Raw genomic sequence first — 55,051 nt, forward strand, 5'->3', positions numbered from 1 at the left:
CTCGGAGATCAGTGCCGCGCTCGGCGCCGAGCTCGAGAAGGCGATGCTGCGTCAGAAGGCGCCGGAGGACGCTCTTCGCGACGCCGCAGCCGCGGGTCAGGCCGTGCTCGACCGCTGACCCACACGTGACGAAAGGCGGTGCGACGGTGGTCGCACCGCCTTTCCGCGTTCGTCGGGTGGCCCGCTCAGCTGGCCGCCAGCAGTTCGCGCGATCGGGTCTCGAGGAACGACACCAGCGCGCCGAGCACGACGACCTCGTTGCCGAGGTTGACCAGATCGACGGCGCTGAGTTCGATGACGGCGTCGCGCGCCTCCATCGTCGCTTTCCACGCGCCGTCGCCGCCGGCGATCGGCTGGAGATAGGTGACCGTCTTCGCACCGCTCAGGTCGACGACGATCAGGCCGGCGTCGGGGTCGGACTCGTCTTCCTGCTCGAGGAGGCGGATCTCGCTGCCGGTGAGGTAGCCGAGTCCGCGGAACTGGGCCAGCCAGTCCTCGAGCAGGTCTTTGTTCAGTAGAGGTCGTACCGGCACCGCGCTCCCCGATCTATGCACGTGAATCTCATGCATCCCCCACACTATCGCGGGAGCGAGGACGCTCGGAGCGGGAAACGAAACGGTCAGGCTGCGCGAACCGGACGACCGGTCGTGCGTGCGGGTGCGCGAGACGCCTCCTCGGCGGACTCCCATGTGCGCACGTCGACGACGAGGCCCGAGGCGGCGTTGGCCTGATCGGCGAGCGCGCGCAGGTAGTCGCCGACCAGCTGCTCGGGCTCGACGGATTCGAAGACGAAACGCAAGGGGATGGCCGGTTGCAACCAGATCGTGGACCGTCCGTCCGCATCCTCCGTCCCCGTCCAGGTGAGGGTGAAAGACTCTCCGCGGCGCAGCTTCGTGGATGCGATGACCTTGATGTAGCCCATGAGGCGATCCGGCAAGGAGATGGGCGCGGTGTCGGAACCGTAGTACAGGGTGGCCATGGTGATCTCCTTCGGTCATGAGTCGGGTTCGGCTAAACACTAGACTATCACGTATTTCGCAAGGTTAATTAATCACATGAAATATTCAGTTTCCTCACTATGGTGGAGGTGTGGTCGGCCGGACCGCGTGGAGGAGGTGGATGCCGTTGTCGCTCCCTTCCGCGTTGATGACCGCGCTCGACGACTACGTCGCCGCGCGTGAGGAGGCCATCGCGAAGGCCCGCCGCGACCTGAGTGTCAGCGAGCTCGAGGCGGCCGCGATGTCGTGCATCGCCGAGGAGCCCGGCATCCGTCCCTCGAATCTCCGCGTCCGCCTGGGGGTCACCGCCGCCGGTGTCACCACCCTCGTCGATCGTCTGATCGGCCGCGGGTTGCTGCGCCGGGAGTTCGATGCCGACGACCGGCGGGTGAACCACATCTATCTCGAGGTCGACCTCGCTGCCGAGCCGTGGGTGGCGCTGCGTCGCTTCCCGCGCGAGGTCGAGTCGGCCGTCGAAGCGGAGCCCGACGACGTCGCCCGGGCGGCGGCGGAGATGCTGGCGCGGGTCACCGAACGGGTTCGCGCGCGGCTCTGACCTCGGTGGGTGGGGTGTGCACGCGCCCGGCGTCGAGGGCGATCACCTGATCGGCGTCGGCGATGAGGCGGGCGTCGTGGCTCACGCACACGACGGTGGCTCCGCGGCGACGTTCTCGCGCGATGGCGGCGCGGTTGCGCTCGGCGCTGCCGGCGTCGAGGCCCGTGGTGGGCTCGTCGAGGAAGAGGATGTCGGCCCGGGATGCCAACCCCTGGGCGAGGAGCGCGCGTTGCCGCTGTCCGCCGGACAGAGAGGCGAAGGGTCGCCGCGCGAGGGCGGTGATGTCGAGGAGTTCCATCGCCGCACGGATCGCCTCGCGGTCGTGGGCTGCGAGGCGACGGAACGGCCCGGTGCGTCGCCACGTGCCCGCCGTGACCATGTCGCCGACGGTGAGTGGAAGGTGCTCCGACACCGCCGCGCGCTGCGGGACGAAGGCGCGCGAGCGCGGACCGACGTCGACTGTTCCCCGCGAGGGTTCGCGCGCCCCGGCCAGCACCTCGAGGAGCGTCGATTTGCCCGCGCCGTTCGGGCCCACGATGACGGCGAGGATGCCGGCGTCGATCTGGACGTCGACATCGTCGAGGGCGAGGGTGCCCGCGAAATCGACTCGGAGGGCGCGCGCGACGACGGCATGAGGGGGCATGGCATCCATCATACGAGTTTGAGAATCGTTCTCATTCGCAGTACGGTCGGGCAACGTGTCTTGGCTCTCCGACCCCTTCTCGCTCGAGTTCGTGCAACGTGCACTGCTCGGCGGCGTGCTCGTGGCGATCCTGTGCGCGATCGCCGGAACGTGGGTCATCGTCCGCGGAATGGCGTTCCTGGGCGAAGCGCTCGCCCACGGCATGCTCCCCGGCGTCGCACTGGCGACCGTGATGGGCTTCCCCGTGCTGCTGGGCGCCGCGGCGAGTGCAACCGTCATGAGTCTCGGCATCGGCGCCCTGCAGCGGCGGGCCAAACTCTCGTACGACACGAGCATCGGCCTGCTCTTCGTGGGCATGCTCGCGCTCGGCGTGATCGTCATCTCTCACGCGGGAAGCTTCGCCACCGATGCCACCGCCATCCTGTTCGGTGACATCCTCGCCATCGGATCCGGCGACCTCGTCGTCTTGGCCGTCGCCGTGGTCATCGGTGCGACCGCCGCGGTGCTTGCTCACCGCAGCCTCGTCGCGCTCGCCGTCGACGAACGCGTCGCCCGTGTGCTGGGCCTCGGGCCCCGTGTCGCCCAAACGGTGCTCGTCGGGCTCGTGACCCTGGCGGTCGTCGCCTCCTACCAGGCGGTCGGCTCGCTGCTCGTCGTCGGCCTGCTCGTCGCGCCCGCGGTCGCCGCGCGCCAGTGGACAAACCGCATCCCCACCACCATGGTGCTCGCCGCCGTGATCGGCGCCGTCTCGGTCGCCGCGGGCCTGCTCGTCTCGTGGCACGCCGCCACCGCGGCCGGAGCGACCATCGCCGCCTCGGCCATCGGCGCAGCCGGCGCGTCGTGGGCTCTTCGCGCCTGCCGTGATGCGGTGCGCCGGCGCGTGGCATCCCCTGTTCCCCTGCCCGCCTGAACCAGAAAGCCCCCCATGCTCCACCCCGCCTCCCCCCGGCGGCTCGCACCTCTCGGTGCGCTGCTGCTCTTCGCGCTCGCCGGCTGTGCGGCGCCGGTCGCGACCGGCGCCGACCCATCGGCCGAGCCAACCGCCGACACCCACGGCGAGATCGCCGGGGCCACCGAACTGGCGGAACCCGCCGTGGGTCTGACCTCCATCGACGGCGAAGGGCACGTGTCGCACCTCGATCTGCTCGACGAGACCACCGTCGACCTCGGGACGGTCCGTGCCCCCGCGGCCATGCATTCCGATGGCCGTTACTTGTTCGCCTCCGACGAGACGGGCGTCTCGGTCGTCGACAGCGGAGTGTGGACCTGGGACCACGTCGACCACTTCCACTACTACCGCGCAGAGGCGAAGGTGCTCGGCGAGGTCCTCGGCAGCGGGGTGGCCACGGTGTCGACGTCGAACTCCTCGACCACCGGGGGAACCGGGCTGTTCTTCCCCGACTCCGGCGAGGCGGTGCTGCTCGACACCGAGGCGCTGTCGAAGGGGGAGATCGTGGAGACCTTCCGCATCGCCGCGGCGCCGGGCAACGGGCTCGTGGTGCCCGCGGGCTCCTTCGCGGCGGTCGCGGCGGCCGACGAGGTGACGCTGCACGCGGCCGACGGGGCGCCGCTGGGCGAGCCCGTCGCGTGCGTCGAACCCGCCGGAACGATCACGACCCGCGTCGGCGCGGTCATCGGATGCCGCGACGGCGCCCTCCTCGTCACCGTCGAGGAGGAGAAGCCCGCGATCGAGCGCATTCCGTACCCGGAGGGCTCGACGGCGCCGCGCGCCACCTCCTTCGCCAACCGGGAGGGTCGTCCCACGGTCGCGGCGGTCGCCGACGGCGCCGGTATCTGGATGCTCGACACGCGCGAGCGGTCGTGGACGCTGCTGCCCGCGCCGGAGCCCGTCGTGCAGGTCACCGCGGTCGACGACAAGGACGCCACCGTCCTCGCGCTCACGGCCGACGGGCGCGTGCTGGTTCTCGACGGAGAGACGGGTGCGCAGCGTGCGGCATCCTCGCCTCTGGTGGGGGAGAGCCTCGCCGCGGGCCGGCCCGTCAGCCTCATCGCCGACCAGCAGCGCGCCTACCTCAACGGCCCGTCCGAGGGGCGCATGTGGGAGATCGACTTCGCCGACGACGCCCGCGTCGCGCGCGAGTTCATGCCTGAGCGCACGCCGCTCTTCGTCGCCGAGACGGGACGCTGACATGCGCAGACTCCTCGCCGCAGCGGTGACCGGTGCCCTGCTCGCACTCACCGGATGCGCCGGGGGCGCGGCATCCGATCGCCCCCTCGTCGTCGTGACGACCAACATCCTCGGCGACGTCGTGTCGCACATCGTCGGCGACGACGTCGAAGTCATGACGCTCATGCGTCCGGGTGCCGACCCGCACTCGTTCGAGATCTCCGCCGCCGAGGCCGCCCGCATGCGCTCCGCCGACCTGCTCGTGGCCAACGGCCTCGGGCTCGAGGAGGGGCTGCAGCAGCACCTCGACGCCGCGGCATCCGAGGGGGTTGAGACCTTCGTCGCGGGGGATGCCGTCGCGGTGCTGCCGTACACCTCGACCGACGCCGGGGGCGCGGACGACCCGCACTTCTGGACCGACCCCGCGCAGATGATCGCCGTCGTCGAAGCGCTCACGCCCGTGCTCGAGGGGCTCGGCGCTCCCGCGGTGGCCGAGCACGCCGCCGCGTATCGCGCCGACCTCGAGACCCTCGACGCCGAGATGGTCGCCGCCTTCGCGGCGATCCCGGCGGAGCGCCGTGCCCTGGTCACCAACCATCACGTCTTCGGCTACCTCGCCGAGCGGTTCGGCTTCCGCCTGGTGGGCGCCGTCATCCCCGGGGGCACGACGCTGGCCGCACCCAGCACGAGCGACCTGGCCGACCTGGTGTCGGCGATCGACGAAGCCGGGGTGCCGACGATCTTCGCGGAGTCCTCCTCGCCCGACCGGCTCGTGCGGGCACTGGCCGAAGAGGCCGACCGCCACGTGACGGTGACGGAACTCTTCACCGAGTCGCTCACCGACGCCTCCGGCGGCGCCCCCGACTACCTGACCATGATGCGCGTCAACACGGAGCGCATCGCCACCGGCCTGTCGCCCTGAGCGGCCGGCCACCCACCGAAGAAAGAGACATCACATGCGCAGTTCTTCCCTCCGCGCGGGCGGCTTCCGCCGCGCGGGCCTGCTCGCTCTCGCGGTCGGCGCGACCGTCGCCCTGTCGGCGTGCGCCGGCGGCGCCGGCACCGGTTCGGCCGCGCCCGCCTCCGATGCCCCGGCCGAAACCGGCACCCGCGTCGCTCTCTCGTACGCGGGCGGCATCGTCGTGCTCGACGGCGAGAGCCTCGAGACGCTCGGCGACTTCACGTCGGAGGAATTCACCCGCCTGAACTCCGCCGGTGACGGCCGCCACGTCATGGTCACCACGAGCGCAGGGTTCCAGGTGCTGGATGCCGGCACCGCGGGCGCCGAGCCCGAGCTCACCGACCTGGTGTTCCCGGCGGCCAAGCCCGGTCACGTCGTGACCCACGGCGGCAAGACCGTGCTCTACGCCGACGGCACGAGCGACTCGACCATCTTCGACACCGATGCCCTGCTGGCATCCACTGACGAGCTCCCCGCGTCGGAGACCATTCCGGGTGTCGAGGCGCACCACGGTGTGTCGATCGTGCTCGAAGACGGCTCCTTCGTCACCACCGTCGGCAACGCGAACGGCCGCACGGGCATCGTCGTGAAGGACCCCTCGGGCGCCACCGTCGCCGAGAACGCGACCTGCCCCGGTGTGCACGGCGAGGGCACCACGCAGAACGAGGTCGTCGTCTTCGGCTGCGAGAACGGCGCGCTCATCTACGCCGACGGCGAGATCACCAAGGTCGACGCCCCCGACCAGCCCTACGGACGCATGGGCAACATCTTCGTCACCGACACCAGCCCGCTCGTGCTCGGCGACTACAAGGACGACCGGGATGCCGAAGGCTACCTGCTGCACCGCGTCTCGCTGATCGACACCGAGGCCAAGACCCAGACCGTCGTCGACATGCCCGCGGGGGCCGAGTACACCTTCCGCGACCTGGCGCGCGGCCCCGGCGACCTCGGGTACATCCTCGCCTCGGACGGCGCGATCCACGTGTTCGACCTCGAGAAGGGCGCGTTCACCGAGTCGTTCCCCGTCATCGGCGCGTGGGAGGGTCCGGTCGAGTGGCAGGACGCACACCCCGCGATCAAGGTGTCGGGCGACATCGCCTACGTCACCGAGCCCGCGAAGAACGCCGTGCACGCCGTCGATCTCACCACGGGTGAGGTCGTGAAGAGCGTCACGCTCGACGTCACGCCGAACGAGATCGCGCTGACGAAGTAAGCCCCGTCACCGGCCGCCCCGGTCGTACGCCGCCTGCAGTGCTCCGCGCACGGCGCGTATGCCGGGGCGGTCGGCCGTTCCGCGGCGGACGGCCGTGAACACCTCGCGACGCGGCTCACCCGGCAGATCGACCAGGCGCACGGGCGGGTCGTCGCCGGCGAAGACGAGGTCGGGAATCATCCCCACCGCATGTCCGGATGCCACGAGCCGCACGTGCGCGGTCAGGTCGGCCATCTCGAAGCGCACGTCGGGCTCGAACCCGGCGGCGCGGCACTGCTGGGTCGCCCACTGGCGGGCGGCGGTGCCCACCGGTTCCATCACCCACGCGCGGTCGCGCAGGGCTTCGAGTCGGTGCGCGCGATCGTCGCGCGAGACGGCGAGGCGGATGGCATCCCGCCCGAGGAGGCTCCGCTCGATACCGCCGCGGTGCTCCCGCGTATGGCCGGGGTACTGCTCGGCGACGGCGAGGTCGAACCCGCGCGCGGCGACCTCGAACAACCCCTCTTCGGGGGCGAGTTCGGCGACCTCGATCCGCAGGTGCGGCTCGCTCTCGTCGAGGGCGTCGAGGGCGCGGGGGAGCAGCCCGTGCGCGGCGGACTGCATGACGGCGACGCGCACCGGCGCCAGGGAGGGGCGGAGGCGTTCGAGCTCGGCGCGGGCGGCTTCGTCGGCGTCCAGCATCCGGGCGGCGTGAGCCGCGAGCGCGGCGCCCTGCGCGGTGAGACGCAGGCGCCTGCCGTCGGGCTCGAGCAGCGGTACCCCGGCCTCCTTCTCGAGCAGCGAGAGCTGTTGGGAGATCGTCGACGGACTGTAGGAGAGTGCTTCGGCGACGGCGGCGAGCGTGCCCCTCAGAGACAGTTCGTGCAGAAGGCGCAAGCGGCGGAGATCGAACACGGCATCCCTTCGGTGATCTCGAACATTATCCGTCGGGAATGATCGCTTTTCTCGATGAGATTCGAGCTTCACACTGATCTCAATCGAGGAAGGACCGCCATGTCGCTCACTGAACAGGACATCACCTATTCGCTCGTCTCGCCGCACGAGCTCGCCGACGAGGCGATCGCCCTCGTACAGCGGTGGCTCGTCGAGAGCCGCGACGAGCCGGTCGACGTTTCGGCTCAGCGCCTGGCAGGCGTGCTGCGCGACCCGCACGGACTCGATTTCACCGTCGGTTTCGTCGATGGCGTCGTGCGCCCCGAAGACCTGCGCGTGGCCGCCCGCAATCTCGCCGCGCTCACCCCGCTCATCCCGGGGTTCCTTCCCCTGCACCTGAAGGCGGCGATCCGTCTGGGTGCCTTCGCCGCGCCGATCGTGCCGCAGGTCGTCGTCCCCGCTGCCCGCATGGCGCTGCGTTCCATGGTGCGCCACCTCATCGTCGACGCCACCGACCGCAAGCTCGGCGACGCCATCTCGTCGATCCGCGGCCGGGGCGACGGCATCCGTCTCAACGTGAACCTGCTCGGTGAGGCGATCCTCGGGAAGAAGGAGGCCGCGCGCCGGCTCGAGGGCACGCGCAAGCTCCTCGCCCGCGACGACGTCGACTACGTCTCGATCAAGGTGTCGTCGACCGTCGCGCCGCACACCCCGTGGGCGTTCGACGCCGCGGTCGCCGACGCCGTGTCGGCCCTGCGCCCGCTGTACCGCGTGGCGAAGGAGACCGGCACCTTCCTCAACCTCGACATGGAGGAGTTCAAAGACCTCGACCTCACCCTCGCGGTGTTCGAGACGCTGCTGGGCGAGCCCGAGTTCCACGGCGTCGAGGCCGGCATCGTGCTGCAGGCGTACCTGCCCGATGCGCTCGCCGCGATGATCCGCCTGCAGGAGTGGACGGCCGCGCGGGTGGCATCCGGGGGTGCCCCGATCAAGGTGCGGGTCGTGAAGGGCGCGAACCTGCCGATGGAGCGCGTGGATGCCGACGTGCACGACTGGCCGCTCGCCACCTGGCCGTCGAAGCAGGCGACGGACGCCTCGTACAAGGCGGTGCTCGATTACGCCCTGCGCCCCGAGCACACCGCGAACGTGCGGATCGGCGTCGCCGGACACAACCTGTTCGACATCGCCCTGGCGTGGCTGCTCGCCGAGCGCCGCGGGGTGACGGCGGCGGGCCCGGCGGGCCGACCGGGCATCGAGGTCGAGATGCTGTTGGGCATGGCGACCGCGCAGCAGACCGTCGTCCGCCGCACCGTCGGCTCGATCCTGCTGTACACCCCCGTCGTGCACCCGCAGGAGTTCGACGTCGCGATCGCGTACCTCATCCGGCGCCTCGAAGAGGGGGCGTCGAGCGAGAACTTCATGTCGGCGGTGTTCGACCTCGACACCCACGCGGCGCTGTTCGCCCGCGAGCGCGACCGCTTCCTGGCATCCCTCGCCGACATGCCCGAGGGAGTGCCCGCGTCGAACCGCGTGCAGGACCGCACGGCCCCGGCCGCTCCCGCCCCCGCGCACGGCTTCCGCAACACCCCCGATTCCGACCCCGCGATCGAGGCGAACCGGGGCTGGGCCGCCGGGATCGTCGCGCGCATGCAGGGCTCCGACCTGGGGCGCGCGACCATCGCCGCGCACACCGTGACCGACGATGCCGCTCTGAACGCGCTGATCCAGGATGCCGCGGACGCCGCCGCCGCGTGGCGCGCGCTCGGGGCCGCGGGCCGCGCCGAGATCCTGCACCGCGCCGGCGACGTGCTCGAAGCGCGCCGGGCCGATCTGCTCGAGGTCATGGGTGCGGAGTGCGGCAAGGTCATCGAGCAGAGCGACCCCGAGGTGTCGGAGGCGATCGACTTCGCGCATTACTACGCCGAGCAGGCGCGCACGCTCGATACCGTCGACGGCGCGCACTTCACGCCCGTCGGCGTCACGGTCGTCACCCCGCCGTGGAACTTCCCGGTCGCCATCCCCGCCGGCTCGACGCTCGCCGCGCTCGCCGCCGGTTCCGCCGTGGTCATCAAGCCCGCGGGTCTCGCCGAGCGCTGCGGCGCCGTCATGGTCGAGGCCCTGTGGGAGGCCGGGGTCCCCCGCGAGGTGCTGAAGCTCGTGCAGGTGTCCGAGAACGACCTCGGCCGGCAGCTGCTGACGCACCCCGCCGTCGAGCGGGTTGTGCTGACCGGCGCGTACGAGACGGCCGAGCTGTTCCGCTCCTTCCGCCCCGACCTGCCGTTGCTCGCCGAGACGAGTGGCAAGAACGCCGTCATCGTCACCCCCAGCGCCGACCTCGACCTCGCCGCGAAGGACGTCGCGATGTCGGCCTTCGGGCACGCGGGCCAGAAGTGCTCGGCGGCATCCCTCGTCGTGCTCGTCGGCTCCGTCGCCCGCTCGCGCCGCTTCCGCGACCAGCTCGTCGACGCCGTCACCTCGCTGGAGGTCGGGATGCCGTGGGACGAGGCCTCGCGCGTCGGCCCGCTCATCGAGCCCGCACAGGGCAAGCTCCTGCGGGCGCTGACGTCGCTCGAGCCGGGTCAGCGGTGGGTGGTCGAGCCGCAGCGCCTCGACGCGGACGGGATGCTGTGGCGTCCCGGCATCCGGGAGGGCGTGCAGCCGGGAAGTGAATTCCACCGCACCGAGTACTTCGGGCCCGTGCTCGGCATCATGACGGCCGAGACGCTGGAGGAGGCGATCGAGATCGTCAACGCCATCGAGTACGGCCTGACGTCCGGCCTGCACGCGCTCGACACGTCGGAGATCGACACGTGGCTCGCGCGCATCGAGGCCGGCAACGTCTACGTCAACCGCGGCACCACCGGTGCCATCGTGCAGCGCCAGCCCTTCGGTGGATGGAAGAAGTCGGCTGTCGGTGCCGGCACCAAGGCGGGCGGTCCGCACTACCTCTTCGGGTTCGGGACGTGGACGGACGCGTCGTCGTCCGCGCCGTGCGCGGGAGACGCTCTCGCCGCCCCGGCGCTGGCGGCCGTGCCCGCGGCCGACCGTGAGTGGCTGGCATCCGCCCTCGCGAGCGATGCCGCGGCTTGGGCATCGGAGTTCTCGCTGGCGCGCGATGTGACCGGCCTGGAGTCAGAACAGAACGTGCTGCGCTACGCCGCGGTGCCGGTGACCGTGCGGCTCGAAGACGCGTCTTCGTCCGCTCTCGTGCGCGTCGTCGCCCCGGGGGTGCGGGCCGGTTCCGCGGTGACCGTGAGCTGCGCGACGGAGCTTTCGCCCGCCGTGCGTGCGTGGCTGGAGGGGGTCGGCGTCCGCGCCAGCATCGAGGACGCCTCCGACTGGGGTCGTCGTGCCGCACGCCTGGCTCGCACCGGCGGGCGCGTCCGTCTGCTCGGCGGCTCCGCGCGCGTCGTGGCCGAGCAGACGGGCGGCTCGCCGTCGGTGGCGGTCTACGCCGGGGAGGTCACCCGAGCCGGACGCGTCGAGCTGCTGCCGTTCCTCCGCGAGCAGGCCGTGTCGATCACGGCGCACCGCTTCGGGACGCAGCGGCGGTACGAGGTACCGCCGCTGGTCGCCGCGCGCTGAGGCTGCAGACGGGCGGGGTCGTTCTCGGACGGCCCCGCCCGTCGACGTTCGGTCGGTTCGCGGACGTGAGGGTCTGGGGCGCAGTATCTGTCGGCGCGCACACCTCCTGCAGGAACGTCTATGCGGACGCGTCGCGGGACACCGAGGGCGGTTTGCGCCGGAGTCGGTGGCAGCTCGAGAGGGCGGCTCGGGTGTGTGTGCAGGACGTGTGCCGTCACGGGCCCGAGCCCCGGCCATGCCGGGCCGGGTCAGATCGCGCCCGTCGCCGCGAGCCGTTCGGCCGCGCGTCGCACCGAAGCCGGAACCGGCGTCCCGGCCGCGGTCTGGGGCGAGGTGACGGGCTCGCCGACCTTCGTGCGCAGCGGCAGCATCCCGGCCCACACCGACCGGTCCTCGCCGTCGTCGTCGACCTCGACGAGGGATCCCTCGTTGTCCTTGACGCTCGCCTCTTCGAGCGGGATACGCAGCACCATGGTCGCCGCGATCTCTTTCACGGTCATCGGGCGTACGTCGGCGCTCCGCCCCGGCATGAGGTGCTCCGACAGAGTGAGCAACGCGGCCTCCTTCTCGGCGGGCGGGACGACGGATGCCACGGCGTGCACGACCGCGCACCGGTACCGCATCGAGCTGTCGAACAGCGAACGGGCGTACTTCAGGCCCATCAGGTGGGTGATCGTGAGGCTCACGGGCGCGCCCGCCGCGATACGGCGGAAGAAGTCGCTGCCCGTCGAGCCGTGGACGAGCAGATCGTCGCCGTCGCGACCGATTCCCACCGGCAGGGCGACCGGGCGACCGTCGCGGACGATCGCGAGGGTCGCATACAGGGCGCTGTCGATGACGTCGTAGAGGGCGGCGCGATCGGTTCGCTGATGGTGGGCACCGCGGCGGACGCGGGTGAGGCCGGTGAGGGGAAGTTCAGCATGGGGCAGCTCAGCATGGGGCGGCGGAGTGCGCGGCAGATCGGTCATGAAGCCATTTCAGGACGTCGATTGGTCCATCGCCTAGACCGATTCTGCGCATTCGCGGTGGACCAGTGACAGGATCGTTCCGTGATCGACGTCGGCATCCTGGATCGCGGCGCGGCCGCACCGCTGCACGAGCAGCTCGCGCACGGTATCCGCGCGGCGGTGCTCGCGGGTCGCGTGCGCAGCGGCGACGTCGTCCCGTCGACGCGTGCGCTCGCCGCCGACCTCGGGCTCGCTCGGGGCACCGTGGTCACTGCCTACGACATCTTGGTCGGGGAGGGGTACCTCGTCGCCCGACCGGGCGGAGGCACGGCTGTCGCCGAGATGGCACGCCCGGCGGCGGCGGCCCCCGCTGCCGCGCCCCTGTCGCCGCTCGGCTCCGGCGCGCCCGTCGTCGACCTGCGCCCGGGTCGCCCCGCCACGGCGGGCATGGTCGATGCCGCGTGGAAATCGGCCTGGCGTCGCGCGAGCGCGCTCCAGATCGCGGCGGACACGAGCAGCGTCACGGGCGACCCCTCCCTGAGGGAGGCCATCGCGGCGCACCTCGGGCGCACCCGGGGCCTTGATGTCGCGCCCGACGATGTGATCGTCACCGCGGGCACGAGCGACGCGCTGCTGTTGACGATGCTCGCGCTCACTCCGCGTGGCCCGCGCCTGCGGGTGGGGATCGAGAACCCCGGATACCCGCGCGTGCGCCGCCTGCTCGCGCGCCTCGGCGCGGAGGGCGTGCCGATCCCCGTGCGGCTCGGCTCGGGCTTCGATCTCGACGCCGTCGAGGCGCACGACGATCTCGACGCCCTGATCGTGACCCCGCAGCACCACTACCCGCTCGGCAGCAGGTGGGATGCCGCGGCCCGTTCGCGTCTGCTCGACTGGGCCGCGCGCCGTCAGACGGTCGTCGTCGAAGACGACTACGACAGCGAGTTCCCGCACGGGCGGGTTCCCCTGCCTCCGTTGCATCTGCTCGACCCGGTGAACGTGGTGTCCATCGGCACCCTGTCGAAGGTGCTCAGTCCCTCGTTGCGGTGCGGATGGATCGTGGCGACCGGTGCCGTGCGCGCGCAGATCGTCGACGCCCGCATTGATCTGGATCCACCCGTCTCGCAGGTACAACAGCAGGCGCTCGCCCTCTACCTCGCCGAGGGCGCTCTGGCTCGCCACACCGCGCGCCGCAGACGCGACTACCGCCACCGGCGCCGCCTGCTGCTCGAGGCCTTCGCTGAGGTCGACGGCGTGACGCTGACCGCCACCGACGGGGGACTCCATGCGGTGGTGCTGCTCGCAGACGCCTCGCCGGCGGCCGAGGCTGCGGTGGTCGACGCGCTCGCCGACCGCGGCATCCTCGTGTCACCTCTCTCGGGGTACGCGGTTCCGGGTACCGCCGTCGATCTACCCGCGGGGATCGTGCTCGGATACGCGGAGCCGTCGACTCCGATGTTGATGGATGCCGTCGCCCAGATCATCGACGTCGTGCGAGCCCCCACCGACTCGAACTCGGCGTCGCGTCCGAGCGCCGCCGCTGCAACCTGACGTGGTACCTGATCTGATGTGTTCTGCCCTGACACGGTGTATTTGACCCTGACACGGTGTATTTGACCCTGACACGGTGTGAGGGAGGAGAAAAGAAGCATGTTGTCCATCGGGGCGTTCGCGCAGATCGGTCAGGTGACCCACCGCATGCTGCGGCACTGGGACACCGCCGGACTGCTCGTTCCCGCCCACGTGGACGAGCGCAGCGGCTACCGCTCGTACGATCCCTCGCAGCTGGCCAGGCTGCATCGGATCGTGGCGCTGCGGCAGCTCGGCTTCGGTCTCGACGATGTCGCGTCGATTCTGGACCAGGGGGTGGATGCCGATCGCATCACCCTTCTGCTCCGCGAGCGTCGCATCGAGGTCGAGCGCGAGCACCGGATCGCGGCCGCGCGGCTCGTCGATGTGGAGCGACGTCTCCACCTCATCGAGAGAGAGAAGCACATGCGAGAGATCGAGATCGTCCAGAAATCACTGCCCGCCGTTCGCCTTGCGGCCCGGCGTCGACTGGTTGCGGACGGTGCCGAGATGGCGGATGTCGTCGGACCGACCTTCGACGCCGTCGCCGCCGTCATCGGTGCGCAGACGGGCGCTCTCGACACGCCCATCGCGCAGTACGCCGTTCGCGAGGACGGGACGGAGGTGCTCGCGGGATACCTGTACTCCGGTGGGGCGCAGGACGGGATCGAGGTCGTCGAGCTCCCCGCCATCGAGGTGGCGATATGCGGCATCCATCTGGGGTCGATGGAGCGGATCGGCGAGAGCTGGCAATCCGTCCACGCGCAGATCCTTGACAGCGGGTTCGTGCCGTCCGGCCCGTGCCGGGAGCTCTACGTGCGGGCCGTCTCCGACGATCAGGCCGACTGGGTCACTGAACTGCAGCAGCCGGTCGCCGCTGTCTGACGCGGCGCGGTTCGCGCGGTGCTTTCGTGATATCAGCCGTCGAGCCATTCCGCTGCGGCGAGGAGCTGGCGCGCGATGTCGGTCGGTGTGCGGCCGTCGGTGGCGATGCGGATGGCGATGTCGAGGGCGTCGAGCTCGTCGGCCGCGCGTCGGCTTCGTGAGAGGTGCTCCTCGACCGCAGGTCCGAACTCGCGGCGGCGAAGCCGGTCACCGACGGTGGCATCGTCTGCCGTCAGGAGGACTGCTTTCGCCTCGACGTTTCCGCCGAGGGCTCGGCTCAAGCCGTCGACTTGCGCCACGCTGACGGTGTTCGTGAAGAGCAGTCGGTCGTAACCTGCGCGACGGTAGTTCCGCCAGATCGCTGCCAGATTCTGCTCCGCCAGGTGGATGCCCGCACGCCATGGTTCAGGGTGGGCATGGTCGAGATTGTCGCCCTCGATAACGGCGTGCCGCACGTTCCGCTCGGCCAACAAGCGCGATGCGACAGCCGCGACGGTCGTCTTGCCGACGCCGGATCGGCCGCCGACGAAGATGACCCGGGTCGAATTCGCCACATCCATCCGGAAATCTCCCATCGCCGAGAGGTTGTCGTACCCGGAATGCTCCCCGACGCGGACGCTCCGGCAAAGTCGCCACTCAGAAGGGCGGAGGATCCGATCTGGCGCTGTGGCGCGCGTCGCCGCCGTCGGGAAGGAACAAGACGCGTGGGGGCGGTGCCTCTTCGATTCTCTGGCCGAGCGGGCTGGTGAACCTGAGGGCACCGTCGGGTTGCTGAGAGACGGTCCAGGCGGTCTCCGTCTTGAGCGTGTGATGTCGTACACAGAGGTGAGCAAGGTTCGACAGCGTCGTTGCCCCACCGTCCTGCGCTTCGTGATTGTGATCGATCTGGCATCGCGTCAGGGGTGCACGGCATCCGGGGGCTCGGCAATGCTGGTCGCGCGCCGCGAGGTATCGACGCTGGGCCGCGGTGGGGCTGTAGCGGTCGACCTCGAGCACGGTGCCGGCGACGGGGTCGCACATCACACGGTCCCACCCGGGTGCGCGTGCCGCGAGCCGCCGGGCGGTGCGCGGATCGATGGGGCTGCGTCCCGCGACCGCCGCTCCGACGTCGGCGCGCCCGAGCAGGGTGAGCACCGGAACGGTGATCTGCACATGCGCACGTATCGCGCCGAGGCCGCCGGGGCACGTGGTGTCGTCTGTCGGGTCGATCGTCGGCGCGCCGGTCAGGAGAAGATCGGCGCAGATGTCGGCGCCGATCTGAGCCAGTGTGCGTTCGTCGCGCACCGCGCGCGCGTTGGCAGTGCCGTCGGCAGTGCCGGCGGGCGTCGAGGGGACGGCAACACCCGAAGGCGCATCTGCGTGGGTGGTGCCGCCGGCGGGCGTGACGTTCGCTCTGTCCACGCTGTCTGAGGCGAGGAGGGTGTCTCCGGATGCGTCGGAGGGCTGGTGCCTGTTTGAGGCGTCTGTCACCGTGCATGCCGCACGTATCGCCGCGGCCTGACGCCGCAGCCGATCGCGAATGCCGTGCGCGACCGTCGCGGGGAGGATGACGCTCAGCTCGGCCATCCCGTCCGCAAGGTCTCGCACGCTCACCCCCCGTTCTTCGGCGGCTCGCGCATGTCGAGCGGTCATGCCGACCGGCTGCACGCTCTCGGCCAACTCCCGCGCGAAGGCCCGCGTGCGGCCGGGGGAGTCGCGTTCGGCGCGCGTCAGGACGACTTGTTCCCACCCCCGCCGAGTGTCGTCGTCGTCGATCGCAGCGCCCGTGTCGAGAATCGCTTGCGCGTGCCGCATGCCGATGCGTCCGGACTCGAGGGCGTCGACCGTCGCAGCGAACTTCTCGGTGAGCGTGTGCGCTTCGCCCAGTTCTTTCTGCACGGTGAGGTCGTGTGTCTGCGTCGCGGCGGCGATGTCGAGCGCCACCGAACGCACCGGGAGTTCGCGCTCGCGTGAGCGACGGGATGCGCATCGAGCGACCTGTTCCATCGCGATCTGCATGACCGCCGCCCTGTGACGAATGAGCCCCGCGTGCACGCGCGCCAGCTGGATCGTGTCGGCGCGGATCTGCTCGACGAGCTCGCGCAGGCGGTCGCACTCGTCTTCGCCGGGGAGCGCGGCATCCGGAGAGCGGAAATCGGTCATGGCTCCAGTTTAGAAACTATGTTCGAATGCGGCCATCACGTTCACCTCCACCCCGATGGATTTCACCCGGTGCGCTCGTGCCAGCCTCGTCACGCCATCACCCAACGCCTACACCGCCGCACAGCCGTTGCCCCCGCACCGCCGCCACCCCGACAGCACCGCCGCCACCCCGACAGCACCGCCGCCACGGGCCACCCTCACCCGCCAAGTATCCGCACCGCCCCGGCCGCCCTCACCCCCCGAGGAGCTCCAGCGCCGCCATCGCCGCGTTCTGGCCCCCGATCCCGCTGACTGCGCCACCGCGCTGCGCGCTCGACCCGCACAGCAGCACCCGCGCATGCGGGGTCGCGACACCCCACCGCTCGGCGGGGGTCGATGCGGCAGACAACAGCCACGGCCACGACAACGTCCCGTGGAAGATGTCGCCGCCGACCATGTTGAGCGACCGCTCGAGATCGCTCGTGGTGCGGGCCTCGATACACAGCCGCCCATCGGGCGCGACGAAGATGCAGTCCCGCAGCGGCTCCGCCAGCACGGAATCCAGTGACGCCTGGGCCGCGGCGAGCAGGCGAGCGCCCGCGGCGACGGGGTCGGTGTCCTCGATGAGTCGGTGCGGCACCTGCAGCCCGAACATCGTCAGCGTCTGCGCACCCGATGCTCGCAAGTCCTCCCCGAGGATCGATGGATCGGTCAGCGAGTGGCAGTAGATCTCGACGGGGAGCGGCTCGGGGATGAGCCCTCCGGATGCCGCCACGTACGCGGCATCCAATTGGGTCATCGTCTCGTTGACGTGGAAGGTGCCCGAGAACGCGGCCTCCGGCGTCACCGACTCGTCGCGCAGGCGGGGCAGGCGCGACAAGAGCATGTTCACCTTGACCTGGGCGCCCTCCGGTTCTTCGGCGCCGGTCGTGGCCGCCCCTCCCGCCGACAGGAGCCGGTCGAGCACCGCGCGTCCGACACCGCTGAGGATCAGATCGCCGTGGAACACCTCGGAACGATCGGTCATGGTGTGCACATCGCCGTCGGGGGAGATCGAGATGACTTCCACTCCCGTGACGATGTCGGCGCCGGCCTCGCGCGCGGCTCGCTCGAGTTCCGCGGTCACTGCCCCCATGCCTCCGACGGGCACGTCCCAGTGTCCCGTCTCGCCGCCGATGACGTGATAGAGGAAGCACTTGTTCTGTGCGAGAGAAGGGTCGTCCGAGGAGGCGAAGGTGCCGATCAACCCGTCCGTCAAGGCGATGCCCCTCGCGAGGTCGCTGTCGAGCGACGAGCGCAGCAGGTCTCCGAGCGGGCGCGTGATCAGCGACTCGAACAAGGCGTCGTCGCCGACGCGCTCGCGCACCTCGTCCACAGTCGGCAGCGGCTGCGTCATCGTCGGGAACACCGCGCGGCCCAGCGGTGCGAGCCGTTCGCCGAACGCGGCGAAGCGGTCCGCCTCGTCGGTGTCGCCGAGCGTACGTGCGAACGACGCGGCCGTCGCCTCGGCATCCTGGGTGTCGATGAGGATTCCGCGCGAGGGATCGGTCGGGTCCGGCGTGTAAGACGAGTACCGGCGGCGGCGCAGGTCGATGCGCAGGCCCAGGTCGTCGATGACCTTCTGCGGCAGCAGGCTCACGAGGTAGGAGTAGCGCGACAGGCGCGCATCGACTCCCGGCCACGGACGTTCCGACACGGCGGCGCCGCCCACGGCATCCGTTCTCTCGATCACCACCACCCGACGCCCCGCGCGGGCGAGGTAGGCCGCGGCGACGAGGGCGTTGTGCCCTCCTCCCACGATGACGACGTCGTACCGGCGAGAATCCGAAGCTGTCATGTTCTCCACGCTAACGACGGCGAGCAATTCTCGGAGGGGGTGGCGCAGTAGCGTGGATGCCATGACCTCTCCCGCCGACCTGCTCGACCTCGCCACGCGCATCGCCCGAGAGGCCGGTGAGTTGGCTCATCGTCGCCGCCGCGAGGGGGTGACGGTCGCCGCCACCAAGTCCGCCGCGGCCGACATCGTCACCGCCGCCGACCGCGAGGTCGAGGCCTACATCCGCGCTGAGCTGGCCCGAGAGCGACCGGATGACGGATTCTTCGGCGAGGAGTCCGGCGCCGAGGAGGGCACGAGCGGGATCACGTGGGTCGTCGACCCGATCGACGGCACCGTGAACTACGCGTACGGCATCCCGGCGTGGGCGATCAGCATCGCGGCGGTCGAGGGTACGGCCCAGACCTCGGCGTGGACGGCGCTCGCGGGCGTCGTCTTCAACCCGGTCACGGGGGAGATGTTCCGCGCCGCGCGCGGTGGCGGGGCGTGGTTGGGCGACCAGCGGCTCTCCGTCAGCGAGGTGGGGGATGCCGGCGGACTCGTCGCCACCGGCTTCGGCTACAACCCCGAGACGCACGCCCCCGCGCTTGCGCAGCTGTCGCGCGTCATGCCGATCGCCCGCGACGTGCGGCGCATCGGAGCGGCCTCACTCGATCTGGCATCCGTCGCCGCCGGACGCGTCGACGCCTACTACGAGCGTGGCACTCACCCCTGGGACCACGCCGCCGGAGCCCTGCTGGTCGAAGAGGCCGGGGGACGAGTGGGCGGAGCGCCCGGCGGTCGCCCGGGTAACGGCATGGTCATCGCGGCGGGGCCGGAGTTCTTCTCGCGCCTGGAGCCGCTGCTCGATTACGACCGGTGAATCGACCCTGCTCATCGCATTCTCAGCGGACGGGGGTAGGGTGTTTACCAGTTCGTTATCTTCCGTGACCCGAACCTCGGAAGTGGCCAAGCCCCAAAGCCCGAAGCCGTCGCCTCTGTGCGACACGACACGAGAGCCTCCGCGCGTTGCCGTCTGACACTCCCACGACTGAGCCCGCCCCGACCCGGCGGTCGCGTCGCCCCCTCGCCGCCCCTGCCCCCGAGCCCGCCGAACGGCTGACCCGCGCCGAGATGCGCCGTCGGGGCGCGGTCGAGGCGGGGTCGACGACGGCCCCGGATCCGGCCCCGGTCGACGCCGCGAATGCCGCGCAGCCCGAGCTCATCGAGAATGTCGCCGCCGCTGTCCTCGAGACGGTCATCGCCGCGACGATCGAACCCACGCTGCCCGAAACGGATGCCACGCCCTCGGCGGGCGACACCTCCGACGCACTCGAGGTCACCGTCGTCGACGAGCGCTCTTCCGACGACGTCTCCGTGATCCTGCAGAGCGCCGACAGCGACGTCGCGACGACGCCCGTCACGCTGCCGACCTCGCCCATCACCCTGCCGGTCTCGTCACGTCGCTCGCGCCGACGTCCGCAGCAATCGGTGATCCTCGACTCTGCCGAGACGCCCGAGGTTCTCGCTCTCGACGCACCGGCGCCCGCCGCGCAGCCCGCCGCCGCGCAGCCCGCGGCCGAGACGGCGCCCGCCGCACAGCCCGCCGCCGCGAAGCCCGCGGCCGAGACGGACGCCGCCGCGCAGCCCGCCGCCGCGCAGCCCGCGGCCGGGGCGGACGCCGCCGAGACCGATGCGGACGCCGAGGACGACGAGTTCACCTCCGCGGCGCGCCTTTTCGCGTTCACGGGCGAGACCGCCGTGCAGGCGCCCGCCGTCGTCGCCGCTGCGAAGCCCGTCGTCGAGGGTCTTCCGGTCGCGGCGCCGACCGGCTCGCGCCGCAACGCCCGCCGGATCGCGGCGACGTCGTTCTCCGTCGGCGTCATGGGTGTCGTCGGCCTGCTCACGGTGGGTATGACCATGCCCGTGAGCGCGCTCGCATCGGTCAGTGGCACCGAGAGCATCGCCACCGCCGAGACGGCCACGACCCGCCTGGCCGTCGGGGGCGACGTCGCGGCATCCGAGGGCGCGATCCAGGCCTACGTGGCCCCCGCCGCCGCGCAGTCGGCGGTCGTCGACCGTGCCGACGGCTACAGCGCGACCACCTACGCGAAGATGGCCGCGGACTCCGGTATCTCCAACCCCTCGAATTTCTTCGTCAATGACCCGACGGCGCCCATCCAGTGGCCTTTCGCGGTCGGCGTCCCGATCACCTATGGCTTCGGGATGCGCGACGGCGGCATGCACGAGGGCGCCGACTTCGTGCCCGGTGAGGGTGCGCCCGTGCAGGCGATCGCCGACGGCACCGTGCGCATCGCGACGGAGCAGGGAGGCGCCTTCGGGGTCACCGTGCTCATCGACCACCAGATCGACGGCCAGCTCGTCTCGAGCCGCTACGGGCACATGCAGTACGGCTCGCTGCAGGTGCAGCAGGGCCAGCACGTGAAGGTCGGTCAGTTCCTCGGCCGCACCGGCAACACGGGCCGCTCCTTCGGCGCGCACACGCACGTCGAGATCCTGCAGAACGGCACCACGCCGATCGACCCGATCGCGTGGCTGCGTCAGCACACCGGAGGCTGACTCGATTGGTGAGAGGATGTCGCAGTCTGATATCCTCGTCAAGTTGCCCGGAGAGATCCGGGAACGCCCCGATAGCTCAGTGGCAGAGCACTTCCATGGTAAGGAAGGGGTCGTCAGTTCAATCCTGACTCGGGGCTCAAGGCATCCTCTTTCGGAGGACGGATGCCGTCGCGGCGGGGTAGCTCAGTTGGTGAGAGCGCACGACTCATAATCGTGAGGTCGCGGGTTCAAGCCCCGCTCCCGCTACTTCGGGGATAGGGCTCGGCGCTTACCCGGACGATCTTCTCGGGCCTCACTGTTGCAGGGCTCGTCGAGCCCGGTGAGGCGACGATCTGGCTGGAGCGCCCGGCTGCTATGGTGTGAGCGCCCATTTCGAGCACCGGCGCATAGGTCAGCTCGCAGGGTCCCTCCCGTCGACTGGTTCCAGCGCATCGGCATGGCGGAACCCATGGCCCGTGGGTCGAGGTAGAGGTCAGCGTGGTGCCGAAGGGAAGCGGATGAGCGCTTTTCGGCAGGGTGACTGGGAGGCCAGCCCTCAGCATCCCTCGAACATCGAGGCTCCGTACCTCATGAGCACCGGTGTCGTGGCGGACGAGGACCGGGGTCTTCGCCCGCTCTCTCCTCCCCACTCCCACGCCGACGCGATGCTGGCGTGGTGTTACCGGGGCACGGTGTGGGTGCACCTGCGCGACGCGATGTGGCAGCTCGCTCCCGGACAAGGTGTGTGGATACCACCCGGCATAGCCCACACCGCCCATCACGAGCGCGAGTCGGTCGGGTGCTACACCTACCTGCCGGCGTCCGTCGCATCAGTGCCCTCCGACGGCATCCGTCGCGTGCTCGTGCCACGTGCGGTTCAGGAGATGCTGCTGCACCTCGGCATCAACGACATGCCCACGGATCTGCGCGTTCGTGCCCAGTCCGTCCTGATCGAGATGCTTCAGCAGCCGACCCCGGAAGCGCTCGCCGACCGGGGGGAGGTTCCCCTGCCCACGGACGACCGCGTGCGCGCGCTCGCACAGTCGGTGCTGGACGATCCCGGCGATCCGCGCGACGCCGGAGAGCTGTGCGCTGCGCACGGGCTTCACGAGCGCACCGTGATGCGGATCTTCCAGAACGACGTCGGAATGAGCTTCGGCAAGTGGCGCACCGGCGTACGCCTGACGCTGGGGGCGCGGCTGATCCTCGAGGGAACGCCGGTCGGGGTGGCGGCACACCGATGCGGCTACGCGACGACGAGCGCTTTCTCGGCGAGCTTCAAGGAGAGATTCGGTGTCAGCCCGCGCCAGCACGTGGCGCGGGCTCAGGCCGACTCGGCGCGCCGGCTCTATTGGCGTTGACCGTCACTCGCTGACCCTACGGAGTCTGTCTGCCGACAGAAAACGTCGGCACACCGACACACGTGACGAACCACGCCCCCTAACATCGTGATGTTAGGTAACGCTTACCTAACTCTGCCGCCGCAGGTGGCGCTTCCCATTCCCCTCCCCGAAGGAGAGCCATGACGCACGCATCCGCGCGCCCGAAAACCCGACGCCGCGTTGCATTGGCCACCGCCATCGCTGCTGCCCTCGTCCTCGCCGGCTGCGCGACCCCCGCCGAAACGGCATCGTCGCCCCAGGCGGCGGCCGGCGGCGTCACCATTGAGCACGCGTACGGCGAAACCGTCATCCCCGTCAAGCCGCAGCGCATCGTGACCCTCGGCTGGATGACGGCCGATGTCGTCGCCGCGCTCGGTACGAACCCGGTCGGTATGGAAGAGGTGTGGGGCACCGATGAGAGCGGCTACCAGCCCTGGTTCGAGGACTACGCCACCCAGGAATACGGCGAGCTGCCCACCCTCATCCCCCCGACCGAGGAAGGTCCGAACTACGAAGCCATCATGGCTCTGCAGCCCGACGTCATCCTGAGCCTGTACTCGGGTATCACCGATGTCGAGTATCAGCGTCTGAGCGAGATCGCACCGACGGTGCCCTACCTCGAACGCCCGTGGGACGCGGGGACGTGGGAAGACCTCACCCGCGCGGTCGGCAAGGCGATGTCCGAGGATGCCAGGGCTGAGGCACTCATCGAGGAAACCGAGGGGCAGATCGCCGACCTTGCCGACGCTCACCCCGAATTCGCGGGGAAGACCTTCGTCTGGGGCTTGACCCTGAACGAAGGTGACACCGACCTCGGCGTCTACCTCTCGTACGACCCGCGCGTGCGCATCACGGAAGCCCTCGGCTTCACCTCGACGTCATACATGGACACGTTCGCCGCGACCGCCGAAGGGGACAACTGGTACTCGGGTGTCAGCCTCGAGAAGCTCTCTGACGTGCAGGCCGACCTCTTCGTCGGGTGGGGGAGCGGTCGAGATCAGGCGGAGTACAGCGTCCAGAACAAGGTGTTCTCGCGGTGGGCGCCGATCGCCGCCGGACGGTACGTCTACTACACCGACGCCACGGACGCGTCGGCGATCAGCGCCCCCACGGTGCTGTCATTGAGATACATCCTCCCGCGGTACGTGGAGGACCTCGCCGCCGCGCTCCGCGACGAACCGACGATCGTCGGAAAGTGATCACGAGGGTGTCGCGGCCGTCGTCACCTCCGGTCCTCGCGCCGTCGGTGCCGGACGTGGCTCCCGACGTCCTCAACGCAGGGGTGGGGGGCCGGCTGACCGGCTCCCCACGCCGCGCCGGCGCTCTTCTCGCGGGACTGCTTATCGCCGTGGCCGCGCTCGCCCTCACCGTCCTCGCGTCCCTCGCGGTGGGCAACCGGGCGATCGACCCCGCCACCGTCCTCGGTGCCCTTTTCTCGTACGACGACGACCATCCGCTCCACGTGACCGTCATGGAGCTTCGGTTGCCGCGCACCCTCCTCGGCGTCGTCGTCGGCGCGGCGCTCGCCGTGTGCGGCGGACTCATCCAAGCCTTCACGCGCAATCCTCTCGCCGATCCCGGAATCCTCGGTGTGAACGCCGGCGCCTCCTTCGCCGTCACTTTCGCCGTCGGTGTGCTCGGGCTCACCGCCCCCGGGGCGTACGTGCCGTTCGCCCTCGGTGGCGCCCTCGTTCTCACGGTGCTCGTGTACGCGCTCGGGTCCTTCGGCCCGTCGGGGGCCACTCCGATGAAGCTGACCCTCGCGGGCGTTGCGTTGGGCGCAGCCGTCAGCGGGCTCACGACAGCGATCGTCCTTCGCGACACCGACACGCTGCAGGTCATGCGCTTCTGGGGCGTGGGTTCCATCGGCGGACGCACGATCGATCAGCTCGCGTGGGCCGCACCCCTGATCGCGCTGGGACTGACCCTCGGGTTGATGTGCGCCCGCTCGCTGAACGTACTGGCCCTCGGGGACGATGTTGCCCAGTCGCTCGGTGCGCGCGTTCGCGTCACCGGTGTCCTCGTGGTCATCGCGGTGACGTTGCTTGCGGGTACCGCCGTCGCCGCCGCCGGACCCATCGCTTTCGTCGGGCTGATGATCCCGCACGTCGTACGGTGGTTCACCGGCCCCGATCAGAGGTGGGTCCTGACGATGTCGATGATCGTCGGGCCGACGTTCCTCCTGCTCGCCGACGTCGTGGGACGCATCGCCCTCCCCAACGGCGAACTCCGCGTCGGTATCGTCACGGCTCTCCTGGGAGCCCCCGTCCTCGTCGTCCTCGTGCGACGTAAGCGGGTGAGCGGGCTGTGATCGTTGCGAAGCGTCACCCTCTCGACGACACGCGGGTGCTCGCCGAACATGCGCCGGTCGACTTCGGCCGACGCCTCATCCGACTCGAGACGAATCGGCTCGGTACGCTCGTCGCCGTCCGCTCGGTGGTCGTCGGCATCCTGCTTCTCCTCGTCATCGTGACGGCGGGACTCTTCTCGCTCACGATCGGCACCTACCGACTCGACGTCGCCTCCGTGCTCCGAGCCATCGTCGATCCCGCCTCCGACCCGCACATTCGCCACGTCGTCTTCGAGTGGCGCCTGCCGCGTGTCCTGTTCGCAGTCCTGTGCGGCGCGGCGCTCGCTCTGGCGGGAGGGATCTTCCAGTCGCTGACCCGTAACCCGCTGGGTTCTCCCGACATCATCGGGTTCGGAATCGGTGCCGAGTTCGGCGTGACCGTGACGATGATCGTGTTCGGCCTGAACACGTATGCCTTCAAAGCAGCCGGAGCCCTCGTCGGCGGGCTCCTCACCGCGCTGGTGGTCTTCGTCCTCGCAAGCAAGAACACGATGTCGTCGTTCCGGCTGATCGTCGTGGGCATCGGCGTCTCTGCCGGTCTCGGTGCACTCACGTCGTGGATCCTGATCTCGGTGAGCGTCGAGAAGGCCATGATGGCCGCGACGTGGGGGGCGGGATCTCTCGCCTCCCTCGGCTTCGACCAGCTCGTTCCCGCCTCGGTCGTGTTCGTCATCGTCGCGCTGGCCGCGGTGCCGCTGCATCGCACGCTTCCGGTGCTCGAGATGGGGGATGACGCGGCGACGGCTCTCGGCATCCGTCCCGTGCGTGTGCGACTTCGCGCCATGATCCTCGCCGTGGCGCTGGTGGCGCTGGTCACCGCCGCCGCGGGACCCATCTCCTTCATCGCGCTGGCCGCCCCGCAGATCGCTCAGCGCCTCCTCCGCTCGAACACACCGATGGGCATCGCCCCGCTCGCTCTGACCGGCGCGGCCCTCGTGGTCGTGTCCGACGCCGTCGGCCAACTCGTCGCCGTTCCTGTCGGCGTCGTCACCCTGTCGGTCGGTGGCCTCTACCTCGCCTGGCTGCTCGCAGCCCAGTACGCGCGCCGCGCGTGAAGGGAAACCCATGACGACGTCGCTCCTGACCCGTGACATCAGCTTGGGCTACGGAGATCGCGCAATCGTGTCCGGACTCTCGCTCGAGGTTCCCGACGACTCGTTCACGATCATCATCGGCCCCAACGCCTGTGGAAAGTCGACGCTGCTGCGCGGATTCGCGCGTCTCCTGCGTCCGACAGCCGGCACCGTGTTGCTCGACGGCCGCGAGCTGGCCTCATTCGCGCCGAAGGACATCGCTCGCCGACTCGGGCTCCTCCCGCAATCCTCCATCGCTCCCGACGGCATCCGCGTCGCCGACCTCGTCGGACGAGGACGCTTCCCCCACCAGAGTGCGTGGCGCACATGGAGCAGAGCCGACGATCACGCCGTCTCCGTCGCCATGGCCGCCACCGGCATCACGGATCTCTCGAGCCGTCTCGTCGACGAGCTCTCCGGCGGGCAACGCCAGCGCGTCTGGGTGGCCATGGCTCTCGCGCAGCAGACGAAGCACCTCCTGCTCGACGAGCCCACGACCTTCCTCGACATCGCCCACCAGATCGGCCTGATGGAGCTGTTCGCCGACCTGCATCGCGACGGCACGACCCTCGTTGCGGTGCTCCACGACCTGAACCACGCCGCTCGCTACGCGACCCATCTCGTCGCGATGCGTGAGGGCGCCATCGTCGCCCAGGGCGACCCGCGTGAGATCATCACCGCCGAGCTCGTCGAAGCCGTGTACGACCTCCCCTGCCGTGTCATCACCGACCCTGTGGCGGGAACACCCCTGGTCCTCCCGCTCGGTGGACGGACCCGATGACGACGCCCCGCCGCCTCTTCGCGATCGCCCTCACATCGCACGGACGTGGTTTCGCGTTGACGGCCGCGACGATACTGCTCGTCCTGCACGCGCTCGCCGAGGCCGCGGTTCCGGTGATCGTCGGCGCCACCATCGATCACGCGGTGCTCCCCGTCGACCCCGGCGCGCTCATCCTGTGGCTCGCGGCGCTGATCGGGACCTTCCTCGCGCTGACCACGAGTTATCAGACGGCATCCCGTCTCATGGTCACGGTGTACGGGCACGGCGAGCAGGCGCTGCGCCACCTCACGCTGTCGCGGCTGCTTCGTCCCCGATTGTCGCGCCGATCGGTGTCGGCGGGGGAGGCGCTGACCTACGTGAGCGCGGACACCTACCGGGTCGCCGGAGTCGCCTGGTCGGTCGCGCAGCAGTGCGCGAGCGTGGCCGCCATCGTCGGGACGGCGCTCGTCATGCTGGCGATCTCGCCCGTCGCGACGGTGGTGGTCTTCGCCTCCACCATCGCCATGATGTTCGTGATGAAAGTGGTCTCTCGCCCCATCGAGCGCCGTGGCGCGGCCGAACAGGAGGCCGCGACCGAAGCCGGTGCCATCGCCGCGGACTTCATGAGCGGCTTCCGCGTGCTCGTCGGCATCGGAGCACGCGACGAGGCCGTACGTCGCTACGTCGCGGCGAGCGACGCCTCCCGTCGTGCCGCGACGGTCGCAGCTCGCTCCCTCGCCGCGTCCGAAGCGGTCAGCGGCGTTCTCGCCGGGGTCGTGACGGCGACACTCGCCGCGATGTCGGGATGGTTCGCCGCCGAAGGGCGCATGAGCATCGGGGAGCTCGTGACGGTGCTCGGGTTGGCTCAGTTCTTGAGCGGCTATCTCGCGGATGCGGGCTCGTTCCCCGCGAACTGGATCCATAAGCTCGCCTCAGCTCGGCGCCTGGCCGACCTCATCGACGCGGACGATCTGCTCGAGCAGTCCCCCGCCGGGGCCGCGGCTGCGACGCCGGCTGACGACATCGCGCTGCGTTTTCAGCCCGAGGGGTCGGCGTCGACCTCCATCGAGGTGCGCCGCGGTGAGCTGCTCGGCATACGTCCTCCGGACAGCGAGACAGCGCGGGCTCTCTCCCGGCTTCTGGGGCTACGGACGCGACCCGCGATCGGCGCGATCGCCCTCTCCATCGACGGGGTCCTGCACGATGCACGCACCCTCGACCCCCTGCAGTATCGCCGGCACGTCGTGGCTCCCCCGCATACCCAGACGATCGAGAGCGGCACCCTGCGCGACGCCGTCCTGGGCCACGGTTCGGGGCGGGCACCCCGGACCGAGCTGATCGAGATCGCCGCGCTGGACGACACCGTCGCCCGTGTCGGCGGATGGGACGCGCAGGTCGGCGAAGCGGGACGCCGACTCTCCGGGGGGCAACGCCAGCGCGTCGGCCTCGCCCGAGCCCTGCATGCGGAGGCCGACGTGGTGGTGCTGGACGAGCCGACCTCGGCCGTTGACGCACTCACCGAGGATCGCATCGCCCGTGCTCTCTCGCGCCATACCGCCACGACGATCGTCATCACCTCCTCGCCCCTGCTGCTCGCCTCCTGCGACCGGGTCATCCATCTGCCCGGCATCGATCAGGGGCGGCGAGATGACTGACGCCACTTCGCGGACGCTTCTGCCGGTCGCCTCCGGTGCGCGCGTGCGCGCCACGGTCGGGGCGCTGATGCGGCAGAACCCGGGGCGGGTGACCGCGGTCGGAGTGCTGTACCTGGCGGCATCGGGTCTGGGCGTCGTGATGCCGGCGAGCCTCGGGGGCATCGTGGATGCCGTGTCGACGAACGCCGGCATCCTCCTCATCGGGTTCTGGGTCGGCGCCGCCGGAGCCGGGGCGGTCGGCGCGGCGGTCGTGTCGATGTGTGCCGCGCGCGTGCTCGCCGGACTCGTTCAGGACATGCTGGCGAGTCTGCGTGAAGACGTCTTCGCCACGGCGATGCGGCTGCCGGTGAGCACCATCGACGACGGCGAGAGCGCGGATCTGCTGTCCCGGGTCACGGGCGACGTCGACGCCGTCGCCGAGGCCGGGGGGAGCGTCGCGCCGAACCTGCTCTCGGCGGGCTTCGCCATCACGACGTCGATCGCGACCCTCGCGGTGCTCGACCCCTGGCTCGCTCTCGCCGGGCTGACCTCCCTTCCCCTCTACGCCGTGGGCACGCGGCGGTTCCTTCGGCGCTCTCGCGTCGTGTTCCGCGAAGTCCGAGAACGTGAGGCCGATCGCAGCCAGGCTGTGTTGGAGACGGTCGAGGGGATCGAGACCCTGACCGCATTGAACGGGCAGGAGGATGCACTCGGCCGCGTTCGCGCACGTGCCGAAACGGCGATCCGCATGCAGGTCGAGGGCGTGCGGGTGACCAACGGTCTCTTCCGGTACATCAATGGCGGAGAGCTCGTCGGCTTGACGATGATCCTTGCCACTGGCTTCGTGCTGCAGTCGGCCGGAACGATCACGGTCGGCACGGTCACGACTGCGGCGCTGTTGTTCCATCGGCTGTTCGGCCCGGTCGGACAGGTGATCTTCGGCCTGGATGACATCCAGCGCGCAACGATCGGACTCGCCCGCCTCGTCGGAGTGATCGACCTCGGCCCGAGCGCACCCCCCACACCCGTTTCGGCCTCCGAACCGCCCGCGCACGCCGGTGTCGAGCTACAGGACGTGACGTTCCTCTACCCGACCACGGGCAGGGGCATCCACGAGGTCTCGCTGAGCGTCGCCGCGGGGACGACGACGGCGGTGGTGGGGAGCTCGGGGTCGGGGAAGAGCACTCTCGCCCGCGTCGTCGCGGGGCACCATACGCCCGTCGCGGGCCGGGTCCGGCTCGCCCCCGCGGCATCCCGCCCCTACTACGTCTCGCAGGAGGTGCACCACTTCCGGGGGACGATCGCCGAGAATCTCCGACTGGTCGCCCCCGAGGCCGACGACGACGCCCTCATCGCCGTGTTGCGTGTCGTCGGGGCGCAGTGGGCCGCGGAGGCCCTGAACCACGACGCTCGCGACACGTCGTCTCGCGGGGCGGACGCCGACGTGGACGAGGGGCGCGTGCAGCAGCTCGCGATCGCGCGCGCGATGTTGGCCGACCCGGACGTGGTGATCCTCGACGAAGCCACCGCCGAGATCGGCGAGCATCATCGAGCCGCCGTGGAGCATGCCATCGGCGCTCTACGCGCGTCGCGCACCGTTCTGATGATCGTCCACCGACTGCAGCAGGCGATGACCGCCGACCAGATCGTCGTCTTCGCCGACGGACGAGCGGTCCAGTGCGGCACGCACGACGATCTCCTCGCCGCCGATGGCCCGTACCGACGTTCGTGGCTTGCTCACGCGCCCCTCGCGCTCGAGAGCCCTCGCCAGTCCCCGACTCCTGTGGAGTCCGAAGAAACGGAGCACCCGTGAAGATCCACCGCGGCATCGTCAGCAAGACCACCGCCCTCTCTCCGACTCTCGTGCGGGTGACTCTCGTCGGGCCCGAAATGGCGGACTTCGCCAGCACCGGAATCGGCGACGAGTACGTGCGGGTGTTCTTCCCGCACGGCGACGACCCGACGAACGTGTCGCTGCCGGTGCCCGTGGGCGACTGGTGGGAGACGCCCCCGGGTGCACCCGAGGCGCCGATGCGCACGTACACGATCAGCGGGGTGCGTCCGGCGCTCGGCGAAGTCGACATCGATTTCGTGCTCCATGATGCCGGGGTCGCCGGCCCGTGGGCCGCCCGGGCTCAGCCGGGCCACGTTCTCGGACTGAACGCGCCTACCGGTCTGTACTCACCCCCCGCAGACATCACCTGGCAGGTTCTGGTCGCCGATCTCACGGGCCTTCCCGCCGTGGCGCGTCTCGTCGCCGACACCCCGCCGGGTGTCCGGACACGGGTCGTGCTCGAGATCGCCCATGAGGACGACCGGATCCCGCTCGTGCACGGCCCTGACGCCGAGGTGACGTGGGTGGTCGGCGGGAACGGTCGGGGCCCGAGCGCTCTGGGCGCGCTGGTACGAGGGGTCGTCGACCGCCGCCTGCCGCTCGACGAAGGCTATGTGTGGGTGGCCGGCGAGACCATCGCGCTCAGGGAGGTCCGGAGGTACCTGCGCAAAGACCTCTCTCTGCCCGCCAGCCGCTTCAAGGTCGTGGGCTACTGGACGCCGATCGCCGCGTGGAGCGAGAAGTACGCCGCCTTGCCCGACTCGGTACACAAGGAACTCGACGAGATCTGGGCGACCCGGGCGGACGCGGAACCCGAGGACGTGCAGCTGCAGTACGAAGAGCACCTCGGCCGGCTGGGCCTCTAGTCGTGTTCCCGTACCCCCCCCGGGCATGCTGCCGCTGCGCGGCGCGTGAAGCTCGGCGGGGTCGCCGGTCACCGCGGCGGCGGGCGCCCCCGATAGGGTGAGCCGGGTGAGTGAATCGGGAGAGTTCGTCCAGTCCCTCGCTCGCGGTCTCGAAGTCATTCGAGCCTTCGACGCCGAGAACCCGGCCCTGACCCTGAGCGATGTGGCCCGCCGTGCCGACCTCACGCGCGCGGCCGCCCGCCGCTTCCTGCAGACGCTCGAGACCCTGGGGTACGTGCGCGCCGACGGCCGCGTCTTCTCGCTCACTCCGCGCGTGCTCGAGTTGGGCTTCAGCTACCTCTCTGCGCTGTCGTTGCCCGCTCTCGCTCAGCCGCACCTCGAGCGACTCTCGCGCGAGGTGGGCGAGAGCGTGTCGTCGGCCGTCCTCGACGGCGCCGACATCGTGTACGTCGCGCGCGTGCCCACCCGTCGCATCATGAGCGTCGGCATCACGATCGGTACGCGCTTTCCCGCCTACGCCACGAGCATGGGGCGCGTTCTGCTCGCCGCCCTTCCCCGCGAGCAGGCGCGCGAGATCGTGTCGGTCTCGCATCCGACATCGCTCACTCCTCGCACGCGTACCGACGTCGACGCGATCGTCGCCGAGCTCGACACCGTTCGGGCTCAGGGGTGGTCGCTCGTCGACGGGGAGCTCGAGGAGGGCCTTCGCTCCCTGGCCGCGCCGGTGCACGACCGCCAGGGGGTCGTGGTGGCCGCGGTCAACATCTCGGCGAGCGCTCGCGGTGACGCCGCCACGTGGGGCGAGGAGTGCCTGCCCGCCCTCCGGACCGCGGCGGGCGCGATCGACGCCGATCTCCGACTGGTCTGACGAGCCCGGTTTCCCTCTACCGCCGCACTGGATGCCGGAACGCGCGCGTCATGACGGTGCGACGCGCCGTTCGTTATGCCGGCATCACACGCGCGGTGGTGCCGCGTCGCGCCAGCCCGGATGCCGTGCCGACATGACGCGGCATCACACGCGCGGTGGTGCCGCGTCGCGCCAGCCCGGATGCCGTGCCGACATGACGCGGCATCACACGCGCGGTGGTGCCGCGTCGCGCCAGTTCGGATGCCGTGCCGACATGACGCGATGTGTCGCCGGATGCCGCGCGCGCGGAGCACTCGCACCCTTGCCGTCGACGCGTCGATGGAGGTATTCTGTTCGCACATCGTACGCATGTACGCACAGCGAACAACGGAGGACCCTCCGCATGATCGACAAGACCGTTCCCCATGTCGAGGCGGCCGTCGCCGACATCGCCGACGGCGCGACCGTGATGATCGGCGGCTTCGGGCGGGCGGGTCAACCCGTCGAGCTGATCGACGCGCTCATCGCTCACGGCGCCCGCGACCTCACCGTCGTCAACAACAACGCCGGCAACGGCGACGCGGGCCTTGCGGCCCTGCTCGCGGCGGGGCAGGTGCGCAAGATGATCTGCTCGTTCCCGCGTCAGAGCGACTCCTGGGTGTTCGACGCGCTGTACCGCGAGGGCAAGGTGGAGCTGGAGCTCGTGCCGCAGGGCAACCTCGCCGAGCGCATCCGCGCTGCGGGCGCCGGTATCGGCGGGTTCTTCACCCCCACCGGCTTCGGCACGCAGCTCGCCGAGGGCAAGGAGACACGGCGCATCGACGGACGCGACTACGTGCTCGAGTTCCCGATCCGCGCCGACGTCGCCCTCATCAGCGCGCGCGCGGCGGATCGCTGGGGCAACCTCGTCTACCGCGGGACGGCGCGCAACTTCGGCCCCATCATGGCGGCCGCCGCGGTGACGACGATCGTCCAGGTCGATGAGATCGTCGAGCTCGGCTCCCTCGACCCCGAATCGGTCGTCACCCCGGGGCTCTATGTCGACCGCGTGGTCGCCGTGGGGGAGCGCGGGTGGCTCCGCAACGGAGAGTTCGTCGGCGGCGTCGACATCGAGGGCCGCGCCCTCGCCGAAGAAGGGGCAGCACAGTGACCACACGCATCTCCCGCAGAGATCTCGCCGCCCGGCTGGCATCCGACATTCCCGAAGGAGCCGTCGTGAACCTCGGCATCGGGGCCCCGACCCTCGTCGCCGACTACCTGCCCGAGGGTCTCGAGATCGTGCTGCACACCGAGAACGGCATGCTCGGCATGGGGCCCGCGCCCGAGCGGGGACGCGTCGACCCCGACCTCATCAATGCCGGCAAGCAGCCCGTCACCGCGCTCGCGGGGGCTGCGTACTTCCACCACGCCGACTCGTTCGCCATGATGCGCGGCGGGCACCTCGACGTGTGCGTGCTCGGTGCGTTCCAGGTGTCGGCCAGCGGCGACCTCGCCAACTGGTCGACGGGCGAGCCCGGGGCCATCCCGGCCGTGGGCGGCGCGATGGACCTCGCCATCGGCGCGAAGGACGTCTACGTCATGACCGACCTGCTCACCAAGGCCGGCAATCCCAAGCTCGTCGCGGCCTGCACGTATCCGCTCACGGGTGTCGGCTGCGTCTCGCGCGTCTACACCGACCACGGCGTCTTCGACGTCACCCCCGACGGCTTCCGCGTCCGCGAGCTGTTCGGCGACAACACTCACGCCGAGATCGAGTCGCTGCTCGGTCTGAAACTGGAGGCCTGACCCATGCCCACGGTGCCCATCAAAAGAGAGCTCTGACATGCCGTCCTCTTACATCTACGACGCCGTGCGCACCCCCTTCGCCCGGCACGGCAAGGCGTTCGCCGACGTGCGCCCCGACGATCTCGCCGCGACCGTCATGGCATCCGTCGTCGAACGCACCGGGATCGACCCCGCGCGCATCGAAGACGTGATCTTCGGCGACGCCAACCAAGCCGGGGAAGACAATCGCAACGTCGCGCGCTTCGCGGCGCTCCTCGCGGGCTTCCCGTCGTCGGTGCCCGGAACGACCATCAACCGCCTGTGCGGGTCGTCGCTGGATGCCGTGATCCAGGGCTCGCGCGCGATCGAGGCCGGCGATGCCGACCTCATCCTCGCGGGCGGCGTCGAGTCGATGACCCGCGCGCCCTTCGTGGTGGAGAAGAGCCCGCGGCCCTTCCCTGCGGCGAACCAGACGATGTGGAACACCTCGATCGGCTGGCGCATGACAAACCCGCGGCTGCGGAAGGACTGGACGATCTCCAACGGCGAGAGCGCCGAGAAGCTCGCCCAGATCTACGACATCTCGCGCGAGCAGCAAGACGCCTTCGCCGCGCGCAGTCACCGCCTGGCCGCCGCGGCGTGGGCCGAGGGCCGGTTCGCCGACGAGATCGTGCAGGTAGATGGGCGCGAGCTCGCCCGCGACGAGGGCATCCGCGACGACTCGACCGCCGAGGTGCTCGCGGGGCTTCGCCCGGCGTTCCAGAAGGACGGCACCGTGACCGCGGGGAACTCCTCGCCGATCAACGACGGCGCCTCGGCGGTGCTGCTCGGTTCTGAGGGGGCTCTGGATGCCGAGCCTCTGGCGCGTATCGCCGGTCGGGCCGCGTTCGGCAACGACCCCGACGTGTTCGGCGTAGCGCCCGTCGAAGCCGCGAACCGTGCGCTCGCCCGGGCCGGCCGGTCGTGGAGCGACGTGTCGTTCGTTGAGCTCAACGAGGCGTTCGCGTCGCAGTCGCTCGCGTGCGCCAAGCTGTGGACCGAGCTCGATCCCGAACTGCTGAACGAGAACGGCGGCGCGATCGCGATCGGTCACCCGCTCGGGGCGTCGGGTGGGCGCATCATCGCGCGCGCCGCGCACGAGCTGAAGCGCCGCGGTGGCGGCGTCGCGGTGACGGCCATCTGCATCGGCGTGGGCCAGGGCCTCGCGGTGGTGCTGGAGCGCTGAGCCGCACGCCCCGGCGTCCGGGCGACGGGGGTCAGCGATGCCGCGGGGCGGGGGGTGCCGCGGGGGCAGGCGTGCCACGGGGGCAGGGGTGCCGCGGGGGCGGGGGATGCCGCGGGGGCACGGGGTTGCCACGGGGGCGGGGGATGCCGCGGGGGCGGGGGATGCCGCGGGGGCGGGCGATCCCACACGGAGCGGGGGATGCCGTGTTCCGCAGCATCCCCCGCTCCGTCGTCGTGAGAGCGCCCGGGTCTAGAACTCTTCGGCCCAGCGGTCCCGGGGACGGTCGTCATCGTCGTCGCGCGCGGCGCCCGCAGGCGACCACTCCAGCTGGAACCCGCACTCCCGGCATTCGTCGGCACCGCCGCCCTGTTCGAGCAGCGGATGCATCGTCACGCCGCAGGAAGGGCAGATCGGCTGCGCGTCGTCGTCGTAAGGGTCTCGGGAGATCATGGCCGTTCCGCTCGTGCCGATGGGGCCGGCAGGTCTCGCCGGACGTCGAGAAACGACAACGTCACCGCCTCTCGGCGTCTTCCCGCCGACGCGTAGCGGCGAGCATCGGCGACGGGTTCGTCGTCGCGGTTCCGGCCGTGGGGCCGCGCGTTCCCGCCGAGAGCTCGGTCAGGGAACGCAGCGCACGTCGGCGACCGTACCCGACACGTTCGCCCACGAACCGGCGATCGCGGTGGCCAGTACCGAGCCCGATGACGACCGCGCCTGTGCGTAGCCGGCCGAGCGCGCATTGGCGATGGAGCGCACCGTGATTCCGGGGGCGTACGTGCCGCACGTCGACCACGACACACGAGTACCCGACAGGCTCGTTCCGTTGAAGGCGCAGACGTTGCCGGTGGCGCAGCTGCCGACGGCCCGCTCCTCGGCGGTGGGCACGTCGATGCTCATGCCGAGCTCGGGCCATTCGGCGTGCGTCGAGTCGATCACGACACCGCCGGGCACTTCCTTCAGCGCGGCGGCGATGTCGGGGTGGAGATCATCGGGAGCGGTCATTGCGGGGCGTCCTTTCTGTCGCGCACATCCCACAGGATGTAGTCGGTGATGCTTCCGGCGGGGAGCTTGAGGTTCGGGTTGTCGTCGACGAGCGCCGATTCATAGCCGATGATGCGGCCGGTCTCGGTCGACAGCAACAGGGAGACGTCAACGTTCGCGGGGCCCGAGGGGATGCCGCCCAGCCCGACCACCGGGCGCCCGAGGCGATCGTGAGCGGTACCCAGCACGCGCAGTCCGGGGGCCGCGGCGACGACATCGAGCAGAGCCGACTGCTGGGCGCCGGTGAGCGTCCACTCCGCTTGCAGCGAGCGCGCCGCGAGCATCGCGTCCCCCGCGGTGAACTGCTCGTCCACGCCCGCCGAACTCCTCACGATCGACCGCATCGCGTCGGCCGTCGGCGCGGGCGCCTCGCGCACGAGCGGCGAGAACTGATGCTGCACGAAGTGCACATCGCCCACGACGGTGCCGGGTGTCGGGTCGTCGGCGGGTACGGTGTCGCCGTCGGCGTTCGTCGCCTCCGCGGCCGTGGTGACGATCGAGCCCGAGAGGTCCTCGTTCCACCGCAGGTCGATCCACTCCCGGCGGAAGACGGTGGCGGTGGCGTCGTCGGGCGAACCGCTGAAGTACCACCCCAGCGAGAGTGAACGGCGTTCCGGCATGAGCGGGGTCGTCGACTCGGCGAGTCGCCTCTGCGCGTCGGCGATGACGCCCGACGCATCGTCCGCGACGGCGGAGTACACCAGCGGTTTGGGTGTGAGGGCGGATGCCGCGGGTGCCGGCATCCACAGAACCCCCGTGACGATGGTGAGCACGAGCATCACGGCGGCAGCGGCCGAGACCCAGGCGAGCGCGGGGCGTCGCCTGCGGGCGGGCCGCCGGCCCATGATCTCGCGGAGGCGGCGTTCGGCGTCGAGCGGAACGGGGGCGTCCGCAGGGGTCTGCGCGGGATCGAGGCGGCTCATCAGGCGGCCGAGGTCATCGTCGCTCATCGCACACCGCCTCGTTCGTCGGGGCGACAGCGGGCTTCAGCAGGGGGCGCAGGCGTGTGCGCAGGCGATTGAGTCGCGTCCACACCGCGCCCTCGGTCATGCCCAGCACCACCGCCACATCGCCGGCCGACAGCTCCTCCCAATAGGACAGCCAGAGGATCTCGCGATCGCGTTCGGGCAGCTGGCGGATGAGGTCGAGCAGATGCCCGACCATCGCCGGCTCGGCCTCGCTCGAGAGGGTGCGCACGTGATCTTCGATGTGCGTCCACAGGGCCCCCTCCCGGTCTCGTCGTCGGTATTCGTTCGCAATGAGATTGCGTGCGGTGCGGTACAGCCAGGGCAACCCGAACGGATCACGCGGATCGCGTTTGCGCCAAGCGATTTCGAAGCAGTCCATGGTGAGGTCGGCAGCGGCCTCGCGATCGGAGACGCGCCGTTCGATGAAGCGGAGAACGGCGTTGTAGTGCTCGCGGAAGAGCGCCACGAACTGCGATTCGTCGATCACCGCTGTGCATCTCCGTGCGTGCGAAAGGGCTGTGTCAGGACGAGGCCGATCCTTACACGCCGATGTGACGAAAAAAATCTCGATGACACCGTAAGGAATGTCGCCCGGCAGACACTCCAGTGGTGGGGGTGGGTGTCTTCTCTGGCTTCGAGACGGCACCCGCATGCCCGTCGACAGATGTTCGGGACTGACCTCGGCGGGCGAGGGGTTGCACTGCGTGGGGGTAGTGCAACCCCTCGGATCTCCGCCACCCGTCCAGGATGCCAGAGCGCCGGCGTCAGTCCGGATCGACGATCAGGTTCGTGATGCGCGCCGTGGCGACGAGCCGGTCGGCGTCATCACGCACGACGATGTCGTACGTCGCCACGCGGCGGCCCCGGTGCGCCGGTGTCGCGACGGCGCGGATTCGACCGTCGCGGGCACCACGGTGGTGGGTGATGTTGAGGTCGACCCCGACGCAGACCTTGCCGAGGGTCGACGCGTGGATCATCGCCGCCCATGACCCGACGGCCTCGGCGAGGGCCGCGGTCGCGCCGCCGTGCAAGCGCCCGAGCGACTGCGTGTTCCCCTCGACGGGCATCCACGCGTCGACGCGATCCGCCGACTGCGCGGTGACGGTGATGCCGAGTCGCTCGTCGAGGGCGCCCGGAACGATCGTCCACGTCATCGTGTGCTCCTTTCCTCGCCCTCTTGTCGGACGGGCGCTCCTCTGACATTATTACTGAACGTTCGGTCGGTAACAGTGTCGATCGACGTCCCATTCGCCCCACGGAACGACGGAGTTCTCATGGCCTCGCAGACAGCGGCATCCGCACCCCCCACCGCCGGCGTCACCCGGGAGGAGCGCCGCGTGCTCGCCGGCACCCTCGTGGGCACCTCGATCGAGTGGTACGACTTCTTCATCTACGCCCAGGCGGCGGGACTCGTGCTCGCCCCGCTCTTCCTCGCACCCCTGGCCCAGAGCGATCCCGCCATCGCCCAGGTGCTGTCGTGGGCGACGATCGGCATCTCGTTCCTGTTCCGCCCGCTCGGGGCGGTGGTCGCCGGTTACCTCGGCGACAAACTCGGGCGCAAGAAGATGCTGGTGCTGACCCTCATCATGATGGGCGTGTCGACGGCGCTCATCGGCCTGCTGCCGACCTACGCCGCCATCGGCATCGCCGCGCCCATCCTGCTGATCCTGCTGCGTGTGCTGCAGGGCTTCTCGGCCGGTGGCGAGTGGGGCGGGGCGGCGCTGCTCTCCGTCGAGCACGCCCCCGTGAACCGCCGCGGATACTTCGGCGCCTACCCGCAGATCGGTGTGCCGGTCGGCATGATCCTCGCCACCGCGACCCTCTGGGTGCTCACCTCGTCGATGTCGGCCGAGGCGTTCCTCGAGTGGGGGTGGCGCGTGCCCTTCCTGTTCTCGATCGTGTTGATCGTGGTCGGCTACGTCATCCGGCGCGCGGTCGAGGAGAGCCCCGTCTTCGAAGACCTCGTGCGCCGCCGCAAGGAGTCGTCGGCGCCGCTCGGCCAGCTGTTCCGCAAGAACTGGCGTCAGGTCGCGCTCACCGCGTTCGTCTTCATCGGCAACAACGCCGCCGGGTACCTGCTGATCGCGTTCTTCGCGACGTACTCGGTGTCGGTTCTCGGGCTCGAGCGTCCGACCGTCCTGCTCGCCACGACCCTGGCATCCTTCGGTTGGCTCGGCTTCACGCTGTGGGGCGGGTGGCTGTCCGATCGCCTCGGCCGCGTGCGCACCTTCCAGCTCGGCTACCTGCTGCTGGCCGTCTGGGCCGTGCCGATGTGGTTCCTCATCGACACTGCGAACATCGTCTGGTACTTCGTCGCCCTGTTCGTCATGACCCTCGGCCTCGGCCTGTCGTACGGACCGCAGGCGGCGCTGTACGCCGAGATGTTCCCTGCCAACGTGCGGTACTCCGGCGTCTCGATCGGCTACGCGCTCGGCGCCATCATGGGCGGTGCCTTCGCCCCGATGATCGCCGAGGCGCTGTTGCGTTCTACGGGGGCATCGTGGACGATCGGTGTCTACATCGCCGTGGCCGCCCTCGTCTCCCTCGCCGCCGTCTCGATGATCCCCGAGCCGAAGGGCGTCGACCTGCGGGCCTGATGCCGGATGCCGCGAGGGGCCCCGCGCGTCGGCGCGGGGCCCCTCTGCGTCGTCGGGGGCGTCAGATCCCGCGATCGGTGGGCGCGCACGCGCTGTCCGGCTAAGGGGGGACCTCGACCCCGGCGTGTTGGCTCGGCGCGGGGCAGGACGCCCCGGGCGTGCGGCGCCGCGCCGCGTCAGGACGTGCGCAGGCCGTCGAGCGCGATGCGCACGATGTCGGCGCCCAGACGCCCGCCGTCGACACCGCCGCCCGGGCGGTACCACTCGACGACCGAGTTGATCATGCCGAACATCAGGCGTGCGGCGACGGCGGCGTCGACGTCGTCGCGTACGTCCCCCTCGGCCTGGGCTTCGGCCACGAGGTCGGTGACGCGGTGATCGAACACGCGGCGGCGTTCGAGCGCCGCCTGCTCGACGGGACCGTTGCCGCGCACGCGCAGCAGCAGGGTGACGGAGGGCAGCTGCGCCACGAGCACGTCGGTGGCGCCGGTGAGCACGAAGCGGAGGCGATAGGATGCCGCTCCGGCCGAGGCCCGGGGGTCGTCGAGCACGGCCTCGAGACCGCCGAGAGCTGTCTCGAGCGCCGTCGAGAGCAGCTCTTCTTTCGACGAGAAGTGGTGGTACAGCGCCGACTTCGCAAGTCCCAGGCGTCGTGCCAGATCGGACACGCTCGTGGCGTCGTACCCCTGCTCGTTGAACAGCTGCACGGCCACGGCGAGGATCCCGTCGCGGTCGTACCCGGGTCGTCCCCGCCGGGCGGGGGCGTCGGCGGTCGTCGTGGCGGAGTCGGCGGCGGTCACGATGTCAGTGTGTCACTCCAGCAGCGCGGGGGCGTCGGCGTGCAGCAGCGCCCGTGCCGCGTTGCCGATCACCGCGCTGTAGGTGGGGTAGGCGAAGCGCACCCCGGCGAGGGTGGCGACATCGATCCCCGCAGCCATCGCCGTGGTCACCGACTGGATGACCTCGACCGCGTTCTCGCCCACCGCGTGCGCCCCGAGTACGAGTTCGCGTCGGCGGTCGGCGATGAGCATGAGGAAGCCGCTCTCGCGGTCGTCGATCACCGCGCGGTCGAGGTCGGCGAAGCGCACCGTCGCCACGACGCACGAGGGGTCGCGGTCACGGGCCTGTTCCTCGGTGAGGCCGACGCCGGCGTAATCGGGGTCGGTGAACCCTCCCGCGGGCAGCAGGTGGTGGGGCGTGCGGCGGTTGGCGCCGAGCACCGCGTTCTCGGCGGCGGCTTCGCCCTCGAACTGGGCCGCCTGCACGAGCATGTCGCGGCCGTTCGCGTCGCCCACGGCGAGGATGTGCGGCACGACCGTGCGGAAGTAACGGTCGACGGGGATGGCTGAGCGCTCCACGGCGATGCCCGCACGATCGAGACCCAGGTCTTCGACGTCGGCGGGCCAGCCGGTGGCCATGATGACCACGTCAGCGTCGACGGTGCGGGTCTCGCCGTCCTCGCGCCAGGCGAGGCGGATGGCGCCGTCGTGCTCGTCGAGGCGTTCGACCGTTTCGATCCCCGTGTGCACGTCGATGCCGTGCGCGGCGAACGACTCGGCGATCGTGGTCGAGATGCGGGCATCGGATGCCATGAGCACGCGCGGAGCGACGTCGAGCAGCGTGACCTCCGACCCGAAAGAACGGAACACGGTGACCAGCTGCGCGCCGGTGTTGCCCGCCCCGATGACCGCGACGCGCCGCGGGAGCTCTGTCAGCGACAGCACGTCTTCCGGCACGGTCGCGAGCTCCGCACCCGGGATCGGCAGGCGCCGGGAACGCCCGCCCACGCACACGAGGATCGACTCCGCGCGTACCCGCCGCCCGCTGTCGAGCTCGAGGGTGTGGTCGTCGACGAAGCGCGCGCGCCCCTCGTGGATCAGGTCGATGCCGGCGGCGGCGAAACGCTCCGCCTCGCGCTTGATGGAGCGCACGGCATCCACCCGCTCGCGCACCCGCGCCACCACCGCCGGCCAGTCCACGCGCGGTTCGTCGACGACGATCCCGTAGTCGTCGGCGGACCGCGTCTCGCGCATGAGCCGGGCGGCCTTCGCCAGCACGCGCGTGGGGACGCAGCCCGTGTTGACGCACGTGCCGCCGACGCGGCCGGCCTCGAGCACCACGACCGCGGCGCCGAGCTCGGCCGCTCGCAGCGCGGCGGCGGTTCCGGCCGGTCCCGCGCCGATCACGGCGATGTCGTAGCTGTCGGCGTCGTCGTTCACGGTGTTCCTCCCGGCTGGTCGATGACCCCAGTCAAGCCCGCGTCCGCGGCGGCGCCGCGGGGCTTGCGCCGCGGGTCAGAACCCCTCGTAGATCTCGGTCGCCGACAATCCGGTGCCGCTGAGCGCGTGCACCCCCGGGGCCGGGTGCAGCTCGAACGTCTCGCCGTCGAACAGCAGCACGGCGGTGTAGTCGCCCCGGGTGTCGAGCTTCAGCTCGTAGCGCCCGGTGTCGATCAGCCGCAGGGTCACCACCGCACCACTGCGCGCCAGAAAGCTGACTTCTTTCTCTTGCGCGGTGGGCAGCGGGATGACCGGCTGCTCATCGTGCGCGGGGGAGTCCGGCATCACGTGCTCCTTCTCGGTCGCCGCCGCCCGACGGATGGACGCCGTGGCGAGGGCGGGGGCCTCAGCGGTGATCGCGCCACGAGTGCTGGGGGTCGTACCCCAGCACGCGTCGCGCCTTGTCGATCGACAGCAGGGTGGTGTTCTCGCCCAGCTCTCCCCGGGTCTCGACGCCGGGGAAGACCTCGGCGACCAGCTCGGCGTTCGCGCGCGTCATCACCGTGTCGGCGGCGGCGATGATGAACGTGTCGAAGCCGGCCGGTGCGGTCTCGAGGGCGCGTTCGATCGCCTGCGAGCCGTCGCGGGCGTCGATGTAGCCCCACAGGTTCCACTTGCGCGTGCGCGCGTCGGCATCGAAGGGGAACTCGGCGTAGTCGTCGGGCACCATGACGTTCGAGAAGCGCAGCGCCATGATCGACAGCTCGGGGTTCCAGCGCACCAGCTCGGTCGCGAGGCGCTCCTCGAGGGTCTTCACGAGGGAGTAGACCGACTCGGGCCGCGGGGCGTACTCCTCATCGACGGGGATGTACGGCGGCGGCACGTCGAAGGGCAGCCCCAGCACGGTCTCGCTCGAGGCGTAGACGATCTTCTGGATGCCGAGCCGCACGGCCGCCCAGAACACGTTGAACGTGGCGGTCATGTTGTTGTGGAAGGTCGCGATGTCGGAGCGGATGCCGGGGGCGGGGATCGCCCCGAGGTGAACCACGGCGTCGAAGCCCGTGTGCTGGTCGTCGACGCCGGCCAGCGCGTCGATCACCTGGCCGTAATCGGTGAGGTCGATCTGCACGAAGCCGGGCCCGCGCTCGCCGTGGAGGTCGAGGCCGATGACGTCGTGGCCCGCTGCGCGAAGTTCGCGCGAGACGACGGTGCCGAGTTTGCCGGACGAACCGGTGAGGGCGATGCGCATGGGGGTCCTTCGGATCGGGGATGAGATCGAACGTAGCGCCGGTCTCCGACATCACGCGGTGGGTTGACGGCGAACGGCCCGCGAGCCGGTACCGGCGGGCCGTTCGCAGCGTGTCAGTGGACGCGCGCCTCGTCCTGCTCGTCGTCGTCATCGCCGGGGATGAACACGTCGACCACGGTCACGTTGACCTCGACGACCTTCATGCCGACGATCTCGGTGATCGCCTGCTCCACGGCCGAGCGCACGTTCGCGGCGACGCGCTGGATGCGCTCGGGGTAGTCGACCTGGATGGCGATGTCGGCGGCGACCTCGGTCTCGCCGACCTCGACGCTCACGCCCTGTGCGTAGTCCTTGGCGCCCACGGCCTGGCGGATGTTGCCGATCACGCGGGCGGCGCCGCCACCGAGGGCGTGGACGCCCGGCACCTCGGCCGCGGCGATGCCGGCGATCTTGGCGACGACGGGGTCGACGATGACGGTCTTGCCGCCGTCGGTGCGGGTGGGGGCGTTATGTGCCATGAGCAGGGTCCTTCCGTCAAGCTCCGAACCCCCGTACGGCCCGAGGTGTTTCGCTATGAGGACGAGCCGGGTTCGCGAAACGTCACGGATCCGCGGCTGGAAATCCGCTGACAGGAACTGCGATGCCCTCTTTGTCCTCCGCCACCGACGCGTTCCTCGCGTCGCGCGCGGCCGACGGCGATCAGCTCGCCTTCGGGGTGCTGGTGCGCCGGCACGCCCCCTTCCTCGTCGCCTTCGCGACGAGGCTGACCGGCTCGCGTGCCGACGCCGACGACTGCGTGCAGGAAGCGCTCATCACCGCGTGGCGCCGGTTGCCCGATCTGACCGACCCCGAGAAGGTGCGCAGCTGGCTCACGACCATCGTGTCGCGCAAGGCGACCGACCGGATGCGCTCGCGCAAGATCTCCGAACAGATCGACGATCAGATGGTCTCGGCGAACGATGACCCCGAACGTGCGGTTGTGGCATCGTCGCAGATGGACGCTCTGAAGAAGATCCTCGGCGACCTGCCGGAGGAATTGCGGGTCGTCTGGGTGCTGCGCGAAGTCGGCGGACACAGCTACGACGAGATCGCCATCGAGGTCGGGGAGAGCGCGGCGACCGTGCGTGGTCGTCTGGCCCGCGCCCGCAAGACCGTCTTGGAACGCATGCAGGAATGGAGGTGACCGGTATGAGCGAGCACAGCGACGACATCGGAGGCTCGGGGTATTCCCTCGAGGATCTCTCGGCGTACCTCGACCGCGGGCGGACCCCCCGCATCCCTGCCATCGAGCGCAACGCCGAGTGTCAGGCCATCCTGGCGTCCATGGAACGGATGGGGCGTCTGTCGCGCGAGATCGTCGAGGAACAGGCCGCCGAGCCCCTCGCCGACTCCTGGTACGACAGCATCATGCGCCAGGTCATGCGCGAGTTCCGCGCCGGCCGTGACATTCCGCTCGCCCGTGCCGAGGACGGCACCGAGATCGTCGTCACCGAGGGGGCGCTGTACGAACTGATCCGCAGCGTCGGCGACGGCGTCGAGGGCGTTCTGGTCGGGCGCGTGCGCCTCGATCAGCCGGAGCCGAGCGCGCCGCTCGACGTGCGCGTGACGGTCAGCGTGCGCTTCGGTCGCGCCATGACCGTCGCGGTCGATGAGATGCGCGACGGCATCCGCTCCGCCATCGAGCAGCACGGCGAGCTCAAGGTGGGTCGTGTCGACGTCACCGTCGGCGATGTGCACACGGACGAGGGAGAAGACGAATGACCCCCATCACCGCCGCTGAACTGGCGCCGCGCGTCGACCTCGCCGTGACGGCCGTCGAGGGTGTGCGCGAGGTGTATTCCGCCCGCCCGGTCGTGGCTCGCGCCTTCGAGCGCGTCACCGAGGTCGAGGGCTCGCTCGCGGCCGTCGATGAGGCCGGGGGAGCCCGTGCGATCACGGTGTGCATCGGCGTCTCGCGAAGGGACGACGCGGCCGCGGTGGCCGGCGCGGTCGCGGCGGCCGCGCGCGGCGCGGGAGGAGACGACACGCCCTCACGTGTCCGGGTGCGCGTGGCGCGGCTGGTCGTCCCCGCAACCTGAGCGTTTCACGGTTTCGGGGTCGTCGGCGGCTTACGCTGGGAGCACCGCTCGCTCGTTCCCGGAGGCCGAATGCCCACGCCGCCCGTCATCGCCGTCACCGGTTCCACCGGCGCCGTAGGAGGTCGGGTCGCACGCGACCTCGCCGCCCGTGGCATCCCCCAGCGCCTTCTCGTGCGCGATGCCTCGCGCGCGCCGTCGCTCGAGGGGGCGGACGTGCACGTCGCCCGCTACTCCGACGCGGACGCCGCCCGTGCGGCCCTGCAGGGGGTGCACACGCTCTTCATGGTCTCGGCATCGGAGACCTCCGACCGGGTGGAGCACCACCGCACCTTCGTCGAGGCCGCGGCGAGCGCGGGGGTCCGCTCCATCGTCTACACGTCGTTCCTCGCGGCGGCCCCCGACGCCGTGTTCACTTTGGGGCGCGATCACGCCGCGACCGAGGAGATCATCCGCTCGTCGGGCATGAGCTGGACGTTCCTGCGTGACAACTTCTACATGGACATGATGGAGCTCTTCGCCGGCGACGACGGCGTGATCCGCGGTCCCGCAGGGCAGGGGCGCTGCTCCCTCGTCTCGCGCTCCGACGTCGCCGCCACCGCGGTGTCCGTCCTGCTCGATCCTGCCGCGCATGTCGACGCCGCCTACGATCTCACCGGTCCCGAGGCGCTGACGATGGCCGAGGTGGCCGAGAAGATCTCCGCCGTGCGCGGTCACCCGGTGCGCTTCGTCGACGAGAGCGTCGACGAGGCCTACGCCTCGCGTGCGGCGTTCGGCGCCCCGCGCTGGCAGGTCGACGCGTGGGTGAGCACCTACACCTCCATCGCGAGCGGCGACCTCGCCGGTGTCTCGGACGACGTCGAGCGTGTGACCGGCCGCCGAGCGCAGAGTTTCGAGGAGTTCCTCGGCGCCGTGTCGTGACCGGCGGGAGTCGGGGTATGCTGGCCGCGTGCTGACCTGTCGCTGTTGTCGCTGAACGCCTCTCGCGTTCCTTTCGACGACCCCGTCAGCCGCGCCTTCCGGCGCCTTCATCCCCAGGACTCCATCGTGCGTTACGCCCAGAGCGTGGCCGACCTCGTCGGCAACACCCCCCTCGTTCGTCTGACTCGCGTCACCGACGGCATCGCCGCCACGGTGCTCGCCAAGATCGAGTACTTCAACCCCGGCGGCTCGGCGAAAGACCGCATCGCCGCCAACATCGTGGACGCCGCCGAGCGCGACGGTCTGCTGCGCCCCGGCGGAGTGATCGTCGAGCCCACCAGCGGCAACACCGGCGTGGGCCTCGCCCTCGTCGCGCAGCAGCGCGGATACCGCTGCGTCTTCGTGGTGCCCGACAAGGTCGCCGACGACAAGCGCGCGGTGCTCCGGGCCTACGGCGCCGAGGTCGTGGTGACCCCCACGAACGTCGAGCCCGACGATCCGAACTCGTACTACAGCGTGTCCGACCGGCTCGTGCGCGAGATCCCGGGCGCGTTCAAGCCCAACCAGTACGCCAACCCGAACGGTCCCCGCAGCCACTACGAGACCACCGGACCCGAGATCTGGCGCGACACCGACGGTCGGCTCACGCACTTCGTCGCGGGCGTCGGCACGGGGGGCACCATCACCGGCACCGGCCGCTATTTGCGCGAGGTCGCCGGAGATCGCGTGCGCATCGTCGGCGCCGACCCGGTGGGATCGATCTACTCGGGCGACGACATCCACGGCTACGACGTCGAGGGCGTCGGCGAAGACTTCTGGCCCCCGGCGTTCGACCCCACCCTCGTCGACGGGTACGAGCGCATCTCGGATGCCGAGTCGTTCGCCATGACGCGGCGCCTCGCCCGTGAGGAAGGGCTGCTCGTCGGCGGCTCGAGCGGCATGGCCGTGGTCGCTGCCCTTCGCGTCGCCCGCGACCTGCCCGCGGATGCCGTGGTGGTCGTGGTCCTCCCCGACCACGGGCGCGGTTATCTCAGCAAGATCTTCGACGACGACTGGATGATGCAGCGCGGCTACGACGTTGCACCCGTGGCATCCGTCATCCCCCCGAGCACCCAGGAGCACTCCGCATGAGCACCCACGACGCCGCCCGCGGCTTCGACAGCCTCGCCGTCCACGCCGGACAGCAGCCCGACGAGACGACCGGCGCGGTCATGCCGCCGATCCACGTCTCGACCACGTACGCGCAGGACGGCATCGGCGGACTCCGCGGCGGCTATGAGTACGGTCGCAGCGGCAACCCCACCCGCACCGCGCTCGAGACGCAGATCGCGGCGCTCGAGGGGGGTGTGCGCGCTCTCTCGTTCGCCTCGGGCCTCGCCGGTGAAGACGCGTTGCTGCGCGCGGCACTCGTCCCCGGTGACGAGGTGCTGCTCGGCAATGACGTCTACGGCGGCACGTACCGCCTGCTCGCCCGCGTGCTGGGCCCGTGGGGCGTGAAGCTGCGCGTGGTCGACATGAGTGACCTGGATGCCGTGGCCGCGGCCATCGAAGAGCGCGCGCCGAAGATGGTGTGGGTCGAGACGCCCAGCAACCCGATGCTGCGCATCACCGACATCGAGGGTCTCGCCCGTCTCGGTCACGCGGCCGGCGCCATCGTCGTCGTCGACAACACCTTCGCCTCGCCCGCGCTGCAGCGCCCGATCGCCCTCGGCGCCGACGTCGTCGTGCACTCGGCGACGAAGTACCTCGGCGGCCACAGCGACGTCGTGGGCGGGGCCCTCGCCTTTGCCGACGCGGAGCTCGCCGAGAAGACGCAGTTCCTGCAATTCGCCGCCGGCGCGGTGTCGGGGCCCTTCGACGCCTACCTCACCACGCGCGGCATCAAGACGCTCGGCATCCGGATGCAGCGTCACAGCGCCAACGCGCAGGCCGTGGCCGAGCACCTCGCCGGCCACGACCGCGTCGCACAGGTCTACTACCCCGGACTGCCCTCGCACCCCGGGCACGAGCTGGCTGCGCGCCAGATGAGCGGCTTCGGGGGCATCGTCTCGCTCGCTCTCGCCGACGGGGCCGCCGCCCGCCGCTTCGCGGAGTCGACGCGCCTGTTCACGCTGGCGGAATCGCTCGGCGGTGTCGAGTCGCTCGTGAACTACCCGGATGCCATGACGCACGCCTCCGTCCGCGGAACCGAGCTCGCAGTGCCCGACACCATCGTGCGCCTGTCGGTCGGCATCGAGTCGGTGGACGACCTGGTCGCTGACGTCGACCAGGCGCTCGCCGCGCTCTGACCCGGGCTGCGGGGCGGGCGTAGCGTCCGGCGTCGGGTTCTCGCGGCGCGGCGTCGTTCCGGCGCGCGTGGCACCCGGCATCCATGAATGAACGCGATCCGCGCGCATAAACACGTGGAGAGGGTGTTTATGCGCGCGGATCGCGTTTATGGGTCTGCCGCGCGCCGCCGTCGGCGCCCGTGCCGCCGCCAGCGACAGCGCCCGCGCCGCGCCGTCGCCCGCGCCGCGCCGCCGCCGGCGTCGGGCGCGACGTGCGCTCAGCGCTCGGCGCGGGCCAGGTTCTGCTCCAGCTCGGCGGCGTTCTGCCGCACGACGTATGCCGGCTGGTCGCGCTCGACGCGCCAGCTCTCGCTGAGCGCGCCGATGTCGACGGTGTCGAACCCGAACTCGTCGTAGATGCGGGTGACCAGGGCGACCGCCTCGGCGGAGTCGCTCGAGGTCGCCAGTGCGCGCCGATTCTCGGTCCCGGCGGGGGAGCCGTCGGTGAGGATGTCGGCGGCCATGATGTGGTTGAACGCTTTCACGACGGTCGAGTCGGGCAGATGCTCCTGGAGCATCTGCGAGGTGGTGGTCTTCTTCTCATCGAGGTCGGCGATGTGCCCATCGCGCTCGAAGTAGTAGTTGTTGGTGTCGAGCACCGTCTTGCCGCGCAGCGGCTCGACGGGCACCTCGCGGTACGCCTTCAGGGGCACGGTGACCACCGCGATGTCGGCCGCTTCCGCGGCTTCCGTCGCCGTTGCGGCCCGCACGCCGTCGCCGATGGATGCCACGAGATCGGCGAGCGTCTCGGGCCCGCGCGAGTTGGCGATGACCACGTCGTATCCGTGGTCGATGAAGCCCTTCGCGAGGGCCGTGCCGATGTGTCCTGCTCCGATGATTCCTACGGTCGTCATGCCGGGAACAACCGCGCGGACCGCGATGGGAATTCCCGCGGGGGAGATAGGCAACAGCGACTAAATAATTAGTAGTTCTAGATACTCTTGTCAACCCTGGTCTGTGCGCGGACGGCCGGACGTACATTCTTCCTGTCGCACCCTCACGCGAGTGGTCGCCGGCCGGTGTTCGGGTCACCGTCCAGCTTGACCTGTGAGGGCGACGGCCCCCGGTGGACGCGGCTTCGGACCACCGGGGGCCGCTTCTTTTCCGGGTCCATTCGTCACGGCTCCGTCAGACGTGGCTTATAGGCAAGAACGTGGGGATGGCTCGGGCGTGTCATCCTCGTCCAGCCCACCCGATTCGCATCCAGAGGCCTTCCTCGGCGTTGAGGGCGGTGTCGTAGAGCGGTGGTGCTTCGGTGTCGTCGGGCTCGGGGGGTGGGCTTGCGAGGGCGGGTTTGGTTGCGTGTCGGTGTGCGTGTTCGAGGGGGATCTCGTGCAGCAGGAGGAACCATTCGACGGCTTTGCGGCGGTGCGCGGTGGGCATACCGCGGTGGTGGCGCAGGAGGTGTCGGATCTGACTGTTCAACCCTTCGAGGCGTGAGGTGGTGCGGGGGTTGCCGTGCGTGAGGGTGGTGAAGACGTGCCCGCTCTCGGCGGCGCGGTGAAGGATGTTCCAGGCGCGGCGGAGTTTGAAGTGGGTGTATCCGAACTGTCCGTTGGCGTAGAGGGTGCGTTCTTAGGTGAGGTGCCCGTGGGTCTGCCACCAGGCTTGCAACGAGAGCCGCCAGGCGATGGCGTCGTCGATGGTGTAGATCGCGGTCAGGGCGAGAGCGATCTGTCGGAGGTCACGGCCGGCGCGGGTGCGAGGGTTTCGGGTCAGTTCGCGGGTGACGTTCAGTTGCAGGTGAAAGATGCAGCGTTGCACCGCGGTGTCGGGCCAGGTGGCGGCCAGGGCGGAACGGATGCCGGAGCCGCCGTCGGTGACGACGACAACCGGTGGCGGGACTTGTTCGAATAGGGCGGTCCATGCGGCGGTGGATTCTCGGGCGCACCACTGCCAGGCGAGGACGCGTCCGGTGCCGGATTGGGCGATGAGAAGGCACCAGGAACCGATCCAGACGCCGTCGACGAGGACGACATCGTGGATCTCCCCGGTGATGGGCATGACCGGTTGCAAGCTCCAGCACCAGGCGGTGGCGTGACGGAACGAGCGCCCGGTTCCGCCGCCGATTTCGGCTTGCGTGGCCTTGCCCGTCAGCCACCGCAGGAAACGGCGCAGTTGCTCGCGTTCGCTCACGTCACGTCGGGAGCGAACGGATGACGCGCCGCAGTCGGCGCATCGCCACCGCTGTGTCCCGGCGGCGGTCTTACCGTTTCTCACGAGCCGAGCACCGCATATCACGCACAGTGCCTGATTCGAGGGAAGGTCCACGCCTAAGCGTCGCGGACCATGCGCAACCCGGATTCACCGCGTCATCACGCGGCTAAATCAACACCCCATCCACACGTTCTTGCCTATAACCCTCAGACGTGCGTCCACGGACAGCCCCCCGGCAATGGGAGACTGGGGCGTCGGCGACACCTGGATCGCCGTGAACGTCTTGCGAAGGATCCCGCACCCGTGACCAGCGAAACCCGCCAAGCCCGCTCCGTCCGCTTCTACGTCGTCTGCATTGCGGTGGGACTTCTCGCGGGCCTGTTGTCCGGGCTCTTCGGCGTCGGTGGCGGCACGGTCATCGTGCCCCTGCTGTGTGCTGCTGCTCGGCTTCAACCAGCGGCTGGCCGCGGGCACGTCGCTCGCGGCCATCGTTCCGACGGCATCCGTGGGTGTGATCTCGTACGCGGTGCACGGGTCGGTCGCGTGGATCCCGGCGCTCATCCTGGCCGCGGGAGCGGTGATCGGCGCGCAGATCGGCACCTGGCTGCTGCCGAAGCTCTCGCAGACCGCCCTGCGGTGGTCGTTCGTGACGTTCCTCGCGGTCGTCATCGTCAGCCTGTACTTCGTCATCCCCTCGCGCGACGCCGAGCTGGTGCTCACGTGGATCACGGGGCCGCTGCTGGGCGTGCTCGGTGTGATCACCGGCATCCTCGCCGGCCTCCTCGGCGTCGGCGGCGGCATCATCGTCGTCCCCGCGCTCATGCTGCTGTTCGGCACGAGCGACCTCGTCGCCAAGGGCACGTCGCTGCTCATGATGATCCCCGCCGCGATCTCGGGAACCGTCGGCAACGTCCGCCGCTCCAACGTCGACCTGCGCGCGGCGGCGTGCGTGGGGCTCGCGGCCTGCACGACGACCGCGCTGGGCGCGTTCATCGCCACGCTCGTCGACCCGTTCGTCGGCAACGTGCTCTTCTCGCTGTTCCTCGTCTTCATCGCTGTGCAGATGGCGATCAAGGCCGTGAAGGGACGCCACCAGCGCTGAGGGTTCGCCGGCGCCGTCGGTAGACTGACCGGATGCCCGTGAACCCCGAACTGCTCGGTCGCGCCTTCCCGCCGACTGCGCCGTACCTGGTCGGTCGAGAGAAGGTGCGCGAGTTCGCGCGCGCCGTCTTCGCCGACGCCCCGCAGTACGTCGACCCCGATGCCGCTCGCGCGCTCGGCTACGCCGACGTCGTCGCGCCGCCGACCTTCGCCATCGTCATGCAGGACCTCACGCTGCAGCAGATGCTGGCCTACCCGCAATCCGGCATCGAGCTCTCGCGCGTGGTGCACGCCGAGCAGCGCTTCCGTTACACGCGTCCCATCGTCGCCGGCGACGAACTGATCGCGACGTTGACGGTCGCGGGCATCCGCGCGATGGGCGGCAACGCCATGGTCACCATGGAGGCCGAGGTCGTGGATGCCGACGGCGCCCACGTCGTGACCACCACCAGCGTTCTTCTCGTGGGGGATTCCGACGCATGAGCAGTTTCACCGTGGGCCAGATCATCGCCGAACGCTCCGTGCACCTGACGCGGGAGTCGCTCGTGCGCTACGCCGGGGCGTCGAACGACTTCAACCCCATCCATTACAACGACGACATCGCCGCTGCCGTCGGCCTGCCGGGCGTGCTCGCGCACGGCATGCTCACGATGGGGATCGCCGTCGGCATCGTCTCCGATGCCGTGGGGGATCCCGCTCGCATCACCGAGTGCGGAGTGCGGTTCACGCGCCCCGTGGTCGTCGACACCGAAACCGGCGCCGACATCCATGTGAGCGCTAAGGTCGCCACCGTCGACGACGACGTCGCACGCGTCGACCTCACCGTGACGTTCGCTGAGACCACCGTGCTCGGCAAGGCGCAGGTGCGGGTTCGGGTGAGCTGATGCCCGAGGTCGCCCCCGTCCCGCTCTCGCAGCTGACGACGCTGCGCACCGGCGGCGAGCCGGCGCGTCTCGTCGAGGTGCACTCCGCCGACGACCTGTCACGCGCGTTGCGCGAGGTGTGGGCCGCCGGTGAGCCGTGGCTCGTGCTCGGCGGCGGGTCGAACCTCTTCGTGGGCGACGAACCCTTCGACGGCACGGTCATCCGCGTGCGGTCGACGGGTATCGAAGAACTCCCCGGGGCGCGGGCGGGCACCGTCCGACTTCGCGTCCAGGCCGGGCACGACTGGGATGCGCTGGTCGCCGAGACCGTCGAGCGGGGTCTCGCGGGCATCGAGGCGATGTCGGGCATCCCGGGCACGGTCGGTGCGGCGCCGGTGCAGAACATCGGCGCCTACGGTCAGGAGATCGTGCAGACGCTCGTCGAGGTGGAGCTGATCGACGAGGCCACCGGCGACGTCTCGGTCGTCCCCGCGGTCGAGCTGGGGCTCGGCTTCCGCACTTCGGTGCTGAAGCAGCACTACGGCTCCGTTCCGGAGCGCTCCGCCGTCATCCTCTCGGTGACGATCGAACTCGAGCGCGTCGGCGACGGCGAGCGGAGCATCGCGGGCGACCAGCTGCGCTCGGCCCTGGGGCTGGATGCCGCTGACACGGTGTCTTTGCGCTGGATCCGCGACCACGTGCTCGCGACCCGCGCCCGCAAGGGCATGGTCCTCGACGCCGAAGACCCCGACACCTGGAGCGCGGGCTCGTTCTTCCAGAACGCCATCGTGTCGGAGGCGTTCGCGCGGACGCTGCCCGCGGCGTGTCCGCGGTGGCCGATGTCGCCGGTGCTCGATCCGGTGACGGTCATCCCGCTCGCCGCGTTCGACGGCATCCTGCCCCCGCCTCCCGTGGAGCATCGGGAGGTGAAGGTGAGCGCGGCGTGGCTGATCGAGAACGCCGGACTCTCGCGCGGGTTCCGCTTCCCGCGCTCGCGCGCCGGGTTGTCGACGAAGCACACGCTCGCGTTGACCAATCGCGGCGAGGCGACCGCCGCCGAGATCGCCGAACTCGCCCGCTTCGTGCAGAGCCGCGTGGCGGCGGAGTTCGGCCTGATCCTGCAGCCCGAGCCCGTCCTGGTAAACGTCGAGCTCTAACCCCCCGTTCTGCGCGCGTGAGGGGTCAAGAACTGTCGCCGAAACGTGCCCCGGGCGACACAGATTGACCCCTCACGCGGGAGCGGGGGCGCCCTGGGCGAGGAGCCGGCGCACACGTGCGAGAAGAGCCGTCGGGTCGTCGAAGTCGCGGGCGGTCACTGTGGTGAAGCGGTAGCCCAGCGATTCCAACTCGGCGCGCCGCACCTGGTCCCTGCTCCATTGGTCCGCGTCGCGGTGATGGTCTCCGTCGTACTCGATGATCAGTCGGGCGTGCCGGTAGAGGAGATCGACCCGCGCGACGAAGCGCTGCCCGTGGAAGATCTCGACGTTGCACTCGGGCTCCGGCAGTCCGGCCATCACGAGCAGCACTCGCAGTTCGGTCTCTCGCGGTGACTCCGCCCGGTCGTTGGCGAGGTCGATCGCGAGTCGTCGCGCTTTCGACCCTCTGCCGCCGAGGAAGCGTCGGTGGATGCACTCGAGTTCCTCGCGCGACGCAAGAGGACTCCGGTGGGAGATCAGGCGGTCGGAGATCGCGGTCAGCTGTGGAACCGAGAGCGATGCGGCAAGCTCCGCCCAGGTGCGCAGAGGCGACGTGCAACGGATGCCGTTGACGACGACGATGTCGCGAGCATCGACGAGCAGCCGCCTGCCCACGGTTCCGGGCCGCCGGATTCGCACGTGGTCGTGAGGGACGCCGACGACCGGTGTCTTCTGCGCCTTCGACGCGACAGAGGACGGCAGGGGGAGTCCCTGGAGGAGCGCGGCGGTCGGCCCGCAGAAGAAGGCGGAGGCGGGGAGCGCGCGCAGAAGCGCGCCGAGCCGCTCGTGATCCTCGTGATCGTGCGTGACCCGCATGCCGCGATAGGGCATGGACCACGCGGCTGAGCGGAGGGTGCTCGCAGACAGGCCCGCGCTTCGGGCCTCGGCCACGGTGAATGCGGGTGAGGGAGCGAGAGAAGCGGGAGAGCGGGGAATCGGCATCCGTCATAGTGCCTGCAACCGGTCGCCCGTCGTGTGCGTTCTCCACAGGCAGACGCGCGAGGGGTCAATCTTTGTCGCCGAGCGGGCAGCTCGGCGACAGAGATTGACCCCTCACGCGATCTGGGCGCCGCGGAGGTCAGGCGAAGAGGCGCTGGAGGCGCTGGACGCCCTCGAGGAGCTGCTCGTCGCCGAGGGCGTACGACAGGCGCAGGTAGCCGCTCGGGCCGAAGGCCTCGCCGGGCACGACGGCGACCTCGGCCTGCTCGAGGATGAGGTCGGCGAGCTCCAGCGACGTGGTGGGGGTCACCCCGCCCCACGAACGGTTCAACAGCGCCCTGCACGTCGGGGTACACGTAGAACGCGCCGAGCGGGTTGGGCACCTCGACGCCGTCGATCTTCGACAGCTCCGACACGATCAGCCGACGCCGGCGATCGAACGCCAGGCGGAACTGCTCCGCCTCGTCCTGCGGGCCGTTCAGAGCTGCCGCGGCGGCGCGCTGCGCGACGTTGTTGACGTTGCTCGACAGGTGCGATTGCAGGTTGGCGGCGAGCTTCATGGCATCCGCCGGTCCCACCATCCAGCCCACGCGCCATCCGGTCATGGCGTAGGTCTTGGCCACGCCGTTGAGCAGGATCGTCTGATCGGCGAGTTCGGGGACGGCCTCCACGATCGAGACGGCGCGCACGCCCTCATAGGTGAGGTTCTGGTAGATCTCGTCGGTGATGACCCAGATGCCGTGCTCGAGCGCCCAGCGGCCGATCTCGGCGGTCTCCTCGGCCGTGTAGACCGAGCCGGTCGGGTTCGACGGCGA

Annotated in this window: 55 protein-coding genes, 2 tRNA genes and 2 pseudogenes (2 of these 59 running past the window's edge); 37 read left to right on the forward strand and 22 right to left on the reverse strand. The window is 70.3% G+C overall.

All coding sequences use genetic code 11. The features are described from left to right. Nucleotides 1–118, forward strand: the 3' end of a protein-coding gene (locus QE410_RS03390) for an ABC transporter substrate-binding protein (protein ID WP_307327840.1). 1,196 nt of this gene lie to the left of the window's left edge; the window shows 118 of its 1,314 coding nt (coding positions 1,197–1,314); its start codon lies off the left edge, out of view; it ends in the stop codon at nt 116–118. Nucleotides 119–185: 67 nt separating this feature from the next. On the opposite strand, the gene QE410_RS03395 is transcribed toward QE410_RS03390, so the two are convergent. Next, nucleotides 186–569, reverse strand: coding sequence for a hypothetical protein (locus QE410_RS03395; RefSeq protein ID WP_307327842.1), 384 nt, complete (start codon nt 567–569; stop codon nt 186–188). A gap of 50 nt (nt 570–619) precedes the next feature. Beyond that, nucleotides 620–979 carry a hypothetical protein gene (locus QE410_RS03400; protein ID WP_307327845.1) on the reverse strand — a complete coding sequence of 120 codons (360 nt, stop codon included), beginning with the start codon at nt 977–979 and terminating at the stop codon, nt 620–622. Nucleotides 980–1,119: 140 nt separating this feature from the next. Between QE410_RS03400 and QE410_RS03405 the strand changes: the two genes are divergently transcribed. Continuing rightward, nucleotides 1,120–1,554: a MarR family winged helix-turn-helix transcriptional regulator gene (locus tag QE410_RS03405; protein WP_307327848.1), complete on the forward strand. Its 435-nt coding sequence runs from the start codon at nt 1,120–1,122 to the stop codon at nt 1,552–1,554. Here the strand turns inward: QE410_RS03405 and aztA are convergent. After that, nucleotides 1,526–2,197 carry a zinc ABC transporter ATP-binding protein AztA gene (aztA, locus tag QE410_RS03410; RefSeq protein ID WP_307327851.1) on the reverse strand — a complete coding sequence of 224 codons (672 nt, stop codon included), beginning with the start codon at nt 2,195–2,197 and terminating at the stop codon, nt 1,526–1,528. The genes QE410_RS03405 and aztA overlap by 29 nt on opposite strands. Before the next feature lie 55 nt (nt 2,198–2,252). On the opposite strand from aztA, the gene aztB reads away from it, so the two are divergent. Genes aztB through aztD form a run of 4 tightly spaced genes read left to right on the forward strand, consistent with a single transcriptional unit; the run spans nt 2,253 to nt 6,499 of the window. Next, nucleotides 2,253–3,107, forward strand: coding sequence for a zinc ABC transporter permease AztB (gene aztB, locus QE410_RS03415; protein WP_307327855.1), 855 nt, complete (start codon nt 2,253–2,255; stop codon nt 3,105–3,107). Nucleotides 3,108–3,122: 15 nt separating this feature from the next. Next, on the forward strand, nt 3,123–4,346 hold the full coding sequence (locus QE410_RS03420) for an ABC transporter (RefSeq protein ID WP_307327857.1): 1,224 nt from the start codon (nt 3,123–3,125) through the stop codon (nt 4,344–4,346). Between the two features lies 1 nt (nt 4,347). Next, a complete protein-coding gene (gene aztC, locus QE410_RS03425; RefSeq protein ID WP_307327860.1) occupies nt 4,348–5,247 on the forward strand; it encodes a zinc ABC transporter substrate-binding protein AztC in 900 nt (299 codons plus the stop codon). Nucleotides 5,248–5,281: 34 nt separating this feature from the next. After that, complete coding sequence (gene aztD, locus QE410_RS03430; RefSeq protein WP_307327864.1) at nt 5,282–6,499, forward strand: zinc metallochaperone AztD; 1,218 nt, start codon at nt 5,282–5,284, stop codon at nt 6,497–6,499. Between the two features lie 6 nt (nt 6,500–6,505). On the opposite strand, the gene QE410_RS03435 is transcribed toward aztD, so the two are convergent. Further along, nucleotides 6,506–7,393 (reverse strand): LysR family transcriptional regulator, encoded by an 888-nt coding sequence (locus QE410_RS03435; protein WP_307327867.1) that lies wholly within the window; start codon nt 7,391–7,393, stop codon nt 6,506–6,508. 99 nt (nt 7,394–7,492) lie between these two features. On the opposite strand from QE410_RS03435, the gene QE410_RS03440 reads away from it, so the two are divergent. Next, nucleotides 7,493–10,957, forward strand: coding sequence for a bifunctional proline dehydrogenase/L-glutamate gamma-semialdehyde dehydrogenase (locus tag QE410_RS03440; protein ID WP_307327870.1), 3,465 nt, complete (start codon nt 7,493–7,495; stop codon nt 10,955–10,957). Between the two features lie 248 nt (nt 10,958–11,205). On the opposite strand, the gene QE410_RS03445 is transcribed toward QE410_RS03440, so the two are convergent. Further along, entirely contained in the window at nt 11,206–11,925 is a 720-nt protein-coding gene (locus QE410_RS03445) for a pyridoxamine 5'-phosphate oxidase family protein (protein WP_307327873.1), read from the reverse strand. An 81-nt stretch (nt 11,926–12,006) separates the two neighbouring features. Between QE410_RS03445 and QE410_RS03450 the strand changes: the two genes are divergently transcribed. Both QE410_RS03450 and QE410_RS03455 read left to right on the forward strand, forming a co-directional pair. Next, nucleotides 12,007–13,452, forward strand: a complete 1,446-nt coding sequence (locus tag QE410_RS03450) for a PLP-dependent aminotransferase family protein (RefSeq protein WP_307327875.1) — start codon at nt 12,007–12,009, stop codon at nt 13,450–13,452. Between the two features lie 99 nt (nt 13,453–13,551). Beyond that, on the forward strand, nt 13,552–14,355 hold the full coding sequence (locus QE410_RS03455) for a MerR family transcriptional regulator (protein ID WP_307327878.1): 804 nt from the start codon (nt 13,552–13,554) through the stop codon (nt 14,353–14,355). 32 nt (nt 14,356–14,387) lie between these two features. Here QE410_RS03455 and QE410_RS03460 read toward each other — a convergent pair whose 3' ends face one another. From QE410_RS03460 to QE410_RS03470, 3 genes are all read right to left on the reverse strand, one after another. Further along, entirely contained in the window at nt 14,388–14,915 is a 528-nt protein-coding gene (locus tag QE410_RS03460) for an AAA family ATPase (RefSeq protein ID WP_307327880.1), read from the reverse strand. A 76-nt stretch (nt 14,916–14,991) separates the two neighbouring features. Continuing rightward, nucleotides 14,992–16,497: an HNH endonuclease signature motif containing protein gene (locus QE410_RS03465; RefSeq protein ID WP_307327883.1), complete on the reverse strand. Its 1,506-nt coding sequence runs from the start codon at nt 16,495–16,497 to the stop codon at nt 14,992–14,994. Nucleotides 16,498–16,729: 232 nt separating this feature from the next. Next, complete coding sequence (locus QE410_RS03470; RefSeq protein ID WP_307327886.1) at nt 16,730–18,313, reverse strand: NAD(P)/FAD-dependent oxidoreductase; 1,584 nt, start codon at nt 18,311–18,313, stop codon at nt 16,730–16,732. Nucleotides 18,314–18,374: 61 nt separating this feature from the next. Here QE410_RS03470 and QE410_RS03475 point away from each other — a divergent pair, with 61 nt between their 5' ends. From QE410_RS03475 to QE410_RS03550, 16 genes are all read left to right on the forward strand, one after another. Continuing rightward, a complete protein-coding gene (locus QE410_RS03475; protein WP_307327889.1) occupies nt 18,375–19,172 on the forward strand; it encodes an inositol monophosphatase family protein in 798 nt (265 codons plus the stop codon). Between the two features lie 146 nt (nt 19,173–19,318). Then, nucleotides 19,319–20,869: a M23 family metallopeptidase gene (locus QE410_RS03480; protein ID WP_307327892.1), complete on the forward strand. Its 1,551-nt coding sequence runs from the start codon at nt 19,319–19,321 to the stop codon at nt 20,867–20,869. Nucleotides 20,870–20,934: 65 nt separating this feature from the next. Continuing rightward, a tRNA-Thr gene (locus tag QE410_RS03485) sits at nt 20,935–21,006 on the forward strand. 35 nt (nt 21,007–21,041) lie between these two features. Next, a tRNA-Met gene (locus QE410_RS03490) sits at nt 21,042–21,115 on the forward strand. A 251-nt stretch (nt 21,116–21,366) separates the two neighbouring features. Then, nucleotides 21,367–22,209, forward strand: a complete 843-nt coding sequence (locus QE410_RS03495) for an AraC family transcriptional regulator (protein ID WP_307327895.1) — start codon at nt 21,367–21,369, stop codon at nt 22,207–22,209. A gap of 161 nt (nt 22,210–22,370) precedes the next feature. Further along, nucleotides 22,371–23,429: an ABC transporter substrate-binding protein gene (locus QE410_RS03500; RefSeq protein WP_307327897.1), complete on the forward strand. Its 1,059-nt coding sequence runs from the start codon at nt 22,371–22,373 to the stop codon at nt 23,427–23,429. Between the two features lie 56 nt (nt 23,430–23,485). Then, a complete protein-coding gene (locus QE410_RS03505; RefSeq protein WP_307327900.1) occupies nt 23,486–24,541 on the forward strand; it encodes an iron ABC transporter permease in 1,056 nt (351 codons plus the stop codon). Further along, entirely contained in the window at nt 24,538–25,635 is a 1,098-nt protein-coding gene (locus QE410_RS03510) for an iron chelate uptake ABC transporter family permease subunit (RefSeq protein WP_307327902.1), read from the forward strand. Before QE410_RS03505 ends, QE410_RS03510 begins: the two co-directional genes overlap by 4 nt. 10 nt (nt 25,636–25,645) lie before the next feature. Continuing rightward, the gene (locus tag QE410_RS03515) at nt 25,646–26,434 is read left to right on the forward strand and encodes an ABC transporter ATP-binding protein (RefSeq protein WP_307327904.1); all 789 of its coding nucleotides are present in this window, start codon (nt 25,646–25,648) and stop codon (nt 26,432–26,434) included. Further along, nucleotides 26,431–28,068, forward strand: coding sequence for an ABC transporter ATP-binding protein (locus QE410_RS03520; RefSeq protein ID WP_307327907.1), 1,638 nt, complete (start codon nt 26,431–26,433; stop codon nt 28,066–28,068). Before QE410_RS03515 ends, QE410_RS03520 begins: the two co-directional genes overlap by 4 nt. Next, nucleotides 28,061–29,860 carry an ABC transporter ATP-binding protein gene (locus QE410_RS03525; RefSeq protein ID WP_307327910.1) on the forward strand — a complete coding sequence of 600 codons (1,800 nt, stop codon included), beginning with the start codon at nt 28,061–28,063 and terminating at the stop codon, nt 29,858–29,860. Before QE410_RS03520 ends, QE410_RS03525 begins: the two co-directional genes overlap by 8 nt. Continuing rightward, nucleotides 29,857–30,747: a siderophore-interacting protein gene (locus tag QE410_RS03530; protein ID WP_307327913.1), complete on the forward strand. Its 891-nt coding sequence runs from the start codon at nt 29,857–29,859 to the stop codon at nt 30,745–30,747. The genes QE410_RS03525 and QE410_RS03530 overlap by 4 nt, the downstream gene beginning before the upstream one ends. A 106-nt stretch (nt 30,748–30,853) precedes the next feature. Further along, the gene (locus QE410_RS03535) at nt 30,854–31,615 is read left to right on the forward strand and encodes an IclR family transcriptional regulator C-terminal domain-containing protein (RefSeq protein WP_307327916.1); all 762 of its coding nucleotides are present in this window, start codon (nt 30,854–30,856) and stop codon (nt 31,613–31,615) included. A 382-nt stretch (nt 31,616–31,997) separates the two neighbouring features. Next, entirely contained in the window at nt 31,998–32,744 is a 747-nt protein-coding gene (locus QE410_RS03540) for a 3-oxoacid CoA-transferase subunit A (RefSeq protein ID WP_307327919.1), read from the forward strand. Then, nucleotides 32,741–33,379, forward strand: coding sequence for a 3-oxoacid CoA-transferase subunit B (locus QE410_RS03545; protein ID WP_307327924.1), 639 nt, complete (start codon nt 32,741–32,743; stop codon nt 33,377–33,379). The genes QE410_RS03540 and QE410_RS03545 overlap by 4 nt, the downstream gene beginning before the upstream one ends. 37 nt (nt 33,380–33,416) lie before the next feature. Next, on the forward strand, nt 33,417–34,583 hold the full coding sequence (locus QE410_RS03550; RefSeq protein WP_307327927.1) for a thiolase family protein: 1,167 nt from the start codon (nt 33,417–33,419) through the stop codon (nt 34,581–34,583). Nucleotides 34,584–34,832: 249 nt separating this feature from the next. Here QE410_RS03550 and QE410_RS03555 read toward each other — a convergent pair whose 3' ends face one another. The 5 genes from QE410_RS03555 to QE410_RS03575 all read right to left on the reverse strand — a co-directional run bounded on the left by QE410_RS03555 (nt 34,833) and on the right by QE410_RS03575 (nt 37,746). Continuing rightward, a complete protein-coding gene (locus tag QE410_RS03555) occupies nt 34,833–35,033 on the reverse strand; it encodes a zf-TFIIB domain-containing protein (RefSeq protein WP_307327929.1) in 201 nt (66 codons plus the stop codon). Nucleotides 35,034–35,201: 168 nt separating this feature from the next. Continuing rightward, nucleotides 35,202–35,585 (reverse strand): hypothetical protein, encoded by a 384-nt coding sequence (locus tag QE410_RS03560; RefSeq protein WP_307327932.1) that lies wholly within the window; start codon nt 35,583–35,585, stop codon nt 35,202–35,204. Further along, nucleotides 35,582–36,574, reverse strand: coding sequence for a hypothetical protein (locus QE410_RS03565; RefSeq protein WP_307327935.1), 993 nt, complete (start codon nt 36,572–36,574; stop codon nt 35,582–35,584). Before QE410_RS03565 ends, QE410_RS03560 begins: the two co-directional genes overlap by 4 nt. Next, nucleotides 36,561–37,079, reverse strand: coding sequence for an RNA polymerase sigma factor (locus QE410_RS03570; protein ID WP_307327939.1), 519 nt, complete (start codon nt 37,077–37,079; stop codon nt 36,561–36,563). Before QE410_RS03570 ends, QE410_RS03565 begins: the two co-directional genes overlap by 14 nt. 277 nt (nt 37,080–37,356) lie before the next feature. Next, nucleotides 37,357–37,746 (reverse strand): PaaI family thioesterase, encoded by a 390-nt coding sequence (locus tag QE410_RS03575; protein WP_307327943.1) that lies wholly within the window; start codon nt 37,744–37,746, stop codon nt 37,357–37,359. Between the two features lie 120 nt (nt 37,747–37,866). Between QE410_RS03575 and QE410_RS03580 the strand changes: the two genes are divergently transcribed. Further along, nucleotides 37,867–39,189 carry an MFS transporter gene (locus QE410_RS03580; RefSeq protein ID WP_307327947.1) on the forward strand — a complete coding sequence of 441 codons (1,323 nt, stop codon included), beginning with the start codon at nt 37,867–37,869 and terminating at the stop codon, nt 39,187–39,189. A 176-nt stretch (nt 39,190–39,365) separates the two neighbouring features. Here the strand turns inward: QE410_RS03580 and QE410_RS03585 are convergent, their stop codons facing one another. The 5 genes from QE410_RS03585 to QE410_RS03605 form a co-directional block, all read right to left on the reverse strand. After that, entirely contained in the window at nt 39,366–39,989 is a 624-nt protein-coding gene (locus QE410_RS03585) for a TetR/AcrR family transcriptional regulator (protein ID WP_307327950.1), read from the reverse strand. A 12-nt stretch (nt 39,990–40,001) separates the two neighbouring features. Further along, a complete protein-coding gene (locus tag QE410_RS03590) occupies nt 40,002–41,408 on the reverse strand; it encodes an NAD(P)/FAD-dependent oxidoreductase (RefSeq protein WP_307327953.1) in 1,407 nt (468 codons plus the stop codon). 75 nt (nt 41,409–41,483) lie between these two features. Then, nucleotides 41,484–41,753 (reverse strand): hypothetical protein, encoded by a 270-nt coding sequence (locus QE410_RS03595; RefSeq protein WP_307327958.1) that lies wholly within the window; start codon nt 41,751–41,753, stop codon nt 41,484–41,486. A 61-nt stretch (nt 41,754–41,814) separates the two neighbouring features. Then, nucleotides 41,815–42,657, reverse strand: coding sequence for an NAD(P)-dependent oxidoreductase (locus QE410_RS03600; protein ID WP_307327961.1), 843 nt, complete (start codon nt 42,655–42,657; stop codon nt 41,815–41,817). Nucleotides 42,658–42,770: 113 nt separating this feature from the next. Then, entirely contained in the window at nt 42,771–43,175 is a 405-nt protein-coding gene (locus tag QE410_RS03605) for an Asp23/Gls24 family envelope stress response protein (protein WP_307327964.1), read from the reverse strand. Between the two features lie 122 nt (nt 43,176–43,297). Between QE410_RS03605 and QE410_RS03610 the strand changes: the two genes are divergently transcribed. The 6 genes from QE410_RS03610 (at nt 43,298) to QE410_RS03635 (ending at nt 47,941) form a co-directional block, all read left to right on the forward strand. Then, complete coding sequence (locus QE410_RS03610; RefSeq protein WP_307327966.1) at nt 43,298–43,840, forward strand: RNA polymerase sigma factor; 543 nt, start codon at nt 43,298–43,300, stop codon at nt 43,838–43,840. Between the two features lie 5 nt (nt 43,841–43,845). Further along, nucleotides 43,846–44,418, forward strand: coding sequence for an Asp23/Gls24 family envelope stress response protein (locus tag QE410_RS03615; RefSeq protein WP_307327969.1), 573 nt, complete (start codon nt 43,846–43,848; stop codon nt 44,416–44,418). After that, nucleotides 44,415–44,735 (forward strand): hypothetical protein, encoded by a 321-nt coding sequence (locus QE410_RS03620; RefSeq protein ID WP_307327971.1) that lies wholly within the window; start codon nt 44,415–44,417, stop codon nt 44,733–44,735. The genes QE410_RS03615 and QE410_RS03620 overlap by 4 nt, the downstream gene beginning before the upstream one ends. Nucleotides 44,736–44,804: 69 nt before the next feature. Continuing rightward, complete coding sequence (locus QE410_RS03625; protein ID WP_307327974.1) at nt 44,805–45,653, forward strand: SDR family oxidoreductase; 849 nt, start codon at nt 44,805–44,807, stop codon at nt 45,651–45,653. 126 nt (nt 45,654–45,779) lie between these two features. Next, nucleotides 45,780–46,784 (forward strand): pyridoxal-phosphate dependent enzyme, encoded by a 1,005-nt coding sequence (locus QE410_RS03630; RefSeq protein WP_307327978.1) that lies wholly within the window; start codon nt 45,780–45,782, stop codon nt 46,782–46,784. Then, complete coding sequence (locus tag QE410_RS03635) at nt 46,781–47,941, forward strand: cystathionine gamma-synthase (protein ID WP_307327981.1); 1,161 nt, start codon at nt 46,781–46,783, stop codon at nt 47,939–47,941. Before QE410_RS03630 ends, QE410_RS03635 begins: the two co-directional genes overlap by 4 nt. A gap of 257 nt (nt 47,942–48,198) precedes the next feature. On the opposite strand, the gene QE410_RS03640 is transcribed toward QE410_RS03635, so the two are convergent. Next, nucleotides 48,199–48,834 carry an NADPH-dependent F420 reductase gene (locus QE410_RS03640; protein ID WP_307327984.1) on the reverse strand — a complete coding sequence of 212 codons (636 nt, stop codon included), beginning with the start codon at nt 48,832–48,834 and terminating at the stop codon, nt 48,199–48,201. 316 nt (nt 48,835–49,150) lie between these two features. Between QE410_RS03640 and QE410_RS03645 the strand changes: the two genes are divergently transcribed. Beyond that, nucleotides 49,151–49,420 carry a hypothetical protein gene (locus tag QE410_RS03645; RefSeq protein ID WP_307327989.1) on the forward strand — a complete coding sequence of 90 codons (270 nt, stop codon included), beginning with the start codon at nt 49,151–49,153 and terminating at the stop codon, nt 49,418–49,420. Nucleotides 49,421–49,555: 135 nt separating this feature from the next. Here the strand turns inward: QE410_RS03645 and QE410_RS03650 are convergent, their stop codons facing one another. Next, nucleotides 49,556–50,116 carry a transposase gene (locus QE410_RS03650; protein WP_307327992.1) on the reverse strand — a complete coding sequence of 187 codons (561 nt, stop codon included), beginning with the start codon at nt 50,114–50,116 and terminating at the stop codon, nt 49,556–49,558. A gap of 324 nt (nt 50,117–50,440) precedes the next feature. On the opposite strand from QE410_RS03650, the pseudogene QE410_RS03655 reads away from it, so the two are divergent. From QE410_RS03655 to QE410_RS03670, 4 genes and pseudogenes are all read left to right on the forward strand, one after another. Continuing rightward, nucleotides 50,441–51,239 (forward strand): annotated as a pseudogene (locus QE410_RS03655) (sulfite exporter TauE/SafE family protein). 32 nt (nt 51,240–51,271) lie between these two features. Then, nucleotides 51,272–51,721, forward strand: a complete 450-nt coding sequence (locus QE410_RS03660; protein WP_307327995.1) for a MaoC family dehydratase N-terminal domain-containing protein — start codon at nt 51,272–51,274, stop codon at nt 51,719–51,721. Further along, entirely contained in the window at nt 51,718–52,122 is a 405-nt protein-coding gene (locus QE410_RS03665; RefSeq protein WP_307327998.1) for a MaoC/PaaZ C-terminal domain-containing protein, read from the forward strand. The genes QE410_RS03660 and QE410_RS03665 overlap by 4 nt, the downstream gene beginning before the upstream one ends. Then, nucleotides 52,122–53,258, forward strand: a complete 1,137-nt coding sequence (locus tag QE410_RS03670) for a UDP-N-acetylmuramate dehydrogenase (protein ID WP_307328001.1) — start codon at nt 52,122–52,124, stop codon at nt 53,256–53,258. The genes QE410_RS03665 and QE410_RS03670 overlap by 1 nt, the downstream gene beginning before the upstream one ends. Before the next feature lie 72 nt (nt 53,259–53,330). Here QE410_RS03670 and QE410_RS03675 read toward each other — a convergent pair whose 3' ends face one another. Next, the gene (locus tag QE410_RS03675; RefSeq protein WP_307334330.1) at nt 53,331–53,615 is read right to left on the reverse strand and encodes an endonuclease domain-containing protein; all 285 of its coding nucleotides are present in this window, start codon (nt 53,613–53,615) and stop codon (nt 53,331–53,333) included. A 760-nt stretch (nt 53,616–54,375) separates the two neighbouring features. Next, nucleotides 54,376–55,051, reverse strand: a pseudogene (locus QE410_RS03680) (pyridoxal phosphate-dependent aminotransferase); it runs 525 nt beyond the window's last position.

Source organism: Microbacterium sp. SORGH_AS_1204 (assembly GCF_030818935.1).
GTDB lineage: Bacteria > Actinomycetota > Actinomycetes > Actinomycetales > Microbacteriaceae > Microbacterium.

What these genes read in the sequence shown, in the direction of transcription:
- QE410_RS03520 (WP_307327907.1), top strand. Translation starts at nt 26,431, where the DNA reads ATGACGACGCCCCGCCGCCTCTTCGCGATCGCCCTCACATCGCACGGA.
- QE410_RS03615 (WP_307327969.1), top strand. Translation starts at nt 43,846, where the DNA reads ATGAGCGAGCACAGCGACGACATCGGAGGCTCGGGGTATTCCCTCGAG.
- QE410_RS03670 (WP_307328001.1), top strand. Translation starts at nt 52,122, where the DNA reads ATGCCCGAGGTCGCCCCCGTCCCGCTCTCGCAGCTGACGACGCTGCGC.
- QE410_RS03400 (WP_307327845.1), bottom strand. Translation starts at nt 979, where the DNA reads ATGGCCACCCTGTACTACGGTTCCGACACCGCGCCCATCTCCTTGCCG.
- QE410_RS03555 (WP_307327929.1), bottom strand. Translation starts at nt 35,033, where the DNA reads ATGATCTCCCGAGACCCTTACGACGACGACGCGCAGCCGATCTGCCCT.
- aztA (WP_307327851.1), bottom strand. Translation starts at nt 2,197, where the DNA reads ATGCCCCCTCATGCCGTCGTCGCGCGCGCCCTCCGAGTCGATTTCGCG.
- QE410_RS03500 (WP_307327897.1), top strand. Translation starts at nt 22,371, where the DNA reads ATGACGCACGCATCCGCGCGCCCGAAAACCCGACGCCGCGTTGCATTG.
- QE410_RS03440 (WP_307327870.1), top strand. Translation starts at nt 7,493, where the DNA reads ATGTCGCTCACTGAACAGGACATCACCTATTCGCTCGTCTCGCCGCAC.
- QE410_RS03675 (WP_307334330.1), bottom strand. Translation starts at nt 53,615, where the DNA reads ATGGCCGGACTGCCGGAGCCCGAGTGCAACGTCGAGATCTTCCACGGG.
- QE410_RS03620 (WP_307327971.1), top strand. Translation starts at nt 44,415, where the DNA reads ATGACCCCCATCACCGCCGCTGAACTGGCGCCGCGCGTCGACCTCGCC.
- QE410_RS03665 (WP_307327998.1), top strand. Translation starts at nt 51,718, where the DNA reads ATGAGCAGTTTCACCGTGGGCCAGATCATCGCCGAACGCTCCGTGCAC.
- QE410_RS03475 (WP_307327889.1), top strand. Translation starts at nt 18,375, where the DNA reads ATGACCTCTCCCGCCGACCTGCTCGACCTCGCCACGCGCATCGCCCGA.
- QE410_RS03635 (WP_307327981.1), top strand. Translation starts at nt 46,781, where the DNA reads ATGAGCACCCACGACGCCGCCCGCGGCTTCGACAGCCTCGCCGTCCAC.
- QE410_RS03465 (WP_307327883.1), bottom strand. Translation starts at nt 16,497, where the DNA reads ATGACCGATTTCCGCTCTCCGGATGCCGCGCTCCCCGGCGAAGACGAG.
- QE410_RS03495 (WP_307327895.1), top strand. Translation starts at nt 21,367, where the DNA reads ATGAGCGCTTTTCGGCAGGGTGACTGGGAGGCCAGCCCTCAGCATCCC.
- QE410_RS03550 (WP_307327927.1), top strand. Translation starts at nt 33,417, where the DNA reads ATGCCGTCCTCTTACATCTACGACGCCGTGCGCACCCCCTTCGCCCGG.
- QE410_RS03605 (WP_307327964.1), bottom strand. Translation starts at nt 43,175, where the DNA reads ATGGCACATAACGCCCCCACCCGCACCGACGGCGGCAAGACCGTCATC.
- QE410_RS03660 (WP_307327995.1), top strand. Translation starts at nt 51,272, where the DNA reads ATGCCCGTGAACCCCGAACTGCTCGGTCGCGCCTTCCCGCCGACTGCG.
- QE410_RS03525 (WP_307327910.1), top strand. Translation starts at nt 28,061, where the DNA reads ATGACTGACGCCACTTCGCGGACGCTTCTGCCGGTCGCCTCCGGTGCG.
- QE410_RS03405 (WP_307327848.1), top strand. Translation starts at nt 1,120, where the DNA reads ATGCCGTTGTCGCTCCCTTCCGCGTTGATGACCGCGCTCGACGACTAC.
- aztC (WP_307327860.1), top strand. Translation starts at nt 4,348, where the DNA reads ATGCGCAGACTCCTCGCCGCAGCGGTGACCGGTGCCCTGCTCGCACTC.
- QE410_RS03600 (WP_307327961.1), bottom strand. Translation starts at nt 42,657, where the DNA reads ATGCGCATCGCCCTCACCGGTTCGTCCGGCAAACTCGGCACCGTCGTC.
- QE410_RS03580 (WP_307327947.1), top strand. Translation starts at nt 37,867, where the DNA reads ATGGCCTCGCAGACAGCGGCATCCGCACCCCCCACCGCCGGCGTCACC.
- QE410_RS03515 (WP_307327904.1), top strand. Translation starts at nt 25,646, where the DNA reads ATGACGACGTCGCTCCTGACCCGTGACATCAGCTTGGGCTACGGAGAT.
- QE410_RS03460 (WP_307327880.1), bottom strand. Translation starts at nt 14,915, where the DNA reads ATGGATGTGGCGAATTCGACCCGGGTCATCTTCGTCGGCGGCCGATCC.
- QE410_RS03575 (WP_307327943.1), bottom strand. Translation starts at nt 37,746, where the DNA reads ATGACGTGGACGATCGTTCCGGGCGCCCTCGACGAGCGACTCGGCATC.
- QE410_RS03455 (WP_307327878.1), top strand. Translation starts at nt 13,552, where the DNA reads ATGTTGTCCATCGGGGCGTTCGCGCAGATCGGTCAGGTGACCCACCGC.
- QE410_RS03470 (WP_307327886.1), bottom strand. Translation starts at nt 18,313, where the DNA reads ATGACAGCTTCGGATTCTCGCCGGTACGACGTCGTCATCGTGGGAGGA.
- QE410_RS03625 (WP_307327974.1), top strand. Translation starts at nt 44,805, where the DNA reads ATGCCCACGCCGCCCGTCATCGCCGTCACCGGTTCCACCGGCGCCGTA.
- QE410_RS03560 (WP_307327932.1), bottom strand. Translation starts at nt 35,585, where the DNA reads ATGACCGCTCCCGATGATCTCCACCCCGACATCGCCGCCGCGCTGAAG.
- QE410_RS03540 (WP_307327919.1), top strand. Translation starts at nt 31,998, where the DNA reads ATGATCGACAAGACCGTTCCCCATGTCGAGGCGGCCGTCGCCGACATC.
- aztD (WP_307327864.1), top strand. Translation starts at nt 5,282, where the DNA reads ATGCGCAGTTCTTCCCTCCGCGCGGGCGGCTTCCGCCGCGCGGGCCTG.
- QE410_RS03395 (WP_307327842.1), bottom strand. Translation starts at nt 569, where the DNA reads ATGCATGAGATTCACGTGCATAGATCGGGGAGCGCGGTGCCGGTACGA.
- QE410_RS03445 (WP_307327873.1), bottom strand. Translation starts at nt 11,925, where the DNA reads ATGACCGATCTGCCGCGCACTCCGCCGCCCCATGCTGAGCTGCCCCAT.
- QE410_RS03420 (WP_307327857.1), top strand. Translation starts at nt 3,123, where the DNA reads ATGCTCCACCCCGCCTCCCCCCGGCGGCTCGCACCTCTCGGTGCGCTG.
- QE410_RS03610 (WP_307327966.1), top strand. Translation starts at nt 43,298, where the DNA reads ATGCCCTCTTTGTCCTCCGCCACCGACGCGTTCCTCGCGTCGCGCGCG.
- QE410_RS03595 (WP_307327958.1), bottom strand. Translation starts at nt 41,753, where the DNA reads ATGCCGGACTCCCCCGCGCACGATGAGCAGCCGGTCATCCCGCTGCCC.
- QE410_RS03640 (WP_307327984.1), bottom strand. Translation starts at nt 48,834, where the DNA reads ATGACGACCGTAGGAATCATCGGAGCAGGACACATCGGCACGGCCCTC.
- QE410_RS03565 (WP_307327935.1), bottom strand. Translation starts at nt 36,574, where the DNA reads ATGAGCGACGATGACCTCGGCCGCCTGATGAGCCGCCTCGATCCCGCG.